Below are 57,671 nucleotides of genomic sequence, written 5' to 3' on the forward strand. Positions count from 1 at the left end.
CCTGAAGTAGGGTGGTGCCATCGCTGGTAGAGGCGGACAAGGTCCGGCCGCTTGTGGAAACCTGATAGGAAAGGGACTCGCCGCCAGATGTCAGTGAAGGAAGGCCGGTGGTTTCCCAGCGAAAGGGATGGGTCGCGGCTGGGCCGTTGGCACCGAAATTATAGCCAAGGGTGCCGGTTGCCACGGTGTCCTGGCCAGCCGCATCCTGTGGGCCGCCAGGAATACCATTGGGCAAGCCATCTTCATCCAGCAGCGCCAGGGCGGTGACCTGGGTGGTGCTGTCCTGCGCCAGCAGTGTGGCGGCAGTGGACTGATTCAATGATGAATCGGTGTTGAAGTTCATTGGATAATTCCTTGCATGGATGCCGTTGGGGAAGGCGGGGCTTGTTAAACGTATGCAAGGAAAAAAGATCGCGACATTGTACTCATGGGCGGGTGCAAGGGATTCAGAGTAGAGGGTGGCAGAGGGGGGCTGAATGCCCGAAATATGGGATGGTTTTTAAAGACCTTTTCGTCTTTTTTTTGCCTAAAAGGGTTTTTCCTTACATTGGATATCGGGCGGTATTTGAGACGATGTCGTGATGCGGGGTTCGCTGCCATGGCTGGGGGGTAAAAACGGTAATGAGCCGGTCCTGGTTTGTACGCGAAAAACGCCAGTTGTGCGCACGGCTGGCTGCCGCGACGCGGATAGGCGATAATGGCCGACTAGCGCCAGCGGTGCAGATTCGGCTGTGGAGCGCGGATCTGGTTGCCTCTATTGATTATCTTGTATTCAGCAGGTCGTATGTCCTTCTTTCACCATCTCGATGAACGTACCCCCCTCAAGGGTCGTCTGGCGCTCAGCGTCGAGTACGACGGTACCCACTATTGCGGTTGGCAGCGGCTCAAGCAGGCCCCGTCGGTGCAGGGGGCGGTGGAGAAGGCGCTGGCCAAGGTGGCGGGTGTGCCGATCACGTTGCATTGCAGCGGACGCACCGACTCAGGCGTGCACGCGACCCGCCAGATCGCCCACTTCGACCCGCCGGTGGAGCGTTCAGAGAAGGCCTGGGTGTTCGGCGGCAACGCCAACCTCCCCCGGGATGTGGCGATCCGCTGGATTCGCGAGGTGCCCGACGAATTCCACGCCCGCTTCAAGGCGTTGGGCCGGCGCTATCGCTACGTCATCCTCAACCAGCCGAGTCGCCCGGTGCTGGAGCGTGCCAACGCCACCTGGTGCCGCGACCCGCTGGATGCCGACGCCATGCACGAGGCCGCCCAGGCGCTGGTCGGCGAGCACGATTTCTCGAGTTTTCGTGCCGCCGGCTGTCAGTCGAAGACGCCCTGGCGCCACCTGCACTTCATCGAGGTACACCGCCACGGCCCGCTGGTGGTGGTGGACCTTCAGGCCAACGCCTTCCTGCACCATATGGTGCGCAACATCGTCGGCGCGCTGGTGACGGTGGGGCGGGGCGAGCAGGGCACCGACTACATCGCGCGACTGATGGCACTCAAGGATCGCAAGCAGAGCGATGTGACGGCGCCAGGCTGCGGGTTGCACTTCGTCGACACCCTGTACGACCCCGAGTGGCAACTGCCCGCCGAGCCACTGGGGCCGAATCTGCTGGCCTTCCTGGGGGAGTGGACGGGTGAGCGCCCGCTACCGGACTGCCCCATGGTGGAGTTTCGCCGCGGACGTCCGATCGCCGAGACGCGCAGGGCGGTACGTGCCGAAGAGCTCGTCGACGGGCTTGCCGACGGGCTCGGCGACGGTTTCGCTGAAGGACCTGCCGGCGCTTCGGCGGCGCACGCCGCGGACAAGGAGTCCTGATGATCGCTGCCGCGCACCGTACCCGCGTCAAATTCTGCGGTTTTACCCGCGAAGAGGATATCGACGCCGCCGCGGCGTTGGGCGCCGATGCCTTGGGCTTTGTGCTGTGGCCCGGCAGCAAGAGGGCGGTCAGCCTGGGGCGGCTGGCCGAACTCGCGGCGCGGGTGCCGGCCTTCGTCACCCGGGTGGGGCTGTTCGTCGATGCCGACGACGAGACCATCGAAAGGGCACTGCCGTGTCTCGACCTGCTGCAGTTTCACGGTAGCGAGAGCGCCGAGGCCTGCGAGCGCTTTGCGCGCCCTTATATAAAGGCGCTGAGAATGCGCGACGGCCTCGATCTGCACGAGGCCGAACGCACCTACGCCGGCGCCCAGGCACTGCTGCTGGACGCCTATCGCCCAGGCGTGCCCGGCGGCACCGGTGACACTTTCGACTGGTCGCGCATCCCGTCGTCGCTGGCAAAACCTGTTATCCTCGCCGGTGGCCTGTCGGCGGACAACGCCGCCGAGGCGATTGACCGGGTGAGGCCCTTCGCCCTCGACGTCTCCGGGGGCATCGAAAGCGCGCCGGGCGCCAAGGATCCAGAGCGCATGCAGGCCTTTATGCGCGCCGTGGGGCAGGGCGACGCCCGCCGCTGACGCGGCAGCAGGCCCCACGCCCGGTAGCGAGCGACCATCACCGACTTTTTATTCAGCCAGTTTATCCGCAAGGAGTCCGACGTGAGCAAGTTCAGTGAACTGACCCAATGGCCTGACGCTCGGGGGCACTATGGGGCCTACGGAGGTCGCTTTGTCTCGGAAACCTTGAGCTTTGCGCTGGACGATCTGAGCCGCACCTACGAAAGCCTCAAGGACGATCCCGACTTTCAGGCCGAATTTGACCATGACCTGGCGCACTACGTCGGTCGGCCGTCGCCGCTCTATCACGCCCGGCGTTGGTCTGCGCAGCTTGGCGGTGCCCAGATCTGGCTGAAGCGCGAGGATCTCAATCACACCGGCGCCCATAAGGTGAACAACACCATCGGCCAGGCGCTGCTGGCCAAGAAGAGTGGCAAGCCCCGGGTGATCGCCGAAACCGGCGCCGGCCAGCATGGCGTGGCGACTGCCACCGTGGCGGCGCGGCTGGGCCTGCGCTGTGACGTCTATATGGGCGAGGCCGATACCGAGCGTCAGAAGCTCAACGTCTATCGCATGCGCCTGCTGGGGGCCAACGTCATTCCGGTGACTTCCGGCACCCGCACGCTCAAGGATGCCATGAACGAGGCGCTGCGCGACTGGGTCACCAACGTCGACGATACCTTCTACATCATCGGCACCGTGGCGGGGCCGCATCCCTACCCGCAACTGGTGCGTGACTTCAACGCGGTGGTCGGCCGTGAAGCGCGGCGCCAGTCGCTCGAGCAGTTCGGCAAGCTGCCTGACGCGCTGATCGCCTGCGTCGGCGGTGGCTCCAACGCCATGGGGCTGTTCTATCCCTTCGTCGAGGACGACGGCGTCGAGATGTATGGCGTCGAAGCCGGCGGCGACGGGGTCGAGACCGGCCGTCACGCCGCGCCCCTGGCCTCCGGCGCGCCCCGCGGCGTGCTTCACGGCAACCGCACCTACCTGATGTCCGACGAGGGCGGCCAGGTCAGCGATACCCACTCGATCTCGGCGGGCCTCGACTACCCCGGTGTCGGACCCGAACACGCGCTGTGGAAGGACGTCGGCCGGGTCAACTATGTGGCCGCCAACGACGACGCCGTGCTCGAGGCCTTCCGTGAGCTGACCCACGTCGAGGGCATCATGCCGGCGCTGGAATCGGCCCACGCCCTGGCCCACGCCAAGGTGCTGGCGCCGACCCTGTCGCCGGACCAGAACATCGTGGTCAACCTGTCCGGGCGTGGCGACAAGGACATCCTCACCGTTGCCAAGATCGACGGAATCGACCTGTAGGAGCTAGAGAATTTCATGTCTCGTATCGATAAACGCTTTCGTTCTCTCGCCGATCAGGGTCGCAAGGCGCTGGTTCCCTACATCACCGGGGGAGATCCCACCCCTGAGGTGACCGTCGACTACATGCACGCGCTGGTAGAGTCCGGCGCCGACATCATCGAGCTCGGGGTCCCCTTCAGCGACCCCATGGCCGATGGCCCGGTCATCCAGAAGGCCTGTGAGCGTGCCTTGAAGCACGGCACCCGCCTGACCGACCTGTTGGCCATGGTGGCCGAATTTCGGCGTCAGGACGACGACACCCCAGTAGTGCTGATGGGCTATCTCAATCCCATCGAGCGCCTGGGTATCGAGCGCTTCGCCCGGGAGGCGAGGGCGGCCGGCGTCGATGGCGTGCTGGTGGTGGACATGCCGCCGGAAGAGGCCGATGAACTGGGGCCCTTGCTGGAAGCCGAGGATTTGGCGCCAATCTTTCTTGTCGCCCCTACCACTTCCCCAGAGCGTGCCGCTACAATATGCGCCCACGCGCATGGCTATCTCTACTATGTGTCGCTCAAGGGAGTGACCGGCTCGGCGAGCCTCAACGCCGACGATGTGGCGGCCCATCTGGCGCCGCTGCGCGAACTGACCGACCTGCCCCTGTGTGTCGGTTTCGGTATCCGCGACGGCGCCTCCGCCGCGGAAGTGGCAAAGGTTGCCGATGGCGTCATCGTCGGCAGTGCCCTGGTCTCACGCATCGCCGAGCACTGTGACGCTCCCCGCGAGGCCATCGCCGAATTGAAGGCGGTGATGACAGAGATACGCCAGGCCCTGGACGCCTGAGAGGCGATCGGGGAAGAGATTCGACCCTGTCGTCGGCCACCGCCGGCGACCGTAGCAACGGAAGACTTCTGACATGAGCTGGCTAGACAAGATTGTGCCCTCGGTGGGCCGCATTCAGCGCAAGGACCGCCGGGCGAGCGTTCCGGACGGTCTCTGGCGTAAGTGCCCCAAGTGCGAGTCGGTGCTTTACCTGCCCGAACTCGAAAAGCACCACAACGTGTGTCCCAAGTGTGATCACCATCTGCGCCTGACCGCGCGCAAGCGCCTTGACTGGTTCCTCGACAAGGAAGGTCGCGAAGAGATCGCCGCCGACCTCGAGCCGGTGGATCGTCTCAAGTTCCGTGACTCCAAGAAGTACAAGGACCGCCTGGCCGCGGCCCAGAAGGACACCGGCGAGAACGACGCCCTGATCGCCATGCGCGGTTCGCTGGATGGCCTGCCGGTGGTCGCGGTGGCCTTCGAGTTCACCTTCATGGGTGGCTCCATGGGGGCCGTGGTCGGCGAGAAGTTCGTGCGTGCCGCCACTATCGCTCTCGAAGAGGGCCAGCCGCTGGTGTGCTTCTCGGCATCCGGCGGTGCGCGCATGCAGGAAGCGCTGTTCTCGCTGATGCAGATGGCCAAGACCTCCGCCGCGCTTGAGCGCCTCAAGCAGGCCGGCGTGCCCTATATCTCGGTGTTGACCGATCCGGTGTTCGGTGGCGTGTCGGCGTCACTGGCCATGCTCGGCGATCTCAACGTGGCCGAGCCCAACGCCCTGATCGGCTTTGCCGGTCCTCGGGTCATCGAACAGACGGTGCGCGAGAAGCTGCCTGAAGGCTTCCAGCGCAGCGAGTTCCTGCTCGAACACGGCACCGTCGACATGATCGTCCATCGCCACGAGATGCGTTCGCGGCTGGGTGGGGTGCTGCGCAAGCTGACCCATCAACCTGCGGTAGGTATCGCCGACGACAGTGAGCCCGACCTGGTGGACGCCGCCGAAGCCGCCGAGCGTGACCTGGCGGTGGCCATGGCAGACAGTGAAGGCGCCCAGGCCGAGCACGCGCCGGAGACGGCCGAGCAGCAGACGCACAGCGACGAAGCCGATGCTGTCCAAGGCGAGGAGCCGAAGGACGGCGAACGCACCCAGGACACACCGCGCTAGCCCATGGACAACGACGGTCTGCCCACCACGCTGGATAGCTGGCTCGCCCGACTCGAGGCCGCCCACCCCGTCGGCATCGATCTGGGCCTCGAGCGGGTCGCCTGTGTGGCACTGCGTCTCGGTCTGACCGAGCGGCCGATTGCACGCCGGGTGATCACCGTCGCCGGCACCAACGGCAAGGGGTCCACGGTGGCCATGCTCGAGGCGCTGGGACGGGCCCATGGGTTGTCCACGGCGGCCTACACCTCGCCCCATCTGGTGCGTTACAACGAGCGCCTTCGGCTGGACGCCAGCGAGGCCAGCGACGAGGTGCTGATCGAAGGCTTCGTCGCGGTGGAGCAGGCCAGGCTCGCGCCATCCCCGGTCAGTCTCACCTACTTCGAGGTCGGCACCCTGGCCGCGCTGTGGACCATCGCCAGGCGCCAGCCCGAGCTGGCGGTGCTGGAGGTTGGCCTCGGTGGTCGCCTGGATGCGGTCAATGTGGTGGATCCGGATGTGGCCGTGGTGACCACCGTGGCTCAGGACCACGCCGCCTTCCTGGGCAACGATATAGCGATCATCGGCCGCGAGAAGGCCGGGATCATGCGTACCGGGCGTCCGGCGGTGCTGGGCAGTCGTGACCTGCCTTCGAGCGTTGCCGACCATGCCCGTTCGCTGGGTGCGCCGATCTTTGCGCTCGGCGAGGCCTTCGCCCATTCGGGCCGCCATGCAGGCCCTCAAGCAGCACCTTGTGCAGGACCTGATGGCGAACAGGGCGGCTGGTCGTGGCGCGGCAGCGACGCACAAGGCCAGCCGGTCGGCCTGGAACGACTAAGCGATCCCGGCCTGCCGCTGGACAACGCCGCTTCTGCGCTGCAGGCACTGTGGCTGGCCCTTGGTGAACTCGATCCAGACGCCTGTCGCCAGGCACTGGCCGAGGTGCGTCTTCCCGGGCGGATGCAGTGGCGCGGTAACTGGTGCCTTGACGTGGGCCACAACCCTCACGCCGCCAACTACCTGGCCGGGCGACTGGCCGAACGGCGTGAAGTGCAAAGGGAGGTCCAGGGGCGAACCCTGTGTCTGATCGGCATGCTCGAGGACAAGGACGCCGAGGGGGTCATCGCCGCGCTGTCACCGGTGGTGGACGCCTGGCTGCCGGTGACGCTCGAGGGCGATCGCGGACGTAGCGCAGCCGACCTGGCGGCACGCATCGAACATCAAGGTGGCACAATCCTTCACCACGCCGATAGCGTCGATGACGGCGTCGACTGGCTCGAATCGTGCGTCGAGCCGGCAGATCGTGTACTGGTGACGGGATCCTTCTTCACCGTGGCTGCCATACTGGCGAGATGGAGCCGCCAGTCCAGTGGCGGTGGCGTCATCGAGGGAGCGACATGAAATACGGAATGCGTGAGCGGATCAGCGGGATCATTATCGTGGTGGCGCTGGGCGTCATCTTCGTGCCGATGTTGTTTGATGAGCCCGAATCCCCCGAGCAGCGGCCGGACCCGGTGCTGACCATCGACCCGCCGGTGGATGTGGAGCGCCGCGACGTGCCTGAGCCCACCCCGCCGGAAGGGCTTGGGCAGATTCAGGCACCGGTTGCCCCCGGCGAGGGCAATGCTTCGCAGGCCGACCAGGGCCAGAGCGAACCCTCCGAGTCCAGCCAGCCACAGCAGGTGGATCCTGAACCGGCGCAGCAGGTGGCCGAACAGGCGTCCTCCGAGCGCCAGGCCGAGCCCGAACCGGCACCCGAGGCCAGCCAGCCCCGGGAAGATCCCATCGCCGCCCTGGCGCGCCAGGCCGAGCAGCGCACGACGAGCGGCCCCACCGCGGTGGAAGGCGGTGAGTGGGCGGTGCAGGTGGGCAGCTTCGGCGAGGCCGGCAACGCCCAGCGCCTGATGCAGAAGCTGCGTGACCAGGGTTACCCCGCCTACTCGCGTGAGCGCAACAATTCGCTGACCACGGTCTACGTGGGCCCCTTCGGCGCGTCCGAGGACGCCGAGGGCGTGATGAGCGAGCTCAAGTCCCGGGAAAATCTGCAGGGGCTTCTGGTCAAGGTGGATAGCTGATGCTGGTGACATGGGTGGACTGGGTCTTCGTCGCCGTGCTGGCGCTGGCCGTGGCGGCGGGGTTCGTCCGTGGCCTGGTGCGTGAGGCGCTGGGCCTGGCCAGCTGGATCGTGGCGCTTTTGGCGGCACGCATGTTCGCCGAGCCGGTGGCCGAGGTGCTGGGCAACTGGATCGACAGTCCGGATGGCCGGCTTATCGTGGCCTTTATCCTGATCATCGTGATCACGATCCTGCTCGGCGGCATCCTGATACGGATGATCCAGGCGGCGGTGGAGTGGGCCGGCGCAGGCTTTCTCAACCGCCTGACCGGCGCCTTGTTCGGTGGGGTGAAGGCGGCAGCGGTGCTGACCCTGGTCACGCTGCTGATCGGCTTTACCCCGCTGGATCAATTGACGGCCTGGCAGGATGCCAGCGTGCGCCCCCACTTCGAGAAATTGCGCGACTGGGGCCTTGGCCAACTGAGTGATTTCGAGGGCAGCCTGCCGGACTTTCCCGAGTCCCTGCGCGAGCTGCCCCAGGCAGAACCATCGCCGCCTACCGGTGGCGAGGCAGAGGGATCTGCCATCGACGATGCGAAGCAAGGTGCCACAAGCACGCTCTGACTTCGCCAGTGACAGACGACTCTTGCGCTGGCCCCCGGGCGGCGTTTCACGGTAAATGAGGTAAGTTGAATGTGCGGTATCGTCGGCCTGATGGCCAAGCAGGCGGTTAACCAGGCAATCTACGACGCCCTGACGGTGCTACAGCACCGGGGTCAGGACGCGGCGGGCATGATGACCTGGAACGAGGGCCGTTTCCTGCTGCGCAAGAGCAACGGTCTGGTACGTGACGTCTTCCACACACGCCACATGGCGCGCCTGAAGGGCAACCTGGGCATCGGCCACGTGCGCTATCCCACCGCCGGCTCGTCCAGCGAGGCCGAGTCGCAGCCGTTCTACGTGAACTCTCCGTACGGTCTGGCGCTGGCGCACAACGGCAACCTGACCAACTCCGAGCAGCTCAAGAAGGAACTGTTCTCCTCGGATCTCCGTCACATCAACACAAGCTCGGACTCCGAGGTGCTGCTCAACGTCTTCGCCCATGAGCTGGGCAAGCAGGGGCCCCATCTGCTGCCGGGCGACATCTTCGACGCCGTGCGTCGGGTGCACCGTCGTTGCCGCGGCGGCTACGCTGCGGTGGCGGTGATCAACGGTGTTGGCCTGGTCGCCTTCCGTGATCCCCAGGGCATCCGTCCGGTGGTCTTCGGCACCCGCGATCAGGGCGAGGGGCAGGAAGTGATGATCGCCTCCGAGTCGGTGGCGCTGGACGTCGGTGGTTTCGAGTTGGTGCGTGACCTGGCGCCGGGCGAGGCCATCTTCGTCGACATGGATGGCAACTACCACACTCAGTCCTGCGCCGATCGTCCGCTGCTTGCCCCCTGCATCTTCGAGCACGTCTACCTGGCACGCCCCGATTCGCTGCTGGACGGTGCCTACGTCTACGGCACCCGCCTGCAGATGGGCCGCAAGCTCGCCGATCGCATCAAGAGCGAATGGCCGGATCACGACATCGATGTGGTCATCCCGATTCCCGATACCTCGCGCACCTCGGCACTCGAGATGGCCCAGCACCTGGGGGTCACCTATCGCGAAGGCTTCATGAAGAACCGCTACATCGGGCGGACCTTCATCATGCCCGGGCAGACCCAGCGCAAGAAGTCCGTGCGCCAGAAGCTCAACGCCATCGATATCGAGTTCAAGGGCAAGAACGTGCTTCTGGTGGACGACTCCATCGTGCGCGGCACCACCTGCAAGCAGATCATCCAGATGGCCCGCGACGCCGGCGCCAACAAGGTATACTTTGCCTCTGCCGCGCCGCCCGTGCGTTATCCCAACGTCTACGGCATCGACATGCCCGCCGCCAGCGAGCTGATCGCTCACGGCCGCAGCGAGGCCGAGGTGGGTGAGCTGATCGGCGCCGATCGTATCGTCTACCAGGACCTTGAGGACCTGAAGGCGGCCTGTCGTGAGGTCAATCCGGCGCTGGCCGAGTTCGACTGTTCGGTGTTTGATGGCAAGTACATCACTGGCGACATCGACGAGGCCTACCTGTCCGATCTCGAGGCTTCGCGCAACGATGGCGCCAAGCAGGATCAGAGCGCTGGCGATCACGCCCTGGTCGGCATGCACAATCAGGACGATATCGACTGATACCCAACAGCTAACCGCAGGGCGTCGTCGGTCGGCAGGGGGAGTGCCCGAAGGCGCTCTCTCTCTACCCGTCCGAGTCGACGGCACCCTGGCGAGTGATGGAGACGGATATGCTGGACCCGACGCAGGACGAATGGAACCTCGAGACCCTGGCCATCCGGGCGGGGCACGATCGCACCCAGGAGCAGGAACACTCCGAGCCGATCTTTCCGACCTCGAGCTTTGTCTACGGCAGCGCAGCCGAAGCGGCGCGCAAGTTTTCCGGTGATGAGCCGGGCAACGTCTACTCGCGCTTCACCAACCCCACGGTACGTACCTTCGAGCGTCGCCTGGCGGCGATGGAAGGGGGCGAGCGCTGTGTAGCCACCAGTTCCGGCATGGCCGCCATCCTGTCCACCGCGCTGGCACTGCTTCAGGCCGGTGACGAGATCGTCGCCTCGCGCTCGTTGTTCGGCTCCACCGTCAGCCTGTTCGACAAGTATCTCGGCAAGTTCGGTATCACCACACGCTATGTGGAGCTTTCCGATCTGGACGCCTGGGAAGCGGCGATGACCCCGGCGACTCGGCTGCTATTCGCCGAGACGCCTTCCAACCCGCTGTCCGAGGTCGTCGATATCGAAGCGTTGGCCGAACTGGCCCATCGCCACGATGCCTTGCTCGCCATCGACAACTGCTTCTTGACGCCGGCGCTGCAGCGGCCGCTGTCACTGGGCGCCGATCTGGTGATCCATTCGGCCACCAAGTACCTGGATGGCCAAGGGCGCGCCATCGGCGGGGCCGTGGTCGGGCGTGACAAGGAGCTCGAGGAAGTCTTCGGAGTGGTGCGGACCTGCGGCCCATGCCTCAGTCCCTTCAATGCCTGGATCTTCACCAAGGGACTGGAGACGCTGAACCTGCGGATGAAGGCTCACGCCGCCTCGGCGCTGGAACTGGCGCGCTGGCTTGACGCTCACCCGGCGGTAGAGAAGGTTCACTATAGCGGACTCGAGAGTCATCCCCAGCACCAGGTGGCGAGCCGCCAGCAGCAGGGCTTCGGCGCCGTGGTCGGGGTCGAGGTCAAGGGCGGGCGCGAGCAGGCCTGGTCAGTGGTCGATGCCACCCGCATGCTGTCGATCACCGGCAATCTGGGGGATGCCAAGACCACCATTACCCACCCGGCGACCACCACCCACGGGCGCCTGTCGGACGAACAGAAGGCAACCGCCGGCATTTCCGAGAATCTGCTGCGCATCGCCGTGGGGCTCGAGAATCTCGACGATATCAAGGCTGACCTGGCCAGGGGGCTCGACGCCCTGGTCTAGAGGTTCGCCCGAGGCTGCCATGCTGGAGCCTCCCCATAGTGATGTGTTGAAGCGCTGCTTTACCATGACCGCCGCACGAGTCCGCTCGTCGGCGGTCGTTGCGTTACGGGGGAAGGGCAGCAGCCAGGCGCGCCATATCGCGGTTTTATCGTATCTATCGTTCGAAATTTTTCCACGGTTTGCCGTCTAAAGATGCGTTAAGCTCGATTTCATCGATTAATCAAAGGACGTTGGCATGTGGCGAAATTCACGCCAGGGGTGGGGCCTGTTCGCCATCCTGCTGCACTGGACAAGTGCGCTGGCGATTCTCGGTCTGTTCGCCCTGGGCTGGTGGATGACCGGTCTCGACTACTACAGCAACTGGTACAACCTGGCACCCTGGTGGCATCGTGGCGTCGGCATGCTACTGCTGTTCGTGGTGGCTGGCCGCATTCTCTGGCGGCTGGTGCAGCCATCCCCCGAGGCCCACGGTTCAGCGCTTGAGCGTCGCGGAGCGGCGCTCGGCCATCTGGCGCTGTATCTGCTGATGACCACGGTGCTGATCAGCGGGTATCTCATCTCCACCGCCGACGGCAAGGGCATCGCCGTGCTTGACCTGTTTACCGTGCCCGCGCTGATCAGTGACCTGCCGGAGCAGGCCTCCCGCGCCGGCGTGGTTCACTGGTACAGTGCGCTGGCGTTGATCATCCTGTCGGCGGGCCACGCCCTGGCGGCCTTCAAGCATCACTACCTGGACCGTCAGGACACCCTGGTTCGCATGGTCGACCCGCGCCTGGCGCGTCGGGCCAAGCCAGAAAAGACCTCCGGGGAGCAGGCCTGAAGACGCCAACGTTACCCTGCGACCGCCGGCAGGTGTTGTCCGGACGTCAAGAATCGACCGCCCCGGGGCCGATACATGACCCAAGGTCGGTATAGAGAAAGAGTGCTGACGCAATTACCGCGTAACCATCAAGGAGAGTAACATGTTCAAGAAGACCGCCATCGCCGCCCTGACCGCCGCTTCGCTGCTGCCGCTGGCCCAGGCCCAGGCCGCCGACTACGCCATCGATTCTGAAGGCCAGCACGCCTTTATCCAGTTCAAGATCAGCCACCTCGGCTATTCCTATATTCTGGGTAGCTTCGAGTCCTTCGACGGTACCTTCAGCTACGATCCGGAAAACGTCGAGGCGGCGTCCGCCGAGGTTGAGGTCGATGTCACCAGTTTGAATACCAACCACGCCGAGCGCGACAAGCACATCCTGAGCGGTGACTTCCTCGACGCCGGTGAGTACCCGACCGCCACCTTTACCTCCACCGGCTTTGAATCTACCGGCGATGGTGAAGGTGTGCTGAGCGGTGACCTGACCCTGCACGGTGTGACCAACAGCATCGAGATGCCGGTGACCCTGCTGGGCGAGGGTGACGACCCCTGGGGCGGCTATCGCGCAGGCTTCGAAGGTTCCACCGAGCTGGCGCTGTCCGACTACGACATCGACATGAGCAAGTTCCCCGAGCCGATGCACAACCTTGAGCTGTACGTGACCTTCGAAGGCATTCGTCAGTAACACGCCCTGGTCAACATGACGAAAGCCCCGGGACAGGTGCCCGGGGCTTTTGCCGTTGAAGGAGGCTGAGCGAGGGTTCGTTATGGCTTACCATAAGCGGCCTATCTACCATCCGGAGACACCGTGCACCTAAGTTCCGACTCTACCTCCCTGGGGCGCACCCTGTGGCAAAAGACCTGGCCGATGGCGATCGGAGTGCTGTCGCTGCTCGGCTTTCAGCTGGTCGACTCTGCCTTCGTCGCGCGCCTGGGCACCGCTCCCCTGGCGGCCCAGTCCTACACCTTTCCGCTGTCGTTTCTGATCATCGGTGTCCAGGTGGGCATGGGGATCGCCATTGCCGCCTTGATTTCCCGGGCGTTGGGCGGAGGCGAAGACGACCGCGCCCAACGTCTGGGCAGTCTGTCGCTGATGATGGGGACAGTCGCCATCGGCCTGCTGGCGCTGGTGTTATGGGCCCTGCAGAGTCCCATCTTCGGGGCCCTTGGGGCCGACGCTCACGCGCGGGAGTTGATTCGCGCCTACTGGGCACCCCAGCTGGTCGCCGCCTGGCTGGGGGCGGTGGTGTACTTCGGCTACAGCCTGTTTCGTGCACACGGCAACACCAGCTTTCCCGGCAGCATGATGGTGCTGACCAGCCTGGTGAACCTGTGTCTCGATCCGATTCTGATCTTTGGACTCGGCAACTGGGATGGGCTGGGCCTGCCCGGGGCCGCCTGGGCCACGGTGCTTGCCTTTGGCAGCGGCCTTGCCTTGCTCGGCTGGCAGTTGAAGGGGCGCCACTGGCTCGCGTTCGAAGGCCTCCGGGAGGAATGGCGGCTATCGGGGCGGTCCTTTGCGGGGGTCGCCTGTCCCGCCATGGTCAGCCAGTTGATGCCGCCACTGGCGGCGATGCTGGCGATTTCCACGGTGTCACGCCTGGGCGAATCCGCCGTGGCGGCCTGGGGACTTGCCAGCCGTCTGGAGACGGTGTCGCTGATGGTGGTGCTGGCGCTGACCATGTCGCTGCCACCCTGGCTCGGCCGCTGCTACGGCGCCGGCGACTGGGCCCAGGTGCACCGCCTGATGCGCCTTGCCCTCAAGGTGGTGGTGGTGTGGCAGTTGATGCTGGGTGTGTCGCTGGCGCTGGCTTCGCCCTGGGTCGCCCGTGCCCTGGCCGGCACGCCGGAGGTCAGCGAATCGCTGATGGTGCTGATGCGCTTCATGTTGCCGAGCTATGCCGCGCTCGGGGTGTGCATGCTGGTGGTGTCGGCCGGCAATGCCCTCGGCTGGCCGATGCGCGCCATGTTGCTGTCTGCCGCGCGGTTGTTCGTGTTCTACCTGCCGTGCCTGTGGCTCGGTGTAATGCTGATCGGCGGTGTTACCGGCCTTGGGCTTGGAGCGGGGGTTGGCAACCTGCTGGCGGGGCTTGGCGCCTACCTGTTGCTGCGGCGGACCCTGTCGCGCCCCAAGCGTAGCGGCAGGGGTGAAATTCAGGGTAGTTGAATCAACTGTTTTAAGAAGCTTGAAAGAAAGTAAAGCCTGTGACTTGTAATAACTTCGATATCACCGTTCGCGTAAGGTGGGTAAAAAAGAATAAAACACTTCGGACTCGACCCTATACTCCTCTCATTGCAGGCCGTGGCCATTGGCCACGGCCTATCTCATGCTCAACGCCCGGGATCGGGACGGGCCATCGACAACGAGAACAGAGGAGTGGCGACATGAAGGTACTGGTACTGGGAGCGGGTGTCGTAGGGGTTACCACCGCCTATTATCTGGCCCGTCAGGGACACGAGGTAAAGGTGGTCGATCGTCAGCCCTCCGTGGCGATGGAGACCAGCTACGGCAACGCCGGCCAGGTATCCTTCGGCTTCTCTTCCCCCTGGGCTGCCCCGGGCATCCCCCAGAAGGCGGTCAAGTGGATGTTCCAGGAGCATGCACCGCTCAAGATCCAGCCCAAGATGGACTCGAACATGGGTCGCTTTATGATGCAGATGCTCAGCAACTGCAATCCCGACAGCTACGCCCTCAACAAGGAGCGCATGGTCCGCGTCGCCGAGCACAGCCGTGCCTGCATCAATGCGCTGCGTGACGAGACCGGGCTGCGCTACGAAGATCGCCAGCGTGGCCTGCTGCAGCTGTTCCGCACCGACAAGCAGGTCGAAGCGGTGGGCAAGGACATGAAGGTCCTCGAGCAGTGCGGCGTGCGTCATGAACTGCTGGACGCAAGCCGCATCGCCCAGGTGGAGCCGGCGCTTGCCCGTGTGCCTGGCAAGTTTGTCGGTGGCCTGCATCTGCCCGACGATCAGACCGGTGACTGCCACCTGTTCACCAATCGCCTGGCCGACTACTGCCGCGAGAAGCTCGGCGTCGAGTTCATGTTCAATACCACCATCGAGCGGCTGACGCGGGTCTCCGGCAAGGTAGAGGCGGTGCACACCAGTGCCGGCACCCTGACGGCCGACGCCTACGTGATGGCGCTGGGCAGCTACTCGCCGTTCCTCGCCCGTGACCTGGACATCCGCCTGCCGATCTACCCGGTCAAGGGCTACAGCCTGACCCTGCCGGTGGTCGACGACGGCGGCGCGCCCCAGTCCACCGTCATGGACGAGACCTTCAAGGTGGCGATTTCGCGCTTCGACGACCGAATCCGTGTCGGCGGCACTGCGGAGCTGGCATCCTACGACCTCAGCCTGGCCGAGAAGCGTCGTGCCACCATTTCCATGGTCGTGCGCGATGTGTTCCCGGAAGGCGGTGATCTGGCCAAGGCCGAATTCTGGACCGGGCTGCGCCCGATGACTCCGGACTCCACACCGATCATCGGCGCCACCAAGTACGACAACCTGTGGCTCAACACCGGCCACGGCACCCTGGGCTGGACCATGAGCTGTGGCAGTGCTCAGCTGCTGTCCGACCTGATCGACGGTCGCACGCCCGCCATCAACCCCGATGGTCTGGCCGTGTCCCGCTACGCCGCCTGAAGCCTGAGGCAGTAGAGGCAAGACAAGGCACAGCGCCAAGGCATAACGCCAAGACACGCGCCTACCGATAGATAGCCAGAGCAGGGTGGTGCAGTAGTGCTGCCACCCACGCAGCCGCTAAACGACACCCCGACGGGCCTTGCCCGCCGGGGTGTCGTCGTTTGTGGTATTCGACCACGGCGCGTCGTCTAATCGTGGCCAAACCAGGAAAAGGGTGGGGCGCACTCAGCGACGTCGAGGCAAAGCTCGAATCCCCGGATATGTCGGTATATGCTGAAAGGCAACAACTAAATTTAGCCACAATGACAGACAGTCCAGATCCATCAGGGCGTGGAAGCCTGGACGCCTTATTCAAGCCTGGTGGGGTAGTGCTGATTTCAGGGAAGGAAGTGGCAGCAATCGCCATGGAAGGGGCGTGTCTATGTGACATTCTCCCGCGGTAGCCTGCCTGTAGGGTAATCGGCAACCGGAATATCCACGCCGGGCCGGTGTCGTTGCTATAGCAGATCCAATGGGCTGGATGTGCCAGCAAACCGTTTGCCGATGACGTGGGTATAGATCTGCGTGGTTCGAACATCGGTGTGGCCCAGCAACTCCTGTACCGTGCGAATGTCCTGACCTGCCTCAAGCAGGTGGGTGGCAAAGGAATGTCGGAAGGTATGACAGCCGACCCGTTTATCCACGATACCTGCTTGTTTCACCGCCACCTTCAGCGCCTTGCGAGGGACCGAGTCGTGGAGGTGATGTCGACACAGAATGCCCGAAACAGGATGGGCACACAGGCCAGTGGAAGGAAAAACGAACATCCAGGCCGGTTGGCGGTAGGCACCTGGGTATTTCTTACCCAGCGCAAAGGGCAGCGAAGGGCCTACCCCACGTGCGACATCCTCGCGTTGAAGGGACAAGGCAGTATCCATCTGCCGAGTCAGTTCAGACATCAGGGTTGTACTCAGCAATGTCTTGCGATCCTTGCCTCCCTTGCCGCTGACGATGGTCAAGGCCCTTGTATCGAAATCGATGTCTTTGACACGAAGCCGAAGACATTCCGCGATACGTAGCCCACTGCCATAAAGTAAAGAGAAGATCAGCCAGTTTCGTCCCGACATGCACGACAGGATTGCCGCGACCTCGGCACGCGTCAGTACGGTGGGAAGCCTACGATGTTGGCGAGCATGCTTGAAGTCGAGCGGTCCCAACTCGACACCAAGACACTTGTGGTACAGAAAGGCGAGAGCATTCAACGCAATCTTTTGCGTATTGACCGAGACACCGTTGTCGTTGGCGAGCGATGTCAGGAAGACGCGCACCTCGGGTGCACCCATCTCAGCAGGATGTCGGCGTTGGTGAAACAAGATGAATCGCTTGATCCAGTGCAGGTAGGTTTTTTCTGTTCGAATACTGTAGCCACGCAAGCGTAGATCTCGGCGGATGGACTCCAGGAACGGGCTCTTGCTCATGTGCAACCTCCAAAATACGGTAACTATACATTCATACAGTATATCGAGAAGCGTCCAGCTGACGCGCCTGGAAAGCAACAGAAGAACGCATGTTTTCTCCGCACAAATTCTAGAAAAAAGGCAGAACATCAGAGAGATGTGAGCAGAGTCCGGTGGAATGTCGCGCACACTTTCGCAGGAATTCGAGCATGCGCGTGTTGGCGACTAAGGGCGAAGAAGGCATAGGATGAATTTCTTGGTAGTATCAAGAAGATGTGAAGCACCTTGTGCAGATCCACGCGGCGTCAATTTAAGCACGCATACGATTAAAAATGTTATACGTTTAAGGAGAATATATGGATATCGAGCATGGTAAAATTGAAGGCAATATTGAGGTTACCTCACATCTAAAAATGCATGGAATGTTTACAGGCAATGTAACTGTTAAAAATGGTGCTCACTTAATTCTTCATGGAATGGCGACAAAGTCTTTGTGTGTTGAGTTTGGTGCTGTTGTTGAAATTCCGGGCATGGTAAGCGGTGACGTAATTAATCAAGGTGGTAAATTAACAATAACAGGCTCTATATCTGGTCAAGTAATCGAGCAAGCAGGTGAAACTATGATTGCTGCTACTGCCTCAATCGGTTAACAACGTATAACAAGTCAATTAAAAGGACTAAAAATAGTGGGCTATCTCGCTTTGCTCGTATTTTAGCCCACAATTTTTAGCCTCTTATTGAGGCGTTATATGTCTGGCTTCACTGGAGACGAGAGATGGAAGACGACGTAGAAATCGAGATGAGCCCTCTTTGCCAAAAGCTCACCGACTCCGGGAAGACAGTGCGTGTCGACATTTATCGCGGAGAGGAGAAGAGGTGGATTCTCGAGGTAGTAGATGCGGGAGGCACTTCCACCGTATGGGAAGATCTGTTCACGACTGATGCCGAGGCTTTGAAAGAAGTGAAAGCGACGATACGTGATGAGGGGATTGATGTGTTGATAGGTCTCCCCAAGTAAAGCGGATGCTAAATACATATAACAATGCCAGGCAGGCGATGCAAAAAACCGCACGCCTGCTGGCGGGCGTTATGCATCCCGATAGCTGACTGATAGTGACCATAGAATGAGTGAACCGCTGCTAAAGCCCTACTATGTTTACGAACTCGTCGATCCACGTTGCGGAACTACCTTTTACGTCGGCAAGGGGAAGGGGCAGCGGGCTTTGGCCCACGGCGCTGAAGCTGGAACATCAACTGATCACAACGAAAAGCTAGCCAGAATCCGTGAGATACGGGCGGCCGGAGAGAAAGAGCTAGCAATAGTCATCGGTAGGTATGAAACCGAGGAACAGGCGTATGCTGTCGAAGCCACACTTATACATTGGGTGTACGGCTTTTACAGTTTAACGAATGTTCAGGGAGGGCATGGTGGCTCTACGATTCGCCCGAACGGAGCTATGGACGAGATTCCAGGCATAGATATCCCGAGGCGGGCTTACCGCCAATCGGGAGAATATTCTAGCGCCATGATTCGCGCTCGCGAACAAAATGACACTGTATCGTTCGCATTGGAGATTAAGCGAGCGCTGGAGGAAGAACTCGATGTGGGTTTTACTGAGCCGGATCTCGGTGAGAGCAATAAGACAAAGATCTACTCATACTTCGATGCTGCGAGGCTTCGAATTGGTATCACTCACACTAAGAATCCAACCATGTGGTTGGCGTTTGAGCCGACTGGAAAATCGGCAGAGGAAAAGGATAGATTTCTGAGATTCGCAGTCGGCGCTGAGCTATACATCACCAATGCTAAGAATCTAGCCAGGTATCCGGACTATAGTGGCACTCGTGAGATTGACGTGATTATCAGGGAAGCTAGAAAAGGAATTCAGCTGTTGGAACACGGTGATGCATAACAAAGCGCTGCTGCCGGACAATTTTTCCGCTGCGCTCAAAATTTGCCGCAGAGCACGGCGTTAGGACTAAACATGGATACAAGCACGGAATTTAATAAAGTCTGGATAATTGAGTCTCTTCGCCCTGGGGATATAGAAACAGGAAAGAGTTTATATAACGATGTTTTGCTCCCCATTGCGCAATCCAATCCTGATCTTCACGTTGACATAGAGTGCCCCGTTGACCGCGATACATTTTTTAAAGCTCTAGATAAAGTAAAGAAAGACTGTGAACGCGGCCTATTCCCAATGCTGCACTTTGAGTGCCACGGTGGGGAAGAAGGATTTCAGTTAGGTAATGGCGAAATCATAGAATGGCATGAGGTTCGAGACGCTCTGATCTCAATTAGTATTGCGAGCAATCTCAATGTTGTCATCGTTGTAGCGGCTTGCAACGGAATCCATCTGATAAATGTATGCACTCAATTAGATCGCGCTCCTTTCTGGGCGATTATCGGGCCAGAAGAAAAAGTGATGGACCTTGAAGTGAAGCGCGATTTTGCAGCCTTCTATCGCAAATTCTTCGAGTCTTTGAATGGCGATGATGCAATGCTGGCGCTTAACAGAGGAGTGCAGGGTCGAGATCGACCATACCATTTTCTAACCAGTATTGGATTGTTTAAGCGAGCGTACATCGCTTATCACAGAACCAGCTGCCAAGGAAAAGGGAAGCAAGCGCGCATTGAGAACTTAGTGACGCAGGCGATGAAAGATCCAAAGTGTAAGGCTTTAGGTGTCAACGAGGTCCGTCGCCGAATCAAGGATAGGTTGGCGCAGGAAGAACACCATTTTCAGAATCTGAAAAAGCGGTTCTTTCTTATGGATCTATATCCTAAGAACGCAACTCGATTTCCTATCACCTATGACGATATTATCTCAAGCCTGCCGTCCTAACAAAAGCGTCAACACGGACCGGCTTCTCCGCTGGCGCTCCGAAACCGGCCGGTTACTCTAATCGTTAGGCAATAAAATGGACTCATCACAAGATAAATACCGGGCAGTTCTAATTGAGATCAAGCGGCGAACGGCTGTCGTAGATTTATTGCTTTTCGGTCAAGCCCACGCACTCTACGTCCCTTCTACAGTTGAGTCGGTCTGTTTGCAGATTAGAAAGATTCTAGAGCTGATTGCATTTAGCTCTTTGATCGCCAATAGAGAAAAATATTCCGCCCAACACAAGAAATTTGCAGAGCATTGGAATGCTAGGCTAATGCTCAAAGATCTAGAGCGCATCAATCCAGGTTTTTATCCGCACCCCATCATACAAAATCCAAGCAAAACGCCGGGAGTCACGTCTGATTGGGCGGATCGAAAAGATGATTTTCTAACAAAAGAACAGTTCGTTAAAGTTTATGATAGGTGCGGCGGAATATTGCACGCTGATAACCCCTATGGCACTAAAACAGACTATCCGTATTATCAGGAGCAGGCCAAAGACTGGAGAAACCGAATAGTCAACCTGCTTAACGCACACACCATCAAGCTTATTAATGATAAGAGCCTCTATCTTTTCCAAATGGGAGCAAAGGATGCAAACCCTAGTTACAATGCTTTTGCCCCAGTCGTATAATAAAGGCCTAACAATCGCAGGCAGAGGGACAACATTTCCGCTGCGCTACAAATTTTCCCGTGCTGCGGGCGTTAGCTTATTATGAGCATGGAGACATAAATGGGTCATAATGATCACATGGATGATCAAGGGTTTGAGATGGTTGACAAACATGTGTGCGCTGAATGTACTTTCGATATTGTATTAGCTCAACTTGTGATCGATAATCTTGTTAGCCACTCGTGCTCTTATTGCGAAAAATCATCAAAATCTATGATCGCCGCTCCATTTGCAAAAGTAATGGAGCGTATCTATGAGTCTATTTGCGTCTACTATGCAGACGCACAAGACATAGGGGTCCCGTGGGATGGAGGTTGGGTTTTTCCTGAAACCGAACCATATGATGTGCTTGAAGCAGTAAACCCAGGTTGGAAAGACGAATTTAGCCAAGACGTCCTAGAGTGTTTAGGGTGTGATAAATATTGGGTTCAACACTCACAGGGGGACTGGGGTTTAAGCAATCCTGCAGAAGCGTTGGCATATGGATGGAGTGCATTTACTAACACCGTTCTTTTTAAGACCCGTTATCTATTTCTTTCAGAGCCATTCGATGATCTGGATATTGGGAGGCCCGACTATATACCGGTAAAATATATTTTAGACGCGCTTGGAAATCTAGTTAAACGTCTTAACCTTGTTAAAGTTCTGGATAAAGGAACAGTGTGCTATAGAATTAGGGTTTCAATAGAAGGTGAAGTTTACAGTAAGTTCTCTGAGATAAGCGTACCTCCCAGAAGAGTTGCTAGGGCAGGGAGAATGAACCCGGCTGGAATTCCATATATGTATGTTGCACTTGAAAAAGAAACAGCAAAGCTTGAAACTCTCTTTGATAAGAAACGACGATATGCAGTGGCAGAAATGAAAACTATAAAGCCACTTAATTTATTAGATTTGTCTATTTTGCCTCAAATACCAAGTGTTTTTGAACCCGATAAATATACTGAGAGGCATGAAATACAATTTCTTCGACAATTTCGAGATGAGATTTCAAAGCCGATATCGAAAGACGGGATGGAGCACATAGACTATATTCCAACACAAATAATTTCGGAATATTTTCGTCATCGATTTACAATAGATGGTTCCAGTATTGATGGCGTTGTTTATAAGTCTTCAAAGAATCCAAATGGTAAGAATATAGCTTTGTTCGTTTCTGAGCACAAAGATGTTGAAGATATGGTGTTGTTGTCATCATTGCTGATGGAAAGCTAACAATACCAAGCACGCGGAGAATGTACTCGCTATCGCTCAAAAATTTCCGGTGTTGGCGGCGTTAGGCGGCAGGAATACACTATAGAGGGGCGTAAATGCCATACGAGATTGAAAGCAGATTAGTAATTGGGGTTGCATCAAGCGCGGTCTTTGACCTCAGCGAGTCGGATGCGGTTTTCCGCAGCGATGGCGAGGAGCAGTACCGCAAGTACCAAGAAAAGAACCTCGACGTTCCGCTGCCAAAAGGGATTGCTTATCCTTTCATCAAACGCCTTCTGGCGCTTAACGATCTCGATGTGTCTGACCCACTAGTCGAAGTGGTGCTACTCTCGCGCAATGACCCTGACACTGGCCTTCGAGTTATGAAAACCATCGAGCACTATGGTTTGGGGATGACTAGAGCAATATTTATGCAGGGGCGTTCACCGTACGAGTACATTCCCGCTCTTAATATCGCTCTGTTCCTATCCGGGAATAAGCAAGATGTGGAGGCCGCGATTGGCTTAGGTCATCCTGCAGGACAAGTGCTGGACTCAAAATTCGACGACGATGAAAGCGATAAAACACTACGCATTGCGTTCGACTTCGACGGGGTTTTAGCTGGTGACGAGTCTGAGTCAGTGATGCAAGCTTCCGGTCTCACAGCCTTCCACGACCATGAGGTCAAGAACGTCATGCAGCCCCACAATCCAGGGCCGCTTCAGGAATTACTGGTCCGCATCTCAAAGATTCAGTCTGCCGAAGAGTCATACAAGAAACAGAATCCTGATTACGAAAACAGGATTCGAGTTTCTATTGTAACCGCACGTAATGCGCCATCGCACGAACGAGCTCTTAAAACGCTAAAGAGTTGGGGCGTAATGGCCAACGATGCATTTTTCCTTGGTGGTATTGAAAAAAGCAGAATTCTAGGTGTTCTAAAGCCTCATATATTCTTTGATGATCAGTCTGGCCACCTTAAGTCCGCGAGTGCTGTCGTCCCGTCTGTTCATATTCCTTTTGGCGTCACCAATCAACCTAAGCCGGGAACAGACGTGTCAGACGCAACAGACGTATAACAATTCATTCAAGCCGCGCTTCTTTTCGGTGCAGCTTAACTCGGGCGTTGTGCCTTGGAAGGTGCACCGTATCACGAAGACAGTCGACGATAGATCGTCCAGCCATCTAGGTGTCAGGTCTCCGATGATCGATCACGATAAGTTACGCGCCTTGGTCAAACAACTTTATGCAACGGTTAGCGAATTGGAAGCCATGTTTCCTGGAAGGCACTTTACTCCGGATGGACATATGGTTGGTAGTTTGGGGGAATGTCTCGTTGCGGATGCATATAATCTGGAGCTGATGGCAGCGTCCAACGAAGGCTATGACGCGGTCACTGAGTCCGGCCTGGAAGTCGAGATAAAAGCAACACAGTCAAATTCAGTGGCGTTTCGAAGTCAGCCGCAGCATACGATCGTCATCAAAATCTTGCGCGATGGTGCTTTCGAGGAAATCTACAATGGACCAGGAGAACTTGTATGGAGCCATTTCAGAGGCAAACGTGTGCCGAGTAATGGTCAGTTTCAAATCTCTGTCAACACACTCCGGAAGCTTAATGAAACCGTCGAGGAAGTAAGCCGTGTGCCAAGAAAAACACAGTCAGAATTTGGGAGTAAGGAGGGCTGAACGATCAGACATAGACGCACTTCTACGCTTGAATCACGAGCTTGGTTTAACACACTTTGACAATGCACCAGAGGCATTTGTACAACCTTCTGACGCGGAAAAGGACTTCCTTCTAACCGCTTTAGACGAGACGGCTAGAATTTTTCTGGTAGCGGAAGTTGCCGGCGACATTGTCGGATTTGTAACAGCGAAAATCACGCGAAATGAGTCGATTACGTTTCTGATAAGTAGCCCGATATGTCGAGTTAGTACCATAGTCGTAGATGAAGCCTCAAAAGGATCTGGTATTGGTCGTATGTTGATGTCCCATTGCGATGATTGGGCTAAAGCACAAGGCGCGGAGCAAATTAGGCTGGAGGTCATGTCCTTTAATGAAGATGCGGAGAGGTTCTATAAAGAGCTAGGCTACAAAGATCAATCTAAGACTCTGTGGAAGACTGTAGAGTAGAAAAACGTGGGAGTTTCTTCATTTTTTACAGGTCTATATTTCAGCTGTGTTTCATGAGATCACGTTTGAAGGCCTAGTGTCTGTCCGTGGTGAGCGTTTTGGTTGAGCACCTTTAGTTGAATGAGTATTCTCGACTTTTAAAGTTAAGCTTGTGGGAGTTGGCCGGGTTTTTAGTCTTTGATGTAAGTGTTATAACACATATGTGCAGTGCTTTGGTATGGGCTGGCAGTCAGATAATATATAAAGGCTAGAAAGATGGTGGTGCTTGTGGGGCGATATAGATAAGTAAATAGTATGTTTGCGCTGATATTACCAATCGAGGGATAGGCCAACATGGACGTCGAGATTAGAAGAGCTGAGCCATCCGATGCTCGTGGTGTCAAGGAAATATACGACTGCAGAAGCGCTTTTGAGGGTACGCTCCAGCTTCCTCACCCATCTATTGCCTTGTGGGAAAAGCGCTTAGCCAGCACACCAGACAATGTGTATATGTACGTTGCTTTACTGGATGGAGAAATCGTCGGAACCCTTGGCCTGGAGGTTTGTCAAAACCCGCGTCGACGACACGTCGGCTCCTTGGGTATGGGAGTAAAGGATAAGGCTCAAGGTTCAGGCGTGGGCACAGCCTTGCTTTCTACAGCGATCGACCTGGCCGACAATTGGCTTGCTCTTCGGCGGTTGGAACTCACCGTCTATGTCGATAATAAACGCGCCATTGAATTATACAAACGATTCGGTTTTGACATCGAGGGAGAGGCTAAGGATTTTGCCTTTCGAGGTGGTGAGTACGTGGGAGCATTTTATATGGCGCGGCTTGGTGATGAACAACATCGGGCTACGGAGCCATAAGAAGTCGGCGGCCTCAATGAGCAAGTGCGTGCGGCATCGAACGGGACCTGCAGTTTGGCGCCATTTTTCCTGCGCTGAATAGGCATCTGCGTGGGCGATCGTCATGTGGCTCAGGACGGATGGTGCTTAGCGGGACGGCGCCGTCTCGGTGGTATCCGGTATCGAATCGGTGAGCGGGTGGCTGAGGATGCATCAGGCTAACCGAGGCCGGCGATCAAATAGTGCGGTACACCCAAGTGTGCACTCGGTGCACTCGGTGCACGCGATGCATTCAGGCTCAGGCTCAGGCTCGGGGAGATGGCGTATGACCAGGCACGTTGGGTTTCGGAGGCTATGTCTCTCGATTGTGATACTCGCTGGTTCGTCGGTGGCCCTGGGCGCCGGCCTGCCATCGGGGGAGGGCAGGGAGGCTGTCGAAGTGCAGTGCTCGGTGTGCCATCCGGTCAGTCGCATCAGCCAGAGCCTTGGCTACAGCCGAGAGGGTTGGCTCGAGTTGATGGGTACCATGGTGGATCTCTCGAGTGATCCTGCCCGCCGCGGGGCTATCGCCGACTATCTGGCGGAGCACTTTCCTCCCAATGAGCGACGGGCACCGACGTTGCTTGAGGGAGATACCGATATCAGCTTCCATGAATGGGTGGTGCCGACGCACGGGCAACGCTCGCGGGATCCGGCCGAGGCGCCAGATGGCGGGATCTGGTGGGCGGGGCAGTGGGGTAATCTGGTGGGGCGCATTGATCCCATGTCCGGTGAGATGCGTGAATACCCGCTGCCGCCCGGCAGCATGCCTCACTCGGTGACGCTGGATCGTGACGGTGGTGTGTGGTTTACCGGTAACAAGAACGGGACGCTGGGGCGTCTCGACCCGGCCAGTGGTGATATCGAGGTGGTCGACATGCCTGACCCCTCGGTGCGTGATCCCCACACGGCGGTGTTCGATGATGACGGCCTTCTCTGGTTTACGGCACAGCACGCCAATCGCGTCGGACGCCTCGATCCGCAAACCGGTGAGGTCGAACTCGTTGCCATGCCCACCACTGGGGCGCGGCCCTACGGCATCAAGATGGATGCAGAGGGCACACCCTGGGTGGCCTGCAATGGCAGCAACTGCCTGGTACGGGTCGATCCCGACACCATGGCGCTTACCGAAATCGAACTTCCCCACCAGGCAACCACTGTGCGCAGGCTCGATATCGCCGATGACGGCATGATCTGGTACGTCAATTCGGGAAGGGGCCGGCTTGGGCGCTATGACCCCCGCAGCGGTGAGGTGCAGGAGTGGCCGTCGCCAAGCGGCGAGAAGTCTCATCCCTACGCGATCGCGGTACTCGATGGCGTGGTCTGGTACAACGAATCCGGGATGCGCCCCGATGCTTTGGTGCGCTTTGATCCCGCCACCGAGACCTTCCAGAGCTGGGCGACCCGTCCGGCGGTATTTACGCCGGTATCGTGCGGCATATGCGACCGACCCGGAATGGCGACCTGCTGATTCATCAGAGCGCCACCAATCGCATCATTCGTGTCGAGATCAATCGCTAGGGACCAGGTTGTTCCGGTGAACGTTACGCCGACTCCTTCAGGCACCCCGTCGAGAAAGCCTCTCGGCGGGGTGCCTTCGTTTGTTGCCTTGGTGGTTGATTGGACATCGTCACATTCACGAAGACAGTCTATGCTTCAAAGGCCAAGTTTACTTAGGAAGAGTGTTCTACGGGGGTAGTCATTCTGATTGAATCCATCAGGAATACTTGGTAAGTACTTGATAAATTAGCCGAGATGTTTGGTGTCCTGCGGTCGTGGCCCCGGTGCCTTTTTAAGCACATTTTATTCAGGGCTGCGCCGCCAGAAGCGCTTTCCTTTCCGTGTCAGATGAAAGAGGTCAGCGCGGGGACGCTGTCGGGGCGCCTTGCCCGTTATCCAAAGCTCCGGTGTCCGAGCATGTTTCCCTCCTTCCTCGCATAGCACCAGATTCCGGTCGCCTGCCTCCTGTTTCGGTGGGCTGACGTCCCGGAAGTCGACTACCCCCGCTCGGTCATCGTTTCGATGACCCGGGTAGCGTTATTTCTCGCCGAGCTTCTTGTTGACGACCTGTACTGCGCTGCCCTGCGAAGTTGCAAACGTCATTCAACGTCAAGGAGCCAACACATGAACACGTCAAAAGACCCCGATCCCTGCCCATGCCGCTCTCAGGTGGGGCTGGGCAAGGATCGGGCGGAAGAGCTCGTGGTGGCCAAGGTGCCCCAGGGCTTTGAGGCCAACATCAATGTGCGCCTCGTGCCTGGAGGAGACTTCGCGCTCCCCAAGCGTCCTCTGCGCTGCCGTCCTCGCAAGGGAGCGCCCCGTCGGGATGCCGAGCCTCTTGCGTTACCAGAGGAGGTGATGAAGAAACTCCAGGAGGCCGACAAGTTGATGATGGAGTGGTTGGCCAAGGACGAGGCGAACGCGAGCCTATACATGGCGCATCCTGTCGAGGCCTTGCTCAAGGCCGGTGTCAAATTGTCAAGGCAGGAGCTGAAGGCCGTCGAGCGGGCCCACGGGGAGGTCGAACAGACAGCAGTGGTAGGTCCCGGAGTGAAGGTGGCGGGTTTCAAGGCTGCGGCCTTCCCGCGTGGTCGTATCGGCGAGATCAAGCCGGGTGCGAAGCCGCAGGACGATGATGGCTTTGCCGTTCACAAGGAGGGCTAGTCATGGCACTTGATCGAACTGCCGGTTTTGACATGCTCGTTCAGATTTCCGAGAACGAACTCAACAATCAACTTGCCACGGCCTTCCTCGCCGGAGGGATCTTTCCACCCAGTATCAGCGTGCCAGTCAATGCAGGCGGTGTCAGCGGGAGCGCCGATCTGAATTTCGATACCCCCGTCGCCGACCTGGACCGCCCTCGGCCGAGAATGGGGCTGACCGTTCCCTTTTCCAATTCTCAGCTCCAGATCACCGCGCCCCTGGCGTTGACGGTGGCCCCGATCGGTGGCGCCATCACGGTGGTGGACAGTATCGCCATGGTGACCGAGGGCAGCAATCAGTTCGCCACCATGGACTTCAATGCCGGTGCGCCCACGGTCAATGTGGCCTTCGATCCTGCGTCGGTGTCACTGCTTGAGCCGCTTCTGGATGTTGCGGGGCTGAGCCTCACGCAGGCGCAGAACATGATGGCGGGAGTCGTGCTCGACCAGCTTCAGTCCAGCATCGGTCGAATCGATCTGACGCCAGCGATCCCGGTCGTCGACGATACGGATGCGACAACCGTCTTCGACATCGATGTCACCACCGTGAACGATACCACGGCACTGGATCGTGATTGCCTTGCGTTCGGTGTGCGCATGTCCAGCGACGGCGGGGGTAATATCAATAACGTCACCTCCAGCTTGATCCCTGCCGGGAGCCAGTCGCTGGTGACGATGAGCAACTTCTGGTTGCTGGCCAGGGTAATGCGCCCACGTATCGCAAGCTCCATGGGCAGACCTGTCACCGATTTCGACACCCCCTTGAGGCTAAACCGCAGTATCCCCGCACCGGGTGGTCAGGGGACGCTTCGAAGTCTTGAGGCTCGCGTTGTCGCCAATCGCATTTCCGTCACGGGACGTGCCACCGACTCGGGTAGTGGTTGGTCGGCGGAGTCGAATTTCTCGTTCTTCATCGATATCGGTCTGGATGCTGGGGCGATCACGGTGACTGCCACCACGCCGGTGGTGGATACCGATGTGGACCTGGCCTGGTGGGTGTGGCTTGCCTCACTCGGTCTGGGAGGTCTGTTCGGCGGTATCGTCGGAGTCATCATTGCCGCCGTGGTGCTGGCGATTGTCGAGGCGGTGGCAGAAGGCATCGCCGATGGTCTGATTTCGGATGGAATCAGCGGGGCCATTGGTGGCCTGCCGGCGATCCCGCTCGGGCCGATCGGTGGTGGTCTGACGCTGTCCAGTATCGTCCTCGATGATCTGGAATTGCGCTCGAGCATCGTGCGGTCGGTCTCGGTGCCGGTAAAACACCAGGGCGGAAACGTCGGTCTCGGAGGGTTCTCGGTGGATCTGGACAGTGGCGCCCTCAGTGCGGGGGTGCTGCCCGGAACCGATCTCGCCTGGAATCCCGCAAGCGGCTTGAATGCCGTCGGTGGCAGTGGGCTGACGGTCACGGGGACCTCCTTCGGCGCGCTGACACCGGTGCAGATATCGCGCCTGCCGCTGGCAACAAGCCAGATGTCTCTGGGCCTGATACCCCTCACGTGGCCACGATGGTTCCTGTTCATGCCTCACCATGAGGTGGTCTTCGGGATGCGCACGTCCGAAGGGCGCCTGGCCAAGTTACGTGCCTGGCGCCAGATCGATCAGCAGGGGGCACTGCATCTGGACTGGATCACCTTCGACACCCCGACGCCATCGCTGGATATTGCGGCACGATGGAGCGTGACAGAGCGCGGAGAGGTGACTGACTACATTGCGAAGGACTGTTCTCGTTGTCGTTCCAGCCCGGTGCGATGGTGCGGCGTGTTTGAAGCCTGGCCCAGGCTCACCGCCTTCCCGGTGGACTACGAGTGGTGCCTGTGTGGGCAGACCCTGGAACAGGGCGATGGCAAGGTGAAGAGCGCGGCAGGCATCATTACCTATCGACTGGAGGGACGACGCCTCAAGATCGCGACCGAAATGGGCCAGTCGTTCAAGTGCGAGCTGTGTGTCAGCGCCATCGATGCCCGTGGCCTGGAGCTCTACACCTGTATTCAGCTCAATCAGCCCGGTATAGAGCGGCGTTGCCGTCCGTGCAAACCGACTCGCAAGGATGTGTCGGTCAATCTGTTGCCGGTGGCCGCTGAGCTTGCCTACTGGCGACCCTTGCTGCCGCGGGAGCCGCTGGTCGAGGTAGATCCCATCGGCTAGGCTCGAGCCCACAAGAAACGCAAGAAAGTAGAAGGAAAAGAGATGGCAGGAGGGGCCGGTACCCGAGCAGGGTTCCGGCCCTTTTTTTATGGACGCGGGTCAGCATGGCAGCGAATGGGGTCTTGTATCCTGATATTTTGCCGACATGGGGTATGTCATGAGGTATGGCGTCTGTGGTCTTTTCCTGATGCTAGCGCTGTTGCCGGGAGGCGCCGTGGCCCATGATGATCCCTGGACCAGGGACATCAACGAAGCGGCGGTGGGTTCCGGCTTTGATGATCCTTTTTCGCAAGGCATCAACGAAGCGGCGGTAGGAACCGGTTTCGATGATGCGTTCACGCAAGACGTCAACGAAGGCGTGATCGGCGCGGGCATCGATGATCCGTTCACCGACGATATCAACGAAGGCGCAGTCGGATCAGGGCACGACGATCCTTTTACCCCGGGTATCAATGAAGGCGCGGTAGGCTCGGGGTTCGATGATCCGTTTACTGAACAGATCAATGAGGGGGCGATTGGCTCGGGTAGCGGTGGTTTCTGATCCGCTCTTGTCAGTGCGGGTCTCTGTCGCAGGTCTCTGGCGCAGGTCTCTGGCGTCAGCCTGGCATATGCACCGGGAAGGCCGTTGACGTCGTCTCGTGGTACATTGCCAAGTTCGCCGTGGCGGATTGCGATTTCCGTGACGGCCGCTGGGTGTCTTGTCCATCATCACTGAGGAAAACCGTTGAGCGCCATCGCCACCACACCGACACCGCCGTACTACGCGGTGATCTTCACCTCCACGAGAACGCCGGGGGATGACGGCTACGGCGAGATGGCCGAGCGCATGGTCGAACTGGCGGCACAGCAGCCGGGGTTTCTGGGGGTGGAGTCGGCGCGCTCGCCGGGTGAATATGCCGCCGGCATCACGGTGTCCTACTGGTCTGATCTGGCATCGATCCGCGCCTGGAAGGCCAACCTGGATCATCGCGAGGCCCAGGCCAGGGGCCGCGAGCGCTGGTATGCAAGCTATCGCGTCAGGGTGGCACTGGTGGAGCGGGAGTATGGGCTCGACGAGACAGCGGGGATGAGCTGAGCAGCGACGTCGCTGTCATGACGCACCGCTAACATGACATGGCCAATGATAAGGCCCCGCCGGGGAGCTGCTGCACTGCAGCCCGGCGGGGCCTTGTCGTTCTTGCGTATTGCTCTCACGCGCCACGCCACTTTCACCCGACGGGGCTGGCTTTATCGCCTCACCCTTGCTCAGCGGCGGGCGGCGAGCCTGACGGCGGTGTCCCGCTGGTCGTGGCTCGCCTCACCGCCAGCGAGTGCATCAACGACGGGTATGAGCTGTGTGATGACAGCTTCCACGCAATCGTCATCGTAGCGGCGGCCGCGTCGCTTCTTGAAGCCCTGCTCGTACAGGCGCATATGGTGATTGGCGCTTACGCCGGCCTTGTCCAGGCAATGGGCGGTGCAGTGCATCTGACAGCCATCGAGTGCCACGATCGGTCGCCCGGATTGTGCCTTGCGCACCAGCCCCGGCACGCCGCCACCGACGCCCGAGATGCACGACATCTCGGCGATGCCGCGATGGTCAAGCGCAACAGCAACGCTGTTGGCGAGCTGGGCCACGTCGGAGCAGCCGGAGCAGGCGTAGACCAGGGGAAGGGTTGAGGGGGTGGCCATGGTGGGCTCTCCTTGTCTGACCATTCAGGGTGTGATGTCGGCGTTAAGGTCGCCGGGCTAGCGGGCAAACTGGCTTAGCGGCAGGTAGGGATAGCGCTGGCCGGGCACCACCTGCTGGCCGGGGGGCACCTGTAGGTAGCCGTCGGCTTGTGCTGCACTCTTGAGCATATTGGAGCCCTGGTCGCCGGCGATCCTGGCCACCGGGGCAATGTCGCTGTGATCCAGGCGGACGCGCAGCCACTGGGTGCGCGTGCGGTTGGCGCGGTAGGTGAAGCCTGCGTGTACTGCAAAGCTCGCCAGCGGGGCGATGGTTCGACCCTGTCGGCGATGCAGCACCGCCAGGCCCAGCAGGTGCCAGGCGACCAGGGCAGCGGTGGGGTTGCCGGGAAGTCCCAGCAGCGGGGTACCGGTGGATGGGGACTGGCCGATGTAGCCCAGGGTGAAGGGCTTGCCGGGCTTCATCGCTACGCCGCTGAGGCAGATGCCGCCAAGGCGCTCGAGACAGGGCCTGACGTGGTCTTCCTCACCCACCGAGACGCCGCCGGTACAGACGATCAGATCGGCCTGGCGGGCGGCGAAGGTCAGCGCTTCTTCGAGTGCCGTGGCGGTGTCGCTGATGATGCCAAGGTCGACAAGCTCGGCGTTGTGATCCTGCAGCAGGGCATGCAGCATGCCGGCGTTCGAGTTGTAGATCTGGCCCGGGGCCAGCGGCTTGCCCGGCGTGACCAGCTCCGAGCCGGTACTGATGACGGCGACGCGCACCCGACGCCGGCAGGGCACCTCGGTGATGCCCTGGGCCGCCAGCAGTGCCAGGCGGATGGCATCGAGGGGCTCACCTGGCTCGAGCAGCGCCGCTCCCAGGGTGAGCTCTTCGCCACGTCGCCGGATATGGTCTCCCAGGTGTAAATCCGAGGGAAAGTGGATCTGGCCGGCGTCATCGATCCGTACCCGTTCCTGGGGCACCACCACGTCGGCACCGCGGGGAATCGGTGCGCCGGTGAAGATGCGCGCACAGCCGTCGAAGGGCAGGGTGATCGGGGCGGCGCCGGCGGGTACCCGGGCCACCACGGGCAGGGCAAGCCGGTGCTTGAGGTCGGCCAGACGCAGGGCGTAGCCGTCCATGGCGCTGTTGTCGATGCCGGGAACGTCGTGCAGCGCCTTGAGCGGCGCGGCCAGGATGCGGCCACGGGCGTGGGTCGTTCTCAGCGTCTCGGTGTCCTCCAGTGGGCGGGTCAAGGCGATGACCTGCTCGCGGGCCTGCCAGGGATCGACCAGGGTGTGGCTTCTGGTCGGTGTGTCACAGCCGCAGGTCTCGCTCATGGGGTGACCTCCAGGGCTTCGTGTCGAGCCGTCATCCCGTTGACTGAAGCGACGTGGTGATCCGCGCTGCGGCTGCTGCAGCGCTGGCTGTCCTTCACCACCATGGCGACGAAGTTGCAGGGCCGGGTGCGGGCGTCGAGCTGGGCTGCAAGAATGTCGTCCCAGGCCATGGCGCAGGCCTTGGGCGAGCCGGGCATGGAGAACACCAGGGTGCGATCGATCACCCCGGCCACGGCGCGGGACTGGATGGTGGAGGTGCCGATGGCCTCGAAGGAACGCAGACGAAACAGCTCGCCGTAGCCTTCGACGACCTTGTCGAACAGTACCGTCAGTGCCTCCGGTGTGTTGTCCCGGGCGGTAAAGCCGGTGCCGCCGTTGACCAGCACCACCTGGATGTCGGAACGGATCACCCAGGCGCTGACCTGGGCGCGAATGCGATAGATGTCGTCGGGGACCAGGGCGCGCTCGGTCAGGCGGTGTCCGGTGCCGGCTAACCGGTCTGCCAGCAGGTTGCCGCTGCCGTCTTCGTCCAGGCCACGGGTATCGGACACGGTGAGGATGGCGATATCCAGCGGGGTGAACACGGCGCACGTGGACGTATGAGACATGCAAGGACTCCGGTGGAGAGAACGTGAAGGGAGCCCGCCGGACCCTGAGGTCTGGCGGGGGTGTCAGGTGGGAGGGAAGGGGGAGTCGCACGCGTCATTCGCTAGGGCTTGTCTGAAAAGTGCCTGCGCTCGGTAATACGGCGTTAAAAATCGGATTAAAATGCTCATTTACACCCCGTAAACTGCGCTTTCTCACCGATTTTTGCCTTGTCTAACCTTCGCTCGTCGACTTTTCGGACAGCGCCTAGTGGCGCCTGATCGGCGCTCTGTCTGTGCTCTTTCAACGCCCTTGGTGGCGACCTTGCAGCGCCCTCGTCAGCGCATCAGGGGGCCGTCGACGTCATCGTCGGCCAGGGTGAAACCCTCGACGCCGATCTCGCTTTCCAGCGCCAGCAGGTAGTGGCGCAGAGCGACTCGGGTGGCCTGTTCGGTCAGCTCGTGGGCGACCCTGTCCTTGACCTCGGCGTAGGGCAGTGGCTGGCGCTCCAGACGAGCGTCGATGACGACCACGTGCCAACCGTAGCGCGACGGCAGCGGACGCTCGTGCAGGCCTTCGGGCAGGGGTTCCAGCGCGCGGTCGAGCTCGCTGACGGTCTGGCCGCGGCTGACCCAGCCAAGGCTTCCGCCTTCGTCCTTCGATGGGCACTGCGAAAACCGCTGCGCCATTTCATCGAAGCGTTTGGGATGCTGCTTGAGGGTGTCGATCAGCCCTTCGGCCTTCTTGAACTGCTCGTCGCGGGCGTCCAGGTCGTCGGGGGCCGCCGCCAGCAGGATATGCCGGACCTTGAGACGGGTGGGCTCGCAGAAGCGTTCGGGGTGAGCCGCGTGAAAGCGTACGCAGGCCTCTTCATCGGGCGGGGGGACTTGCAGTTCCTGATCCAGCATCACGGCGATCGCACGCTCGTCGGGCTCGTGCAACGAGCCCGTCTCGATGCCCAGGATCTCGGCGCGCTGGCGCAAGAGTTCCTGGATGACCAGGGCGCGGGCCGCCGCCTTGGCGGCGGCCTCGCGATCCGTTGACGGATGGAACTGCATCTCCCCGGCGATGGCTTCCTCGCCGATCACGCTGTCACCAACACGAATGCTGGGAACCGTTGTGTGCGGCAGGGTTTCCACGGGGATGGTTTGCATGACATGCCTCCTCAGGCACGGCGCCGGACGATCTGGTAGCGACGCCCCAGGTAACCCAGGGGAGCGCTCCAGGCGTGAACCAGGCGAGTGAACGGGAACACCAGCACGATGGTCAGACCGACCAGAATGTGCAGGTGGTAGATGAAGCCAATGCCTTCGAGGTGGGTGGCGGCGCCGCCCTGGAAGAAGACGATGGCCTGTGCCCATTCGGCAAGCTTGATCATCACGCCGCCGTCCAGGTGATGCAGGGCGGCGGGAATGGTCAGCAGGCCCAGGGTGACCTGAACCACCAGCAGCACGATGATCAGGTTGTCCATGAAGCTGGAGGACGCCTTGACCCGTGGGTCGGTGAAGCGGCGATGCAGCAGCATGGCGCCACCGATCAGACAGGCGATACCGGCAATGCCACCGACCAGGATGGCAAACACCTGCTTGGTGCCGGCGCTGATGAAGGGGGCGTAGACCCAATGCGGGGTCAGCAGGCCGACCAGGTGGCCGAAGAAGATCACCAGGATGCCGACGTGGAACAGCGGACTGGCCAGGCGCATGCGCCTGGACGACAGCATCTGGCTCGAGCCGGTCTTCCAGGTGTACTGGCCATGGTCGAAGCGCAACAGGCTACCGATCAGAAAGACGCTGCCCGCCAGGTAGGGATAGAGGCCGAACAGCAGGGTGTGCAGGTAGTTCATGACAGACCTCCAGTGGGTCGAGAGGGCATGGCATCGGGGAGGCGAACGGTGTCGGGCTGGATACTGCCCCGACGTTCGGCGAGGCGCTTGCCCTCGGCGGAGGTCAGCGCGCAGTCCTGGTCGGATTCGGCCGAGAAACGCACGGCCTCCTCCTCCCACACGGCGTCGAGGGCGGCAGGGGTGTTGTCGGCCGGTTCTTCCTTGACCGCCTCGCGGTGGAGGTCCACCTGATCCTCGGCGCCGATCAGCGACAGCAGCGTCAGGGTCACCAGCGCCTGGTCGCACTGCTTGGCCTCCAGGCGGGCGGTGATGAGTGCCAGGATATGGCTGACGTCACCGATCCAGCGGGCCACCTCGTCACCCTCGCGAGTGGAGAGGAACTCCAGCAGCAGTGGCAGGTGGTCGGGCAGCTCGCGGCTGTCGAGGGCAAAGCCGGCGTCCTCGTACTCGCCGAGCAGGTCGACCATCGCCTGGCCGCGGTCGCGGGACTCGCCGTGGACGTGCTCGAACAGCAGAAGCGAGGTGGCGCGGCCACGATCGAATTGGGCGACGTAGGCCGCCTGAACGTCCAGCAGGCGGGCATCCGCCAGGCGATCACACCAGTCGAGCAGTGCCTGCCGGGGGGCTCCCCCCGGCAGTGGCATGGCGGCAATTGCCGCCTTGACCTCGGCAAGCCCCTCGATCAGTTCCCGGTCGGGATAGTCGAGCAGCCGGGCCAGGGCGCGCAGACCCTGGGCGAGTGGATTAGTCATGCTCGACCTCCGGATGGCTGGGGTCGTACTGCTCGACGTTGACCAGGGTGGTGGTCTGCTTGCGTCCGCCGAACAGGCTGGCCTTGTCGCTGCCGCCCTGGCAGCCGTTGCCGAAGGTGAAGCCGCAGCCGCCACGCTCCGGGAAGGCCTCGCGGGCCTGCTCGCGGTGGCTGGTCGGGATGACGAAGCGGTCCTCGTAGTTGGCGATGGCCAGGTAGCGGTACATCTCCTCGACCTGGGCCTCGCTCAGCTCGACCTCGTCGAGGACGTCGTGGCGCAACTCACCGTCCACGTGCTTGCCGCGCATGTACTCGCGCATCGCCATCATGCGCTTGAGCGCGCGAACCACCGGCGCCTCGTCACCGGCGGTGAGCATGTTGGCCAGGTACTTCACCGGGATGCGCAGTGATTCGACCTTGGGCAGCACGCCGTCGGTTTCCACGTGGCCACCGTCCACCGCCGACTGGATCGGCGACAGCGGCGGCACGTACCAGACCATCGGCAGGGTGCGGTACTCCGGGTGCAGCGGCAGCGCCAGCTGCCAGTCCATGGCCATCTTGTAGACCGGGGACTCCTGGGCCGCCTTGATCACGTTGTCATCGATGCCGTCACGCTTGGCCTGGGCGATGACCTCGGGATCATTGGGGTCGAGGAAGATCTCGCACTGGCGCTTGTACAGGTCGCGCTCGTCCTGGGAGGCGGCGACCTCCTCGATGCGATCGGCGTCGTAGAGCAGCACGCCCAGGTAGCGGATGCGACCGACGCAGGTCTCGGAGCACACCGTAGGCTGGCCCGACTCGATACGCGGGTAGCAGAAGATGCACTTCTCGGACTTGCCGGACTTCCAGTTGTAGTAGATCTTCTTGTACGGACAGCCGGATACGCACATCCGCCAGCCGCGGCACTTGTCCTGGTCGATCAGGACGATGCCATCCTCTTCACGCTTGTAGATCGCACCGCTCGGGCAGCTGGCCACACAGGCCGGGTTGAGGCAGTGCTCGCACAGGCGCGGCAGGTACATCATGAAGGTGTTTTCGAACTGGCCGTAGATGTCCGCCTGGATCTTGTCGAAGTTGGCGTCCTTGCGGCGCTTGGCGAACTCGGTGCCGAGAATCTCTTCCCAGTTCGGGCCCCACTCGATCTTCTCCATGCGCTGACCGGAGATCAGCGAACGGGGGCGCGCCACTGGCTGGTGGCGGCCCTTCTTGGCCTGGTGCAGGTGCTGGTAGTCGAAGGTGAACGGCTCGTAGTAGTCGTCGATCTCCGGCAGGTCGGGGTTGGCGAAGATGTTCGCCAGCACCCGCCACTTGCCGCCGATGCGCGGCTCGATGGTGCCGTCCTCGCGCCTCAGCCAGCCGCCTTTCCAGCGCGCCTGGTTCTCCCACTCCTTGGGATAGCCGATGCCCGGCTTGGTCTCGACGTTGTTGAACCAGGCGTACTCGACGCCTTCACGACTGGTCCAGACGTTCTTGCAGGTCACCGAACAGGTGTGACAGCCGATGCACTTGTCGAGGTTGAGCACCATGCCCACTTGGGAACGGATCTTCATTTCACTGCCTCCTGGGCGCTGTCCTGTCCTTCGCCGTCCAACCAGTTGACGTGCTTCATCTTGCGCACCATGACGAACTCATCGCGGTTGGAGCCGACGGTGCCGTAGTAGTTGAAGCCGTAGGAGAGCTGTCCGTAGCCGCCGATCATGTGGGTCGGCTTGGGGCAGACGCGGGTGACAGAGTTATGGATACCGCCGCGGGTACCGGTGACCTCGGAGCCGGGCACGTTCACGATGCGCTCCTGGGCGTGGTACATCATCGCCATGCCGGTCTTGACCCGCTGACTGACCACCGCGCGGGCGGCGATGGCGCCGTTGGCGTTGTACAGCTCGATCCAGTCGTTGTCCTCGACACCGATGGCGACCGCGTCCTCCTCGGACAGCCAGACGATGGGGCCGCCACGCGACAGGGTCAGCATCAACAGGTTGTCGGAGTAGGTGGAGTGGATGCCCCACTTCTGGTGCGGGGTGATCCAGTTCAGCGCGATCTCCGGGTTACCGTTGGGCCGCGGCATCGCCATGGCCTTGGTGGCCTTGGTGTCGATGGGCGGACGGTAGACCAGCAGGCTCTCGCCGAAGTCACGCATCCAGGCGTGATCCTGGTAGAACTGCTGGCGGCCGCTGACGGTACGCCAGGGAATCAGCTCGTGGACGTTGGTGTAGCCGGCGTTGTAGGACACGTGCTCGTCCTCCAGGCCAGACCAGGTCGGGCTGGAGATGATCTTGCGCGGCTGGGCCACCACGTCGCGGAAGCGGATCTTCTCCTCTTCCTTGGGAATCGCCAGGTGGGTGTGGTCGCGTCCGGTGATCTTCGACAGCGCGTCCCAGGCCTTCACCGCCACCTGACCGTTGGTCTCCGGTGCCAGCGCCAGGATCATCTCGGCGGCGTCGATGGCGCTTTCGAGTCTGGGCTGACCCTTGGCCGGACCCTCGAGCTTGACTTGGTTGAGGCCACGCAACAGCTCGACTTCCTTGTCGGTGTTCCAGCCGATGCCCTTGCCACCGTTGCCGATGCTCTCTAGCAGCGGACCCACCGAGGTGAAGCGCTCGTAGGTCTCGGGGTAGTTGCGCTTGACCTCGATCAGGCTCGGCATGGTCTTGCCGGGGATCGGCTCGCACTCGCCGCGCTTCCAGTCGAGCACTTCGGGCTGGGCCAGCTCGCCGGGGCTGTCATGCTGCAGCGGCAGGGTGACCAGGTCGGTTTCCTCGCCCAGGTGGCCGGGGCAGACCTGGGAGAATCTCTTGGCGATGCCCTTGTAGATGTCCCAGTCGCTGCGCGCTTCCCAGGCCGGATCGGTGGCGGCGGTCAGCGGGTGGATGAAGGGGTGCATGTCCGAGGTGTTGAGATCGTCCTTCTCGTACCAGGTCGCGGTGGGCAGCACCACGTCGGAGTACAGGCAGGTGGTCGACATGCGGAAGTCCAGGGTGGTGAACAGATCCACCTTGCCCTCGGGGGCCTCGTCGTGCCAGGTAACTTCCCGGGGCATGGCGCCGCCGGATTCGCCCAGGTCCTTGCCCTGCAGCCCATGGCGGGTGCCCAGCAGGTACTTGAGCATGTACTCGTGACCCTTGCCCGAGGAGCCCAGCAGGTTGGAGCGCCACACGAACATGTTGCGCGGGAAGTTCTGGGGGTTGTCCGGGTCCTCGGCGGCGAAGCCAAGACGGCCCTGCTTGAGCTGGCTGACCACGTAGTCGGCGGTGGACATGCCGGCCTCACTGGCGGGGCCTGCCAGGCGCAGCGGGTTGACCCCGAGCTGCGGCGCCGACGGCAGCCAGCCCATGCGCTCGGCGCGCACGTTGAAGTCGATCAGGCTGCCGTCGTACTTGTCGGCCTTGGCCAGCGGCGACAGCAGTTCCTTGACCTCGAGCTTCTCGTAGCGCCACTGGCTCGAGTGGTTGTAGAAGAACGAGGTGCCGTTCATGTGGCGCGGCGGACGCTGCCAGTCCAGGCCGAAGGCCAGCGGAGTCCAGCCGGTCTGGGGACGCAGCTTTTCCTGGCCCACGTAGTGGGACCAGCCGCCGCCGGACTGACCGATACAGCCGCATAGCACCAGCATGTTGATCAGGCCACGGTAGTTCATGTCCATGTGGTACCAGTGGTTCATCCCGGCACCGACGATGATCATGGACCGACCCTGGGTCTTGTCGGCGTTGTGGGCGAACTCGCGGGCGATGCGGATACACTGGTTGGCGGGCACGCCGGTGATCTTTTCCTGCCACGCCGGGGTGTAGGGACGCAGCTGGTCCAGTGCGGTGGCGCCGTCGTCCTCGCCTTCGCCGCCGAGGCCACGGTCGATACCGTAGTTGGCGCACATCAGGTCGAACACGGTGACCGCCAGCACTTCCTTGCCATCGGCCAGGGTCAGCTTCTTGGCCGGCAGGCAGTGGTGCAGCACCTCGTTGCCTTCGACGTGGTCGAAGTGCTCGTGGGCGATGCCACCGAAATAGGGGAAGGCCACCTTGGCGACGCTGTCGTGGGCGTCGGCCAGCGACAGTCGCAGGTCGATCTCCTGGCCGTCGGCGTCCAGTGACTCAAGGCTCCACTTGCCCTTTTCGTCGTCGCCGTTCTCGCCCCAGCGGAAGCCAATGGAACCGCGCGGCACCACCAGCTGGTCACGGGTCTCGTCCCAGGCGACGGTTTTCCACTCGGGGTTGTTTTCCTGGCCGAGCGAGGCGTCGAAGTCGGCCGCACGCAGCTGCTTGCCCGGGGCGTAGGTGCCGTCCTCGCGGGGCTCGAGGGCCACCAGGAAGGGCATGTCGGTGTAGCGCTTGACGTAGTCGGTGAAGTAGACGCTGGGCGAGGCGAGGTGGAATTCCTTGAGGATGACGTGGCCCATGGCCATGGCCAGGGCGGCGTCGGTGCCCTGCTTGGCGGACAGCCATTCGTCGGTGAGCTTCGAGACCTCGGCGTAGTCCGGGGTGATCGACACCGTCTTGGTGCCCTTGTAGCGCACCTCGGTGAAGAAGTGGGCGTCCGGGGTACGTGTCTGCGGCACGTTGGAACCCCAGGCGATGATGTAGCCGGAGTTGTACCAGTCGGCGGATTCCGGCACGTCGGTCTGCTCGCCCCAGGTCTGTGGGGAGGCCGGCGGCAGGTCGCAGTACCAGTCATAGAACGACAGGCAGACTCCGCCGATCAGCGACAGGTAGCGGGCGCCGGCGGCGTAGGAGACCATCGACATGGCGGGGATCGGCGAGAAGCCGATGATGCGGTCGGGACCGTAGGTCTTGGCGGTGTAGACGTTGGCCGCCGCGATCAGGGTCTGCGCCTCGTCCCAGTCGGCGCGGACGAAGCCGCCCATGCCGCGGGCACGCTTGTACTGATTGGCCAGGACCGGGTCCTCGACGATGGAGGCCCAGGCATCCACCGGGTCGGCGTGCTTGTCCAGCGCGCGTCGCCACAGGCTGACCAGCTCCTGGCGAATCAGCGGGTACTTGAGGCGGTTGGCACTGTACAGGTACCAGGAGTAGCTGGCGCCACGTGGGCAACCGCGGGGCTCGTGGTTGGGCAGATCGGCGCGGGTACGCGGATAGTCGGTCTGCTGGGTTTCCCAGGTGACCAGGCCATTCTTGACGTAGATCTTCCAGCTGCACGAGCCGGTGCAGTTCACCCCGTGGGTGGAGCGCACGATCTTGTCGTGCTGCCAGCGGGCGCGATAGCCGTCTTCCCAGTCACGTGTCTCTTCGCGGGTTTCGCCGTGTCCGTCGGCGAATTCCGGAGGACGTTTGGTCAGGTATCTCAGGCGATCGAGAAAATGACTCATGGAGGTCTCCTCAAAGGCCCCCCGAAGGGGGCCTGGCTAGGCGGTCCTTGCGGACTCGAATGTCACGGTCTTGACGGGAACGTCAGTGCTGGGTCTGGGCCGCACCGGCGCTTGGCTTGCGGGTGGGACCCGCATCCAGGTTCAGTTCGATCTCCGCGCCCTTGCGGCTGTAGTAGAACCAGGTCAGGGCGGTGCAGAACACGTAGAACACGATGAAGCCGATCAGTGCCGCTTCGGCACCGCCGGTCAGCGAGATCGAGGTACCGAAGGACTTCGGAATCAGGAAGGCGCCGTAGGCGGCGATGGCCGAGGTGAAGCCGATGGTGGCAGCGGATTCGCGCTCGGCGTGGACCAGCTGCTCGGCGGCGGTCAGGTTCGGCATCAGCCGCGGCACTTCCTTGCGGAAGATCGACGGGATCATCTGGAAGGTGCTGGCATTGCCGACGCCGGTGGCGAAGAACAGCAGCATGAAGGAGGCGAAGAAGCCGTAGAAGGCGATCGACATGTCCTTGTTCATCAGGAAGAACAGCACGCCGATCACGCCGCCGATCATGGTCAGGAAGGTCCAGAAGGTGACCCGGGCACCACCGAAGCGGTCGGCCAGTCCACCGGTCCAGGCACGACTCAGGGCGCCGACGAACGGGCCGAGGAAGGCGTACTGGAGGGCATCGATGGCCGGGAACTGGGTCTTGGTCAACAGCGGGAAGCCGGCGGAGAAGCCAATGAAGCTGCCAAAGGTGCCGGTGTAGAGGATGCACATCAGCCAGTTGTGCTTGCGCTTGAAGATGACCGACTGCTCCTTGAAGGAGGACTTGGCGCTGGCGATGTCATTCATGCCGAACCAGGCGGCGACGGTGGCGATGACGATGAACGGCACCCACACGAAGCCGGCGTTCTGCAGCCACAGAAGATCAGTGTCGGACATCGGCTGGCCACTGCCGGTGAACATCACGAAGCTGCCGGTGGAGATGACCACGGGCACCAGGAACTGCATCACCGACACGCCGAGGTTGCCGAGGCCGGCGTTCATGGCCAGGGCCTTGCCCTTCTCACGCTTGGGATAGAAGAAGGCGATGTTGGCCATGGAGGACGCAAAGTTGCCGCCACCGAAGCCACACAGCAGGGCGATGATCGCCATCACCAGGTAGGGCGTTTCGGGATTCTGGACGGCGAAGCCGATCCACAGAGCAGGCAGCAGCAGCGAGGCGGTGGAAATCGCGGTGAAGCGACGGCCGCCGAAGATCGGTACGGTAAAGCTGTAGAAGATCCGCAGGGTGGCACCGGAAAGACCCGGCAGGGCCGCCAGCCAGAACAGCTGGTTCGGGCTGTACTCGAAGCCTACCTGGGGAAGCTTGGCCACGACCATGGACCACACCATCCAGATGCAGAAGGCCAGCAGCAGACAGGGGATGGAGATCCACAGGTTACGCGTGGCGATCTTGCGACCGGTGGACTGCCAGAAGGACTCGTCCTCGGGGCGCCAGTCCTCGAGCACGAAACGGCTCGGGGTGGACAGCTCGGGCAGGTCGGTGGACTCGCAGCGATCGCGGGCCTCGATACGCTCGGCCTTGCGGATGGCGAAGTGCATCCACATGAGCGCGGCGGCAACCACGACGAACATCAGCATGAAGCAGCTCTGCCAGATGCCGATGACATCATTGAGCATGCCGAAGGTCAGCGGCAGGAAGAAGCCGCCGAGGCCACCGACCATGCCGACGGCGCCACCGACCAGGCCGACGCTCTTGGGATAGTAGACCGGGATGTGCTTGTACACGGCGGCCTTGCCCAGCGACATGAAGAAGCCCAGCACCATGGTCAACAGGATGAAGCCGACCAGCGGCATGGCGAAGGTGAACTCGACCGGACCACGGACGCCATCGACGACGTACTGGGTGGGCGGATAGCTCAGCAGGAAGGTGCAGATGACCGAGGCCAGGAAGGTCCAGTACATCACGCGACGGGCGCCGTAGCGGTCGGACATCCAACCGCCGAGAATACGGAACAGCGAGGCCGGGATGGTGTACAGCGCCGCCACGATACCCGCCGCTGACAGGCTCAGGCCGTAGACCTCGATCAGGTAGTGGGGCAGCCAAAGGGCGAGGGCGACGAAGCCACCGAAGACGAAGAAGTAGTAGAGCGAGAAGCGCCACACGCGCAGGTCGGCCAGGGGCGCGAACTGCTCGGACAGCGGCAGGCGCACGGCATTGCGCGACTGATTCTGGGGGTCTTCCTTGGCCAGCAGGATGAAGGCCACGCCCATGATCGCCATGATGGTGGCGTAGACCAGGGCGGTGCTTTTCCAGCCCATTGCCATCAGCAGGAAGGGCGCGCCGAAGTTGGTGACGGCGGCACCGACGTTACCGGCCCCGAAGATGCCCAGCGCCGTACCCTGGCGTTCCTTCTCGAACCAGGCCGAGGTGTAGGCCACGCCGACGATGAAGGAGCCACCGGCAAGGCCGATACCCAGTGCGCCGACCAGCAGCATCACGTAGCTGTTGGCGAAGGTCAGCAGGTAGACACAGGTAGCGGTGACCAGCATGAGCAGACCGAAGACCCAGCGGCCCCCGAAGCGGTCAGTCAGTACACCGAGAAAGAGTCGGCTGATCGAACCCGTCAGCACGGGAGTGGCCATCAGCAGGCCAAGTTGGGTGTCGGAGAGCGCGAAGTCCTCCTTGATCTGGATACCGAGAATCGAGAACAGGGTCCAGACGGCGAAGCAGAGAGTGAAGGCGAGTGTGGATAGGCCTAGCGCTCTGTTCTGCTGACGCCGGGGTACGGTGTCATGTTGGAGCATGTGCTTTCCTCTTTAGGGGTGCCGGTTCGGCCCCTAAACCTTGCTACAATGTATCTGTATGGCACTTGATTGTGGTCAAGAGAATTGCGTGCTATATCCAGCGCATTTGCTTAATTACCTCCATGGAGGTATCCGGGTGTTTTTGAGGTGTTCGTCACGTATTATCTGCCCTCTCAGATGGATGCGACATTCCGGAAATTTCTAGATGATGAAACCCTTGATCTGGGTCAAAAAGGGAAGGTGTAGTAGATGAACGGCGCCTTTTACCTGCGCCGATCACTGATGCTGCGCATGCTGGTCGCCATGGCGGCGATATCCTGTCTGGCCCTGGTCAGCCTGCTGGGCTCCATCGTCATCGCAAAGAGCGCGGGAGGTTATGCCGACGCCATCAACCAGGCGGGCTCGCTGCGAATGCAGGCCTATCGACTGCTGGCGACGTCGGAGTTGCTGCCGGCGGATCACCCCAGGCGACGCTGGCAGCACGAACAGATGGAGGCCACGCTGGCTGCCGGGGCGATCATCGCGCTGATTCCGGTGGACGCCGATGATCCGCTCAGAGAGGCCTACGACAGGGTGGTGGAGTGCTGGCACGAAACCCTGCGTCCCAACACGGTGGATTTCGAAGGTGGTGACGTCTTTCGGCTGGATGACAAGGTCGCCGAGTTCGTCGACAAGGTCGATATTCTGGTGGGAAGGCTTCAAGAATACGCCGAGTCAAAGGTCGTATTTCTTGAGGTTTTTCAGGGGGCATCACTCGCCGTTCTCGTGATCTTTATGGTGATGGTTGTCTATCGAATAGTCTGCGGTGTCATGCCGCCATTTCGTGACCTTATTCGCGTTGTGAATGGTGTTATGGTCGGTGACTTTTCGGGGAGAACCATCTACCGGGGTAACGACGAGTTAGGCTTGTTATCCAGAACAATCAACAAGATGAATGCCAGCCTGTCGGAAATGTACGGTCAGCTGGAAAAGCGTGTCGCGGCGAAGACCCATGAACTGAAGCGCAGCAATGATGCGTTGCGCATGCTTTATTTGACCGCGCGGCGTCTCAATGGGGTCACTCCGCTGACCCGGGAAGAGCTCGAGGAAGTGCTGCGCCAGCTGGAAGCGGTGACCGACGAAGGCCCCTTCGAGCTGCGCCTGTCCATGGGAGGCAATGGCAAGGATATTGTCAGACTCAGCTCTCGCCCCGGCGCGGAAAGCGCTTTCGTTCAGGAACCATCGCGCGGGTGTGAAATATCAGACAAGGCAGTCTCAGGACTGTATGCCAACGGCAATGAATACGCGGTCAGGGTGCGCGAAGCGGGTCGGGATTTTGGCGAGTTGCGTGTCCATCAGCCTCCCGGCCATATGCTGGCCCAGTGGAAGATCGAGCTGGTGGAGACGGTGGCCGGGCTGATTGCCGCGGCCTTGTCGCTGTCCGAGAAAGCCGACGAACAGCGTCGTCTGGCGCTGATGGATGAGCGCGCGGTGATTGCGCGAGAGCTTCACGACTCGCTGGCGCAGTCGCTGTCCTACCTGAAGATCCAGGTCACCCGTCTACAGATGCAGCTCGATCAGCAACGCCACGAGCAGGTGGCGCAGGTGGTCGCGGAACTCCGGCACGGTCTCAATTCGTCCTACCGCCAGCTCAGGGAGCTGCTCAACACCTTTCGTCTGCGCATCCATGAGTCGGGTCTGGAAGCGGCGTTGGAGGAAACGGTGCTGGAGTACTCCAAGCGGGGCGACTTCGAGCTGACCCTGAAAGGCCAGTGGAGCGGGCTGTCGCTGACCCCCAATGAGGAAATTCATGTGCTGCAGATCGTGCGCGAGTCGCTGTCCAACGTGGCCCGCCATGCACGTGCTCGGCACTGCACCATCAGCCTCGCCGTCGACGACACGGGGCACTATCAACTTTCGGTCACGGACGACGGTGTAGGCATCGGACCGCAATCGGATCCTTCCATGTCCCACGGGATGGCGATCATGGAAGAGCGGGCACGAAGCCTGAGTGGAAAGCTCACGGTCAGAGGCATCAAGCCCTGCGGCACCGTGGTGACCGTCCGCTTTCTGCCGCGTCTGTTGGCGCAGTTACCTGTGGCGTCCGAGTGATGGGCTTTCACGGGCGCGAGGTCGCGACGACGTGGCCTGCTGAACGTGTTGCCCGGCAGCGGGTCGGGTGAAACCACTCTGGAGATAGCACTATGAGCATGCTTCGATTGATGATCGTGGACGATCACCCCCTGTTCCGGCGTGGGGTGCGTCAACTGGTGGACATGGATCCTAGTCTGGTGGTGGTCGGTGAAGCCTCGGATGGTGCCGAGGCGGTGCGCAAGGCCGTCGATCTGCAACCCAACCTGATCCTGCTCGACCTCAACATGCAGCCCATCGACGGCATCGAGGTGCTCAGGCGCATGCGTGACGCCCGGGTCAAGAGCCGCATCGTGATCCTGACCGTGTCCGACTCCGACGATGACGTGGTGCGCGCGCTCAAGGAAGGCGCCGATGGCTATCTGCTCAAGGACATGGACCCCGAGGAGGTGCTGCGGTTGATTCGCGAGGCGGCCCAGGGTCAGGTGGTGCTGGGGCCACAGATGGCGTCGCTGCTGGCCAGCGTGGTCAAGGGCGAGCTGCCGGCAGGGGGCGACGACGGCATGTCGTGCCTGACCGCTCGAGAGAGGGACATCCTGCGGACCCTGGCTCGCGGCCTGTCCAACAAGATGATCGCCCGTGAGCTGGACATCGCCGAGGGCACCGTCAAGGTCCACGTCAAGCATCTGTTCAAGAAGCTGGATCTTCGCTCACGGGTGGAAGCAGCGGTGTGGGCCACCAAGCATGGCCTGGGCTAGGGCTTGTCTGAAAAGTGCCTGCGCTCGGTAATACGGCGTTAAAAATCGTCTGGTGCGCCAGCCCGGTCAAAATGCTCATTTACACCCCGTAAACTGCGCTTTCTCACCGATTTTTGCCTTGTCTAACCTTCGCTCGTCGACTTTTCGGACTGCGCCTAGGGCTTTTGCGAAACCTGCCTACGCTCGTCGGCTTTTCGGACAGAGCCCAGGGCTCGCAGAAACAGGCTTGCAGGAATGGTGGTTGCGCTCGGTGGCGCCGGGAAGTTCGTCCGGATACGACAACGCCCGGGACAGGCCCGGGCGTCGTTTACTGGCTGGCACAGCCCGCTGGCAGGGCGTCAGTCGTTGACGGCGGCCACCGCCTTGGCCAGGTACGGCAGGTTCTCCTGGGAGAAGCCGGCGACGTTGGCCCGGCCCGAGCGCACCATGTAGATGCCGTATTCGTCGCGCAGGCGGTCCACCTGTTCTGGCGTCAGGCCGGTGTAGGAGAACATGCCACGCTGCTCGGCGATGTGGGCGTACTTCTGGTCCAGCCCGTAGGGCTTCAAGGCCTCGACGAAGTCACGACGCAGGGTGTTGATGCGATCGCGCATTTCGGTGAGTTCCTCGCGCCACACCGCGGCGAGTTCCGCAGAGTTGAGGATCTCCGCCACGATGCTGCCGCCGTGGGCCGGCGGGTTGGAGTAGTTCTCACGGGCGACGATGGCGATCTGCGAGCGGACGTTCTCCATCTCCTCGCTGTTCTTCGCCACCACGATCAGGGCGCCGGTGCGCTCGTTGTAGATGCCGAAGTTCTTCGAGCAGGAGCTGGTGATCAGCACGTTGTCGAGGTTCTCGGCCAGCAGGCGAACGGCGTAGGCGTCCTCGTCGAGGCCCTCGGCGAAGCCCTGGTAGGCGAAGTCGACCAGCGGCAGCAGGTCGCGCTGCTGGATCACTTCAAGCACCTGTTGCCACTGCTGGTGGTTCAGGTCGAAGCCGGTGGGGTTGTGGCAGCAGGCGTGCAGCACCACCACGTCGCCCTGGGGGATCTGCTTGAGGGCTTCCAGCATGCCGTCGAAGTCGAGACGGTTGTCGGCGTCGACGTAGGGATACTTGTGCAGTTCGATGCCGGCGGCGGTGAAGATGCCGTGGTGGTTCGGCCAGGTCGGGTCGCTGACCCAGATGCCCTTGCCAGGCAGTTGGGTCGCGACGAAGTCCGCCGCCAGGCGCAGGGCGCCGGTACCACCGGGGGACTGGGTGACGCTGGCGCGGCCGGCCTCGAGCACGGGGGAGTCCTGGCCCAGCACCATCGGCAGCACCACGGCACCGTACTGGGCGGCGCCGTGTGAGCCGATGTAGGTCTTGGTGGTCTCGTTGTTGAGCAGCAGGGCTTCGGCCTCCTTGACCGCACGCATCACCGGAGTGTTGCCCTTTGCATCGCGGTAGACGCCGACGCCAAGATCGACCTTCTGGGGATTGGTGTCCTTCTTGAAGGCCTCGATGAGCCCGAGGATGGCATCCCCGGGAACCCGCTCAATCTTCTCGAACATTTTAGCTTGCTACCTCGTCGGTTCTGGCCGCTAGGATGAAATCGTTCTTGTGCAGGCCCTTCATCTCGTGGGACCACCAGGTCACGGTGACCTTGCCCCACTCGGTCAACAGGGCCGGGTGATGGCCGGCTTCCTCGGCGATCTCGCCGACGCTGTTGGTAAAGGCAAGGGCCTGCCGAAAGTTGCGGAACTTGTAGCTCCGCTCCAGTTGCATGATGCCATCGCGCTCGACGATCCGCCACTCGGGGATCTGCGCGTGCCACTGTTCGATCTCGTCCTCGGTGGCGTGGGGGGCGTCCCAGCTGCAGGCTTCGCAGGACTGCTCGGTGAGGGTCTGGGTGGTGTCGTTCATGCTGTCTCCTGGTGGTGTCGGTGAGCGAGTGTGGATGTTCAGGCGTGTTCGCTGCGTCGGTCGTTGTCGGCACCGTCGTGGGCGATCGGGACGTTCTCGCCAGTCTCGCCGGGCGTTGGCTTGGGCTTGACCGTTGAATTGGGCTTGGGCGGAAAGCGCGGTTCGAATAACCCCAGCGCCTTGGCTTCCTCGACCAGTGCCATCAGGTCGCGCCGGGACAGTTCCTGAAGCCTGTCGAGGCTGTCCAGAACGTAGTAAAGGGGCTGCAGGATGTCGATGCGATAGGGGGTGCGCAGGGCGTCGAGGGCGTCGAAGGGCGCATGTGCAGGGGTATCGGACAGGGCGTGCAGGGTCTCCTTGGGTGAGGAGATGATACCGCCGCCATAGATGCGCCGGCCTTGTGGGGTGTCCACCAGGCCGAATTCCACGGTCATCCAGTAGAGCCTGGCCAGGTAGACCCGGTCCTTGGGTTCGGCGGCAAGGCCGATGCGGCCGTAGGTGGCGGTGAACTCGGCGAAGGCCTCGTTGGTCAGCATCGGGCAGTGGCCGAAGATCTCGTGGAAGATGTCCGGTTCCTTGAGGTAGTCCAGCTCCTCGGGGGTACGGATGAAGGTCGCCACGGGAAAACGACGGTTGGCCAGCAGTTGAAAGAAGGTGTCGAAGGGAATCAGGGCCGGTACCTGGGCGGTCTGCCAGCCGGTGGCTTGCTGGAGCACCCGATCGACGTCGCCCAGTTGCGGAATACGATCGCTGGGCAGGCCGAGGCGCTCGAGGCCGTCCAGATACTGCTGGCATACGCGCCCTTCGATCAACGTCAACTGGCGCTCCATCAGCGTCTGCCAGGTTCGGTTCTCGACCTCGCTCCAATGGATGATGCCGTCGGCATCCGGCTCACGGGCCTGATAGGCGGTGCCCTTGGTGGACGGGGTGGACGAAGAAGGTGCGTGCATGGTGTCTCCCGGCGATTGTCGACTGTTGTGGTATCGAGACTGAGTCGAGTCTAGGCATGGGGGCTTTCGTCACGCAGCCGTGCATCGGGGGGATAGGCACCAGAAGGCGGCCCTTTTCTGTCAGGAAATCTTTACAGCTGGTGATCGAGATGGTGTCTATCGACCAAAGATGCAGGACGCGCTCCTCTGTCTTCGATAGGCTGTAACGAAATCTTGACATTCGAGTCAGACCAGCCTGACGGAAACTTCAGATGGTGTGACCCTTTTGCGGAGCCATTCCCTTCATGCGCCTGAGAGTTCACTGCCAGAATCGTGTCGGCATCCTTCGCGACATAGTGGCCCTGCTGGCCGACTATGGGGTCAACGTGGCCCGGGGCGAGGTGGGCGGAGAGCACGGCAACGCCATCTATCTGCACGTGCCGCAACTGTTGCACGCCCAGCTGGCGACGCTGAAGCCCAGTCTCGAGCAGGTGTCCGGCGTATTCGGGGTGCGCCGGGTCAGCCTGATGCCCAGCGAGCGCCACCAGCTCGAGCTGGAGGCGCTGCTGTCGTCACTCTCCGACCCGGTGATGTCCATCGACATGGAGGGGCACCTGGTGGCGGCCAACCGGGCGGCGAGCCAGTTGCTCGGCGTGCGCGTCGACGAGGTGCCCGGGCTGTCGCTGAATCGCTACCTGCCGGAGCTCGACCTGCCGGAAGTGATTCGTCGCAACAATGCTCGGGTCAACGGCCTCAGGATCCGGCTCAAGGATGCCACCTACCTGGCCGATATCGCGCCGCTGCATCGCGAACACCACGACGACGTGGCCTCGCTGGCCGGTGCCGTGGTCACGCTGCATAGCGCCGATCGTATCGGCGAGCGTATCTATCAGGTGCAGCGCCAGGAGATGCGCGGCTTCGAGGCCATGTTCGCGGCCAGCCCCCGACTCGCCTCCCTGATCCACGAGGCGCGGCGCATGGCGCCGCTGGACGCGCCGCTGTTGATCTTTGGTGAGACCGGCACCGGCAAGGAGGTGCTGGCGCGGGCCTGTCACCTGGCCAGCCAGCGCGGTCAGGCGCCGTTCATGGCGCTGAACTGCGCCGGCCTGCCGGAGTCCATGGCCGAGACCGAACTGTTTGGCTATGCCCCGGGCGCCTTCGATGGCGCTCGCCCCGAGGGCAAGCTGGGTCTGCTGGAGCTGACCGCCGGTGGCACCATCTTCCTCGATGAGGTCGGCGAGATGAGCCCGCGGCTGCAGGCCAAGCTGTTGCGCTTTCTGCAGGACGGTGGCTTTCGCCGGGTCGGCGCCGATGACGAGACCTACCTGGACGTGCGGGTGATCTGTGCCACCCAGCAGGATCTGCTGGCCCTGTGCGGCCAGGGGCTGTTTCGTCAGGACCTCTATCATCGCCTCAACGTGCTGTCGTTGAGCGTTCCGCCGCTGAGGGATTGCCTGGATGGCATCGAGGCCCTGGCCGGGCACTTTGTCGACCGAGCCGCGCGCCAGATCGGCTGCGCGCTGCCTGCGCTTTCCCCCGCGGCACTGGCGCGCATGGCCAGCTATCACTGGCCCGGCAATGTGCGGCAACTCGAGAACGTGCTGTTCCAGGCGGTGTCGCTGTGCGAGACCGGGCTCATCGAGCCGGCCCATCTGCGGCTGCCGGCCTCGGGGGCGCCGGCGGGTCTTGCCGGTATCGACCTGGACGGCTCGCTCAACGACATCCTGGGCGAGGTTGAGCGGCGCGTATTGGCCTCGCTGTACCCCCAGCATCCGTCCAGTCGCCAGTTGGCGCGGCGCCTTGGCGTATCCCACACCACCATCGCCAACAAGCTGAATCGCTATGGCATCACCGGCAGCGAAGGCTGACGGTGAGTGTGAGAGTGAAAGTGAGACTGAGGGGGCTAGAGGCACCGACGAGGCATCGAGGCCCACTGCTCACGGTTGAATAGCTGGCGTTCGAATAGCTCGCGGTCGCAAGGCTAGCCTTCGAATAGTGGTGCGAGGGCTTGCCTGACGTCGGTATAGCGGGCGCTTTCCTGGCTGGCGAATCCCGGCAGGCGTCGCGCCTTGGCCTGGCTCAGGCGCGGGCTGATGACGCCGCACAGGAAGCGGGTAGCAAGCTCAAGGTCCAGCGGCTTGCCTGGCTCGACACTTTCCAGTGCCTGTGCCAGGCCCGTTAGCCAGGCTCGCAGTTCGCCCTCGTCGGGGAGTGCCGGAGCCGGGGCGGGCGGCAGGCTGGCGGTCTCGCCGCGACAGGCCGAACAGTGGCCACAGCGTCGGGGGGCATTGGGGTCACCGAACCAGTCGGCGAGTCGCGCGCTGATGCAGTCGTCGGCCTCGAACAGCGCCAGCATGGCATCGAGTCGCTCGAGTTCGACCCCCGCACGCTCGACGAACTGCTGATGCAGCTCGGGGGCCAGCCGTACGGGGTCCACGGCCGCGAGTTTGTGGTAGACCTCGGTCATCTGCTTGCTTTCCAGGCGCATCAGCCCCTGTTCCGCCAGGTAGTCGAGCGCCTTGAGCACCCGCGAGCGGGAGGTGTCGAGGCCGCGTTCCTGGCCCAGCTGGTCGAGGCGTTCGAAGTCCAGCCGATACCAGGTACGGGCCTTGTGCGAGGCATCGAGCAGTGCGCCGAGAAAGGCGCCGCGCTCGCCGGGGAAGCGGTCGAGCAGGGCGTCGGGTTCGATCGCCAGGCTGAAGCGATACTCGGCGAAGTAGCTGTGGCTGGCGCGCACCACGCCGGCCAGTTCCAGCTTGACCAGCAGCGTCTTCAGCGGCAGCTCGCGGATGTCCGAGAGGCGTGACAGGGCGTTGAGCGACAGCTCCCAGCTATCGGAGGCATCCGCCAGGTCGGTCAATACCGCCTCGATGCCCGACAGCGGTGGTACGTCACCATGGATAAAGTTCTCGAGCACTGGCAGGTGTTCACGTCCGGCCAGCATCAGGCACTCCGACGGCTTGCCGTCGCGCCCGGCGCGTCCGATCTCCTGGCTGTAGTTCTCGATGGACTTGGGCAGGTCGAAGTGCACCACCTGGCGAATATCGGCCTTGTCGATGCCCATGCCGAAGGCAATGGTGGCGACGATGCCGGGCAGGCGTCCGCTCATGAAGTCCGCCTGCAGTCGCTGGCGGGTCTCACTGTCGAGCCCGGCGTGGTAGGCGGCGACCTCGAGCCCGGCGGCCTTGAGGTAGGCCGCCAGGCGCTCGGCGCTTTGCTGCAGGGTGACGTAGACGATGGTGCCGCCGTTGCCGAGTCTTGGCGCCAGCCAACTGGCCAGATGGCGAGCCCTGTTGTCGGCGGGCAGCGGGGAGACGGCAAGGTCCAGATTGGCGCGGTAGAAGCCGGTGGTGATGACATCGTCAGGCGCGATATCGAAGCCTCGACGCATGTCATCGATGACCTTGGGCGTGGCGGTGGCGGTCAGCAGCAGCACCTGGTCGATGCCGAACTCCCGGCGATAGTCGGGCAGTTTCTGGTAGTCCGGGCGAAAGTTATGTCCCCATTCCGACAGGCAGTGGGCCTCGTCGATCACCATCAAGGAGACCCGCACGTCGCGCAGAAAGGCGCGAAAGCGTTCATTGCGCAGGCGCTCGACCGATACCATCAGGACCTTGAGCTGGCCGTTGCGGGCCGCTGCCATGACCTCCCGAGCCTGATCGCGATCCTGACTCGAATCGATGCTGGCGGCGGCGATACCGCGCGAGGTCAGCGTCGCCAGCTGGTCCTGCATCAGCGCCAGTAGAGGGGATACCACCAGGGTGAGGTAGGGCAGGTGCAATGCCGGCAGCTGATAGCACAGCGACTTGCCCGAGCCGGTCGGGAAGATCGCCGCTGCGCTGCGGCCTTCTGCGATGGCGTTGATGGTCTCCCGCTGTCCTGGCCTGAAGTGGCGGTGGCCGAAGACGTTCTCGAGGGTCTGGTCGATGGTGGTGGACATGCTGGCTCCCTGATGGCGGGCCCTGTGACAGCGGCAGGATCGGGGGCAAGGGTACCCAAAACAGTCACCGGCATGAAGCGACGACGTGCCAGCTCAGCTGGCGGTGTCAGGATGATCCCTGGGGCAGCCAGCGCTGGATCACGCGATCGCGGCCCTGTTGCTTGGCTTCCATCAGGTTGGTGTGGACCTGCTGCATCAGTTGCGCGCTGCTCAAGCCGCGAACAAAGTCGGAGACACCGATACTGACGGTGACCTTGTGGCGACCGATGCCGAAGTCCTGACGAGAGATGCTCTCGCGCAGGCGCTCCGCCAGCTCGCGCGCTCTGCCAGCGGGTGTCATCGGCAGCAGCAGGGCGAATTCGTCGCTGCCCATGCGTGCCAGCATGTCCTCCTGGCGCAACTGGCTGGATGCCAGGGCGGCGATCTGACAGAGCACCCGATCACCGAGTCCGCGCCCCCAGGTGTCGTTGATCAGGGCAAAGTGGTCCAGGTCGATCAGCAACAGCGATAGCGGCGTGCCATGGCGGTTGGACATGGAGGCGATCTTGTCGATGTGTCCCATCATCGAACGTCGGTTGGTCAGCCCGGTGAGTTCGTCGGTGCCGGACAGGTAGCGAAGACGTTGCTCTTCGGCGACCTGATCCTCGATGTCCACCAGCAGGCCGTGCCACAGGATGCCTTCGTCCGAGCGCTCCGGCAGTGCCTCCAGCGAATACCAGTGCGGGGTGAGTTCGCCGATCGGCAGGCGCAGTCGCGTGGATACCGGCGACAGCCAGTGCGCAGAGTGTTCGATGGCCCGGATGAATTCACCATAGGCGTCACCCAGCAGATCGCCGAGCCGCTGACGCACGTCATTGATCGACAGCAGTGGCTCAAGGCGAGCCGTCATCGGGTCTTCACCTGTCAGGGCGGGAAGCTGCAGGCGGCCGCGAGCGTCTCGCTTCAGGGTGAACAGCACCCCCGGGACACGCTTGAGACAGGCAAGACTCGCGCTTTCATTGCAGGTCGGGGAGGGTGACGGCGGGTCACGATCTTCCATAGCAGGCAGTCCTTGGCCACGGGATGGCGGGTCAACCCGAGGTATCGGGCCTTCACCACCATCTTAAAGGCAGGGCATTGCGGGTATATCAGTCCAAGGGACTAAGAAATATCAGACAAAATTCTGCATTTATGGATTGCGCCATAGGGAGGAAAGGCTTGAACGTTCTCGCTAGGCCGCTGATAGCGGGCGTTGTGGCCGTGGAGCCGGGAGCTGATCTATCGGCAGACATCGGCGTGAGGGCTTGATCAAGGATATGCCGCAGCGAGAGTGACTAGGCAGGTTCCCGTCATGATTCACCGAAAGCGCGCGCATTTCCGGCAACTTCGCGGTCACCGGGGTGCGTCATAGCGAAGCTCTCGCCCCCTGGAAAAGACTACCTGCCACAGTTGCAGGTAGCGGGCACGGAAGGCTCCGGCACAGATCGCCAGGTAGTAGCGCAGCATCCGATAGGTGCGTTCGTTGTAGTGCCGTGTGTTGTAGTGACGTGCAATGTCATGCCTGCAGGCGTCAAGGTTGGCAAGCCACGCCAGCAGGGTGGGATCGTAGTCGGAGCCGAAGTTCTGCCAGTCTTCCACCATCAACATCTCCTCGCTGTGCTGGCAGATCTGGCGGGCGGACGGCAACACGCCGTTGGGAAAGATGTAGCGATGGATCCAGGGGTCTGCGGTGATGCGAGAAGTATTGGAGCCAATGGTATGCAGCAGGAAGAGCCCGTCATCCGGCAGCAGGTCGGCCACCGTCCGAAAGAAGGTCGTGTAGTTGCGCTGTCCTACGTGTTCGAACATGCCGATCGAGGCGATCCGGTCGTACTGGCCTTGCAGGTCGCGGTAGTCGGCCAACTGGATATCGACGGGCAAGCCCTGGCAGCGCTCCCTGGCCAGTGCCACCTGCTCCCGGGATATGGTGATGCCGGTCACGCTGACGCCGTAGTGACGGGCGGCGTGCTCGGCCAGGCTGCCCCAGCCGCAGCCGATGTCGAGAAGGTGCATGCCAGGGCGCAGGGCCAGCTTTCGACAGACCAGATCGAGCTTGGCGAGCTGGGCCTGATGCAGCGTCGTTGCCTGGCGCCAGTAGCCACAGGAGTAGCACATGGTGTCGTCCAGCATATACCGAAACAGGTCGTTGCCGAGGTCGTAGTGAACCTCGCCGACCTGATAGGCTCGGGCGCGACTCTGGAGGTTGAAGAAGCCCGCCTGCAGGCGATAGAAGAGGTGGCTCGCGGCGCTACGCGAGCGTTGGCCCAGACCGTGGCGCAGTAGCCGATGGGCAAGCTGGTCGATACGCCGCGCCTCCCACCAGCCATCCATGTAGGCTTCCCCGAGCCCCAGCGTGCCCTGGTGTAGGATGCGGGCGAACAGATCGGGATGATAGATTTGGATATCGTGGGGTTCAGGTCCGTTGAGGCGAATGCCCGAGCCCTCGAGCAACTGCTCGATGATCCGTCGAGGGCGATTGTTCGGCAGTGCGATGGGATGGGGGCGGGCGTCGCTGGTCATGTGGCCTCCTGGTGTCCGTGCAGGCGGCATGTCCGAGGAAACGAGAAGCGGGCAGGAGAGTTGCCCGCTCCGAAGTGAGGCCAGGTCCGCCACCTCGGCAGGGGCCTGAATCACCTTCGGCTATCTTTATTGTTGCAAAACAGCATAGTTCAGCTGGCATGCCTTTCCAGCGAAGAACGCGGGCGGGTTGGCACAGAATCAAGGAGGCTTAAGTTATGCACGTTATCGTCGATCTTTGCGTGGTCCCCCTGGGTGTGGGCGTTTCGGTCTCCGACCACGTGGCCGCTTGCCAGCGGGAGATCCAGGCGTCCGGTCTCAGCCACCAGATGCACGCCTATGGCACCAATATCGAAGGCCCCTGGGACGAGGTCATGGCGGTGGTCAAGCGCTGCCATGAGGTGGTGCACGAGATGGGGGCGCCACGCATCACCACCACCTTGAAACTCGGTACCCGGACCGACCGCGATCAGAGCATGGCAGACAAGGTCGAGAGCGTGGCACGACGCCTGGGTGACTGACGGCACACTTCGAAAGCACACTTTACCGCCTGCCCCGACCTCGCGACGCTGATCGCTGCATGAGACGGGGCGGGTACCTTGCCGGGCCCGGTCAATCCGCAGGTGGCAACAGATGGTGTCCGGCCTGGTCGGCCAGGTGGCGGCCGAGTCGCTCCAGCGGCTCGCCGCCGTGGCGCCAGTAGTGCCAGTACAGCGGTACGTCCAGATGCCAGCCCGGCACCACGTCCTCAAGCTCCCCCGTCGAGAGCTCCCGATACGCCTGGATTTCGGGAATGAGCCCGAAGCCGAGGCCCGCGTGGGCCAGGCGCAGAAATCCCTCGACGCTGGCGCAGCGGTGGTGCGGGAAGGGGCCGTTGACGCCATGGGCCGCCATGAAGCGGTGTTGCAGTTGATCGTTGGGCCCGAAGATGATGGCCGGCGCCTGGGCCAGAGAACCGGCGTCCGCGCCCTGGGGGCAGTGTCGGGCCATGAAGTCGGGACTCGCCAGTGCGCGGTAGCGCATCACGCCCAGGGCGATGACCCTGGCGCCCTGGACCGGCATGTCGCTTGCGCACAGGCACGCAGCCACTTCTCCCAGGCGCATGCGTTCAAGTCCGACCTCCTGATCCTCGATGACCAGATCCAGGGTAATCGCCTGATGCTTGAGGTAGCCGGCGATGGCGCCCGGCCACCAGGTGGCGAGGCTATCGGCATTGATGGCGATACGTAGCTGACGGTGGCCCAGTGCCAGCTGCGGTGCATCCTGGATCAACTCGCCCTCCAGCAGTTGTACCTGCTGCACGTGGTTCAACAGCCGTTGACCCAGTTCGGTCGGTGTCGGCGGGGAGCCCCTCACCAGCACCGGCTGTCCCAGGCGAGCCTCCAGCAGCTTGATGCGCTGGGATACCGCCGATTGGGTCAGCCCCAGCGCACGGGCCGCGCGCTCGAAGCCCTGGTGGGTCAGCACGGCGGCCAGTGCATCGAGCAGTTTGTAGTCC

Annotated in this window: 51 protein-coding genes (1 of these 51 running past the window's edge); 33 read left to right on the plus strand and 18 right to left on the minus strand. The window is 61.6% G+C overall.

All coding sequences use genetic code 11. The features are described from left to right. Positions 1-343, minus strand: a 343-nt coding sequence (locus tag NH448_RS12285; RefSeq protein ID WP_253028812.1) for a hypothetical protein, incomplete at its 3' end; no start/stop codon positions are given. 441 nt (positions 344-784) lie between these two features. On the opposite strand from NH448_RS12285, the gene truA reads away from it, so the two are divergent. From truA to NH448_RS12355, 14 genes are all read left to right on the plus strand, one after another. Then, positions 785-1,807 carry a tRNA pseudouridine(38-40) synthase TruA gene (gene truA / locus NH448_RS12290; protein WP_083970367.1) on the plus strand — a complete coding sequence of 341 codons (1,023 nt, stop codon included), beginning with the start codon at positions 785-787 and terminating at the stop codon, positions 1,805-1,807. Continuing rightward, positions 1,807-2,445, plus strand: a complete 639-nt coding sequence (locus NH448_RS12295) for a phosphoribosylanthranilate isomerase (RefSeq protein WP_045992453.1) — start codon at positions 1,807-1,809, stop codon at positions 2,443-2,445. Before truA ends, NH448_RS12295 begins: the two co-directional genes overlap by 1 nt. 81 nt (positions 2,446-2,526) lie before the next feature. Further along, entirely contained in the window at positions 2,527-3,741 is a 1,215-nt protein-coding gene (gene trpB / locus NH448_RS12300; RefSeq protein WP_181248630.1) for a tryptophan synthase subunit beta, read from the plus strand. 15 nt (positions 3,742-3,756) lie between these two features. Beyond that, entirely contained in the window at positions 3,757-4,560 is an 804-nt protein-coding gene (gene trpA / locus NH448_RS12305; RefSeq protein WP_108133029.1) for a tryptophan synthase subunit alpha, read from the plus strand. A gap of 73 nt (positions 4,561-4,633) precedes the next feature. Beyond that, positions 4,634-5,701: an acetyl-CoA carboxylase, carboxyltransferase subunit beta gene (accD, locus tag NH448_RS12310; RefSeq protein WP_253028813.1), complete on the plus strand. Its 1,068-nt coding sequence runs from the start codon at positions 4,634-4,636 to the stop codon at positions 5,699-5,701. Positions 5,702-5,704: 3 nt separating this feature from the next. Then, the gene (locus NH448_RS12315) at positions 5,705-7,078 is read left to right on the plus strand and encodes a folylpolyglutamate synthase/dihydrofolate synthase family protein (protein ID WP_253028814.1); all 1,374 of its coding nucleotides are present in this window, start codon (positions 5,705-5,707) and stop codon (positions 7,076-7,078) included. Beyond that, positions 7,075-7,752: an SPOR domain-containing protein gene (locus tag NH448_RS23555; protein WP_045992458.1), complete on the plus strand. Its 678-nt coding sequence runs from the start codon at positions 7,075-7,077 to the stop codon at positions 7,750-7,752. Before NH448_RS12315 ends, NH448_RS23555 begins: the two co-directional genes overlap by 4 nt. Continuing rightward, positions 7,752-8,354, plus strand: a complete 603-nt coding sequence (locus NH448_RS12325; RefSeq protein WP_253028815.1) for a CvpA family protein — start codon at positions 7,752-7,754, stop codon at positions 8,352-8,354. Before NH448_RS23555 ends, NH448_RS12325 begins: the two co-directional genes overlap by 1 nt. 69 nt (positions 8,355-8,423) lie before the next feature. Then, on the plus strand, positions 8,424-9,941 hold the full coding sequence (purF, locus tag NH448_RS12330; protein WP_045992459.1) for an amidophosphoribosyltransferase: 1,518 nt from the start codon (positions 8,424-8,426) through the stop codon (positions 9,939-9,941). 110 nt (positions 9,942-10,051) lie between these two features. After that, complete coding sequence (locus tag NH448_RS12335; RefSeq protein ID WP_239452535.1) at positions 10,052-11,242, plus strand: O-succinylhomoserine sulfhydrylase; 1,191 nt, start codon at positions 10,052-10,054, stop codon at positions 11,240-11,242. A gap of 235 nt (positions 11,243-11,477) precedes the next feature. Further along, the gene (locus tag NH448_RS12340; protein ID WP_253028816.1) at positions 11,478-12,062 is read left to right on the plus strand and encodes a cytochrome b; all 585 of its coding nucleotides are present in this window, start codon (positions 11,478-11,480) and stop codon (positions 12,060-12,062) included. A gap of 142 nt (positions 12,063-12,204) precedes the next feature. Next, positions 12,205-12,786, plus strand: coding sequence for a YceI family protein (locus NH448_RS12345; RefSeq protein ID WP_108448841.1), 582 nt, complete (start codon positions 12,205-12,207; stop codon positions 12,784-12,786). Positions 12,787-12,969: 183 nt separating this feature from the next. Continuing rightward, positions 12,970-14,268 carry an MATE family efflux transporter gene (locus NH448_RS12350; RefSeq protein WP_253028831.1) on the plus strand — a complete coding sequence of 433 codons (1,299 nt, stop codon included), beginning with the start codon at positions 12,970-12,972 and terminating at the stop codon, positions 14,266-14,268. Positions 14,269-14,486: 218 nt separating this feature from the next. After that, a complete protein-coding gene (locus NH448_RS12355) occupies positions 14,487-15,746 on the plus strand; it encodes a D-amino acid dehydrogenase (protein ID WP_253028817.1) in 1,260 nt (419 codons plus the stop codon). A gap of 497 nt (positions 15,747-16,243) precedes the next feature. Here the strand turns inward: NH448_RS12355 and NH448_RS12360 are convergent, their stop codons facing one another. Further along, positions 16,244-17,203: an integron integrase gene (locus NH448_RS12360; protein WP_045992465.1), complete on the minus strand. Its 960-nt coding sequence runs from the start codon at positions 17,201-17,203 to the stop codon at positions 16,244-16,246. Between the two features lie 335 nt (positions 17,204-17,538). On the opposite strand from NH448_RS12360, the gene NH448_RS12365 reads away from it, so the two are divergent. The 15 genes from NH448_RS12365 (at position 17,539) to NH448_RS12430 (ending at position 30,857) form a co-directional block, all read left to right on the plus strand. Then, the gene (locus NH448_RS12365; RefSeq protein ID WP_157033135.1) at positions 17,539-17,832 is read left to right on the plus strand and encodes a polymer-forming cytoskeletal protein; all 294 of its coding nucleotides are present in this window, start codon (positions 17,539-17,541) and stop codon (positions 17,830-17,832) included. Positions 17,833-17,957: 125 nt separating this feature from the next. Beyond that, entirely contained in the window at positions 17,958-18,200 is a 243-nt protein-coding gene (locus NH448_RS12370) for a hypothetical protein (RefSeq protein ID WP_045994913.1), read from the plus strand. 106 nt (positions 18,201-18,306) lie between these two features. Continuing rightward, entirely contained in the window at positions 18,307-19,095 is a 789-nt protein-coding gene (locus NH448_RS12375; RefSeq protein ID WP_052704539.1) for a GIY-YIG nuclease family protein, read from the plus strand. 72 nt (positions 19,096-19,167) lie between these two features. Beyond that, positions 19,168-20,028, plus strand: coding sequence for a hypothetical protein (locus tag NH448_RS12380; protein WP_157033134.1), 861 nt, complete (start codon positions 19,168-19,170; stop codon positions 20,026-20,028). A gap of 76 nt (positions 20,029-20,104) precedes the next feature. Continuing rightward, complete coding sequence (locus tag NH448_RS12385; protein WP_253028818.1) at positions 20,105-20,704, plus strand: hypothetical protein; 600 nt, start codon at positions 20,105-20,107, stop codon at positions 20,702-20,704. A gap of 99 nt (positions 20,705-20,803) precedes the next feature. Then, the gene (locus NH448_RS12390; protein ID WP_083970592.1) at positions 20,804-21,955 is read left to right on the plus strand and encodes a HEPN-associated N-terminal domain-containing protein; all 1,152 of its coding nucleotides are present in this window, start codon (positions 20,804-20,806) and stop codon (positions 21,953-21,955) included. A 95-nt stretch (positions 21,956-22,050) separates the two neighbouring features. Continuing rightward, the gene (locus NH448_RS12395; protein WP_045994424.1) at positions 22,051-23,013 is read left to right on the plus strand and encodes a 5'-nucleotidase; all 963 of its coding nucleotides are present in this window, start codon (positions 22,051-22,053) and stop codon (positions 23,011-23,013) included. A gap of 124 nt (positions 23,014-23,137) precedes the next feature. Then, a complete protein-coding gene (locus tag NH448_RS12400; RefSeq protein WP_083970593.1) occupies positions 23,138-23,620 on the plus strand; it encodes a hypothetical protein in 483 nt (160 codons plus the stop codon). Beyond that, entirely contained in the window at positions 23,574-24,068 is a 495-nt protein-coding gene (locus NH448_RS23680) for a GNAT family N-acetyltransferase (protein ID WP_204248986.1), read from the plus strand. Before NH448_RS12400 ends, NH448_RS23680 begins: the two co-directional genes overlap by 47 nt. A 333-nt stretch (positions 24,069-24,401) precedes the next feature. Further along, entirely contained in the window at positions 24,402-24,917 is a 516-nt protein-coding gene (locus NH448_RS12405) for a GNAT family N-acetyltransferase (protein ID WP_045994425.1), read from the plus strand. 304 nt (positions 24,918-25,221) lie between these two features. Further along, a complete protein-coding gene (locus NH448_RS12410; RefSeq protein ID WP_253028820.1) occupies positions 25,222-26,406 on the plus strand; it encodes a hypothetical protein in 1,185 nt (394 codons plus the stop codon). 653 nt (positions 26,407-27,059) lie between these two features. Beyond that, the gene (locus NH448_RS12415; RefSeq protein ID WP_045994426.1) at positions 27,060-27,599 is read left to right on the plus strand and encodes a hypothetical protein; all 540 of its coding nucleotides are present in this window, start codon (positions 27,060-27,062) and stop codon (positions 27,597-27,599) included. Between the two features lie 2 nt (positions 27,600-27,601). Then, a complete protein-coding gene (locus NH448_RS12420; RefSeq protein WP_045994427.1) occupies positions 27,602-29,782 on the plus strand; it encodes a hypothetical protein in 2,181 nt (726 codons plus the stop codon). Between the two features lie 214 nt (positions 29,783-29,996). Next, positions 29,997-30,323: a hypothetical protein gene (locus NH448_RS12425; RefSeq protein WP_157033113.1), complete on the plus strand. Its 327-nt coding sequence runs from the start codon at positions 29,997-29,999 to the stop codon at positions 30,321-30,323. A 183-nt stretch (positions 30,324-30,506) separates the two neighbouring features. Beyond that, entirely contained in the window at positions 30,507-30,857 is a 351-nt protein-coding gene (locus NH448_RS12430) for an antibiotic biosynthesis monooxygenase (protein ID WP_045994429.1), read from the plus strand. Between the two features lie 170 nt (positions 30,858-31,027). Here the strand turns inward: NH448_RS12430 and NH448_RS12435 are convergent, their stop codons facing one another. The 9 genes from NH448_RS12435 to NH448_RS12475 form a co-directional block, all read right to left on the minus strand. Further along, entirely contained in the window at positions 31,028-31,453 is a 426-nt protein-coding gene (locus NH448_RS12435) for a putative zinc-binding protein (protein WP_083970594.1), read from the minus strand. A 57-nt stretch (positions 31,454-31,510) separates the two neighbouring features. After that, positions 31,511-32,773, minus strand: coding sequence for a gephyrin-like molybdotransferase Glp (glp, locus tag NH448_RS12440; RefSeq protein ID WP_052704489.1), 1,263 nt, complete (start codon positions 32,771-32,773; stop codon positions 31,511-31,513). Next, the gene (gene moaB, locus NH448_RS12445) at positions 32,770-33,381 is read right to left on the minus strand and encodes a molybdenum cofactor biosynthesis protein B (RefSeq protein WP_045994430.1); all 612 of its coding nucleotides are present in this window, start codon (positions 33,379-33,381) and stop codon (positions 32,770-32,772) included. Before moaB ends, glp begins: the two co-directional genes overlap by 4 nt. Before the next feature lie 315 nt (positions 33,382-33,696). Then, complete coding sequence (locus NH448_RS12450) at positions 33,697-34,512, minus strand: peptidylprolyl isomerase (RefSeq protein ID WP_108133048.1); 816 nt, start codon at positions 34,510-34,512, stop codon at positions 33,697-33,699. A gap of 11 nt (positions 34,513-34,523) precedes the next feature. Then, positions 34,524-35,201 (minus strand): respiratory nitrate reductase subunit gamma, encoded by a 678-nt coding sequence (gene narI / locus NH448_RS12455; RefSeq protein ID WP_253028821.1) that lies wholly within the window; start codon positions 35,199-35,201, stop codon positions 34,524-34,526. Next, complete coding sequence (gene narJ, locus NH448_RS12460; protein WP_045994027.1) at positions 35,198-35,953, minus strand: nitrate reductase molybdenum cofactor assembly chaperone; 756 nt, start codon at positions 35,951-35,953, stop codon at positions 35,198-35,200. The genes narI and narJ overlap by 4 nt, the downstream gene beginning before the upstream one ends. Beyond that, entirely contained in the window at positions 35,946-37,502 is a 1,557-nt protein-coding gene (narH, locus tag NH448_RS12465; RefSeq protein WP_253028822.1) for a nitrate reductase subunit beta, read from the minus strand. Before narH ends, narJ begins: the two co-directional genes overlap by 8 nt. Continuing rightward, positions 37,499-41,266, minus strand: a complete 3,768-nt coding sequence (locus NH448_RS12470) for a nitrate reductase subunit alpha (RefSeq protein WP_253028823.1) — start codon at positions 41,264-41,266, stop codon at positions 37,499-37,501. Before NH448_RS12470 ends, narH begins: the two co-directional genes overlap by 4 nt. A gap of 82 nt (positions 41,267-41,348) precedes the next feature. Next, on the minus strand, positions 41,349-44,060 hold the full coding sequence (locus NH448_RS12475) for an MFS transporter (RefSeq protein WP_222516543.1): 2,712 nt from the start codon (positions 44,058-44,060) through the stop codon (positions 41,349-41,351). Between the two features lie 303 nt (positions 44,061-44,363). Here NH448_RS12475 and NH448_RS12480 point away from each other — a divergent pair, with 303 nt between their 5' ends. Both NH448_RS12480 and narL read left to right on the plus strand, forming a co-directional pair. After that, the gene (locus NH448_RS12480; protein ID WP_290442750.1) at positions 44,364-46,151 is read left to right on the plus strand and encodes a histidine kinase; all 1,788 of its coding nucleotides are present in this window, start codon (positions 44,364-44,366) and stop codon (positions 46,149-46,151) included. Between the two features lie 92 nt (positions 46,152-46,243). Beyond that, complete coding sequence (gene narL, locus NH448_RS12485) at positions 46,244-46,888, plus strand: two-component system response regulator NarL (protein ID WP_045994022.1); 645 nt, start codon at positions 46,244-46,246, stop codon at positions 46,886-46,888. A 338-nt stretch (positions 46,889-47,226) separates the two neighbouring features. Here narL and NH448_RS12490 read toward each other — a convergent pair whose 3' ends face one another. Genes NH448_RS12490 through phhA form a run of 3 tightly spaced genes read right to left on the minus strand, consistent with a single transcriptional unit; the run spans position 47,227 to position 49,719 of the window. Next, a complete protein-coding gene (locus NH448_RS12490; protein ID WP_108133056.1) occupies positions 47,227-48,417 on the minus strand; it encodes an amino acid aminotransferase in 1,191 nt (396 codons plus the stop codon). A 1-nt stretch (position 48,418) separates the two neighbouring features. Then, positions 48,419-48,769: a 4a-hydroxytetrahydrobiopterin dehydratase gene (locus NH448_RS12495; RefSeq protein ID WP_045994020.1), complete on the minus strand. Its 351-nt coding sequence runs from the start codon at positions 48,767-48,769 to the stop codon at positions 48,419-48,421. 38 nt (positions 48,770-48,807) lie between these two features. Then, positions 48,808-49,719, minus strand: coding sequence for a phenylalanine 4-monooxygenase (phhA, locus tag NH448_RS12500; RefSeq protein WP_253028825.1), 912 nt, complete (start codon positions 49,717-49,719; stop codon positions 48,808-48,810). A gap of 284 nt (positions 49,720-50,003) precedes the next feature. On the opposite strand from phhA, the gene NH448_RS12505 reads away from it, so the two are divergent. Continuing rightward, positions 50,004-51,566, plus strand: a complete 1,563-nt coding sequence (locus NH448_RS12505) for a sigma-54-dependent transcriptional regulator (RefSeq protein ID WP_045994019.1) — start codon at positions 50,004-50,006, stop codon at positions 51,564-51,566. A 113-nt stretch (positions 51,567-51,679) separates the two neighbouring features. Here NH448_RS12505 and NH448_RS12510 read toward each other — a convergent pair whose 3' ends face one another. From NH448_RS12510 to cfa, 3 genes are all read right to left on the minus strand, one after another. Further along, on the minus strand, positions 51,680-53,638 hold the full coding sequence (locus tag NH448_RS12510) for a RecQ family ATP-dependent DNA helicase (RefSeq protein ID WP_253028826.1): 1,959 nt from the start codon (positions 53,636-53,638) through the stop codon (positions 51,680-51,682). A gap of 106 nt (positions 53,639-53,744) precedes the next feature. After that, the gene (locus NH448_RS12515) at positions 53,745-54,677 is read right to left on the minus strand and encodes a GGDEF domain-containing protein (protein WP_213227121.1); all 933 of its coding nucleotides are present in this window, start codon (positions 54,675-54,677) and stop codon (positions 53,745-53,747) included. A gap of 332 nt (positions 54,678-55,009) precedes the next feature. Then, positions 55,010-56,176: a cyclopropane fatty acyl phospholipid synthase gene (gene cfa / locus NH448_RS12520; protein ID WP_253028827.1), complete on the minus strand. Its 1,167-nt coding sequence runs from the start codon at positions 56,174-56,176 to the stop codon at positions 55,010-55,012. Positions 56,177-56,391: 215 nt separating this feature from the next. Here cfa and NH448_RS12525 point away from each other — a divergent pair, with 215 nt between their 5' ends. Then, the gene (locus NH448_RS12525; RefSeq protein WP_045994015.1) at positions 56,392-56,694 is read left to right on the plus strand and encodes an MTH1187 family thiamine-binding protein; all 303 of its coding nucleotides are present in this window, start codon (positions 56,392-56,394) and stop codon (positions 56,692-56,694) included. 91 nt (positions 56,695-56,785) lie between these two features. On the opposite strand, the gene NH448_RS12530 is transcribed toward NH448_RS12525, so the two are convergent. Beyond that, on the minus strand, positions 56,786-57,671 hold the 3' portion of the coding sequence (locus NH448_RS12530; protein WP_045994014.1) for a LysR family transcriptional regulator ArgP. The gene runs 5 nt beyond the window's last position; only the last 886 of its 891 coding nucleotides appear in the window; its start codon lies beyond the right edge, outside the window; it ends in the stop codon at positions 56,786-56,788.

Origin of the sequence: Halomonas sp. OfavH-34-E (assembly GCF_024124525.1) — a bacterium.
Classification (GTDB): Bacteria; Pseudomonadota; Gammaproteobacteria; order Pseudomonadales; family Halomonadaceae; genus Halomonas; species Halomonas litopenaei.

What these genes read in the sequence shown, in the direction of transcription:
- NH448_RS12355 (WP_253028817.1), top strand. Translation starts at nt 14,487, where the DNA reads ATGAAGGTACTGGTACTGGGAGCGGGTGTCGTAGGGGTTACCACCGCC.
- NH448_RS12435 (WP_083970594.1), bottom strand. Translation starts at nt 31,453, where the DNA reads ATGGCCACCCCCTCAACCCTTCCCCTGGTCTACGCCTGCTCCGGCTGC.
- phhA (WP_253028825.1), bottom strand. Translation starts at nt 49,719, where the DNA reads ATGCACGCACCTTCTTCGTCCACCCCGTCCACCAAGGGCACCGCCTAT.
- NH448_RS23555 (WP_045992458.1), top strand. Translation starts at nt 7,075, where the DNA reads ATGAAATACGGAATGCGTGAGCGGATCAGCGGGATCATTATCGTGGTG.
- glp (WP_052704489.1), bottom strand. Translation starts at nt 32,773, where the DNA reads ATGAGCGAGACCTGCGGCTGTGACACACCGACCAGAAGCCACACCCTG.
- NH448_RS12490 (WP_108133056.1), bottom strand. Translation starts at nt 48,417, where the DNA reads ATGTTCGAGAAGATTGAGCGGGTTCCCGGGGATGCCATCCTCGGGCTC.
- cfa (WP_253028827.1), bottom strand. Translation starts at nt 56,176, where the DNA reads ATGACCAGCGACGCCCGCCCCCATCCCATCGCACTGCCGAACAATCGC.
- NH448_RS12410 (WP_253028820.1), top strand. Translation starts at nt 25,222, where the DNA reads ATGACCAGGCACGTTGGGTTTCGGAGGCTATGTCTCTCGATTGTGATA.
- narI (WP_253028821.1), bottom strand. Translation starts at nt 35,201, where the DNA reads ATGAACTACCTGCACACCCTGCTGTTCGGCCTCTATCCCTACCTGGCG.
- moaB (WP_045994430.1), bottom strand. Translation starts at nt 33,381, where the DNA reads ATGTCTCATACGTCCACGTGCGCCGTGTTCACCCCGCTGGATATCGCC.
- NH448_RS12510 (WP_253028826.1), bottom strand. Translation starts at nt 53,638, where the DNA reads ATGTCCACCACCATCGACCAGACCCTCGAGAACGTCTTCGGCCACCGC.
- purF (WP_045992459.1), top strand. Translation starts at nt 8,424, where the DNA reads ATGTGCGGTATCGTCGGCCTGATGGCCAAGCAGGCGGTTAACCAGGCA.
- NH448_RS12345 (WP_108448841.1), top strand. Translation starts at nt 12,205, where the DNA reads ATGTTCAAGAAGACCGCCATCGCCGCCCTGACCGCCGCTTCGCTGCTG.
- NH448_RS12525 (WP_045994015.1), top strand. Translation starts at nt 56,392, where the DNA reads ATGCACGTTATCGTCGATCTTTGCGTGGTCCCCCTGGGTGTGGGCGTT.
- NH448_RS12365 (WP_157033135.1), top strand. Translation starts at nt 17,539, where the DNA reads ATGGATATCGAGCATGGTAAAATTGAAGGCAATATTGAGGTTACCTCA.
- NH448_RS12380 (WP_157033134.1), top strand. Translation starts at nt 19,168, where the DNA reads ATGGATACAAGCACGGAATTTAATAAAGTCTGGATAATTGAGTCTCTT.
- narH (WP_253028822.1), bottom strand. Translation starts at nt 37,502, where the DNA reads ATGAAGATCCGTTCCCAAGTGGGCATGGTGCTCAACCTCGACAAGTGC.
- NH448_RS12385 (WP_253028818.1), top strand. Translation starts at nt 20,105, where the DNA reads ATGGACTCATCACAAGATAAATACCGGGCAGTTCTAATTGAGATCAAG.
- NH448_RS12415 (WP_045994426.1), top strand. Translation starts at nt 27,060, where the DNA reads ATGAACACGTCAAAAGACCCCGATCCCTGCCCATGCCGCTCTCAGGTG.
- NH448_RS12475 (WP_222516543.1), bottom strand. Translation starts at nt 44,060, where the DNA reads ATGCTCCAACATGACACCGTACCCCGGCGTCAGCAGAACAGAGCGCTA.
- NH448_RS12470 (WP_253028823.1), bottom strand. Translation starts at nt 41,266, where the DNA reads ATGAGTCATTTTCTCGATCGCCTGAGATACCTGACCAAACGTCCTCCG.
- NH448_RS12350 (WP_253028831.1), top strand. Translation starts at nt 12,970, where the DNA reads ATGGCGATCGGAGTGCTGTCGCTGCTCGGCTTTCAGCTGGTCGACTCT.
- truA (WP_083970367.1), top strand. Translation starts at nt 785, where the DNA reads ATGTCCTTCTTTCACCATCTCGATGAACGTACCCCCCTCAAGGGTCGT.
- NH448_RS12395 (WP_045994424.1), top strand. Translation starts at nt 22,051, where the DNA reads ATGCCATACGAGATTGAAAGCAGATTAGTAATTGGGGTTGCATCAAGC.
- NH448_RS12295 (WP_045992453.1), top strand. Translation starts at nt 1,807, where the DNA reads ATGATCGCTGCCGCGCACCGTACCCGCGTCAAATTCTGCGGTTTTACC.
- NH448_RS12375 (WP_052704539.1), top strand. Translation starts at nt 18,307, where the DNA reads ATGAGTGAACCGCTGCTAAAGCCCTACTATGTTTACGAACTCGTCGAT.
- NH448_RS12370 (WP_045994913.1), top strand. Translation starts at nt 17,958, where the DNA reads ATGGAAGACGACGTAGAAATCGAGATGAGCCCTCTTTGCCAAAAGCTC.
- NH448_RS12340 (WP_253028816.1), top strand. Translation starts at nt 11,478, where the DNA reads ATGTGGCGAAATTCACGCCAGGGGTGGGGCCTGTTCGCCATCCTGCTG.
- narL (WP_045994022.1), top strand. Translation starts at nt 46,244, where the DNA reads ATGAGCATGCTTCGATTGATGATCGTGGACGATCACCCCCTGTTCCGG.
- NH448_RS12360 (WP_045992465.1), bottom strand. Translation starts at nt 17,203, where the DNA reads ATGAGCAAGAGCCCGTTCCTGGAGTCCATCCGCCGAGATCTACGCTTG.
- NH448_RS12515 (WP_213227121.1), bottom strand. Translation starts at nt 54,677, where the DNA reads ATGGAAGATCGTGACCCGCCGTCACCCTCCCCGACCTGCAATGAAAGC.
- NH448_RS12450 (WP_108133048.1), bottom strand. Translation starts at nt 34,512, where the DNA reads ATGCAAACCATCCCCGTGGAAACCCTGCCGCACACAACGGTTCCCAGC.
- narJ (WP_045994027.1), bottom strand. Translation starts at nt 35,953, where the DNA reads ATGACTAATCCACTCGCCCAGGGTCTGCGCGCCCTGGCCCGGCTGCTC.
- NH448_RS12325 (WP_253028815.1), top strand. Translation starts at nt 7,752, where the DNA reads ATGCTGGTGACATGGGTGGACTGGGTCTTCGTCGCCGTGCTGGCGCTG.
- trpA (WP_108133029.1), top strand. Translation starts at nt 3,757, where the DNA reads ATGTCTCGTATCGATAAACGCTTTCGTTCTCTCGCCGATCAGGGTCGC.
- NH448_RS12400 (WP_083970593.1), top strand. Translation starts at nt 23,138, where the DNA reads ATGATCGATCACGATAAGTTACGCGCCTTGGTCAAACAACTTTATGCA.
- NH448_RS12405 (WP_045994425.1), top strand. Translation starts at nt 24,402, where the DNA reads ATGGACGTCGAGATTAGAAGAGCTGAGCCATCCGATGCTCGTGGTGTC.
- NH448_RS12505 (WP_045994019.1), top strand. Translation starts at nt 50,004, where the DNA reads ATGCGCCTGAGAGTTCACTGCCAGAATCGTGTCGGCATCCTTCGCGAC.
- NH448_RS12420 (WP_045994427.1), top strand. Translation starts at nt 27,602, where the DNA reads ATGGCACTTGATCGAACTGCCGGTTTTGACATGCTCGTTCAGATTTCC.
- accD (WP_253028813.1), top strand. Translation starts at nt 4,634, where the DNA reads ATGAGCTGGCTAGACAAGATTGTGCCCTCGGTGGGCCGCATTCAGCGC.
- NH448_RS12335 (WP_239452535.1), top strand. Translation starts at nt 10,052, where the DNA reads ATGCTGGACCCGACGCAGGACGAATGGAACCTCGAGACCCTGGCCATC.
- NH448_RS12480 (WP_290442750.1), top strand. Translation starts at nt 44,364, where the DNA reads ATGGCGGCGATATCCTGTCTGGCCCTGGTCAGCCTGCTGGGCTCCATC.
- NH448_RS12495 (WP_045994020.1), bottom strand. Translation starts at nt 48,769, where the DNA reads ATGAACGACACCACCCAGACCCTCACCGAGCAGTCCTGCGAAGCCTGC.
- NH448_RS12315 (WP_253028814.1), top strand. Translation starts at nt 5,705, where the DNA reads ATGGACAACGACGGTCTGCCCACCACGCTGGATAGCTGGCTCGCCCGA.
- NH448_RS12390 (WP_083970592.1), top strand. Translation starts at nt 20,804, where the DNA reads ATGGGTCATAATGATCACATGGATGATCAAGGGTTTGAGATGGTTGAC.